Source organism: Cobetia sp. MB87 (genome assembly GCF_011319755.1).
GTDB lineage: Bacteria > Pseudomonadota > Gammaproteobacteria > Pseudomonadales > Halomonadaceae > Cobetia.
Map to the genome: position 1 here is coordinate 684997 of NZ_VFBC01000007.1, position 57326 is coordinate 742322.

Sequence of the window (57326 nt, forward strand, 5' to 3'; positions counted from 1 at the left end):
CTGGAGCTGTTCTTCGATCCGCAGGCGCATCTGGCGCGTGGCGTGAGTCTGGAAACCCAGTTCGCGGGGCTGGAACGCGCCTGTCGTGAGGCGGTGAAGGAATTCGACATCACCTCGGCCCTGGTGCCGAGCTTCCTGCGCTGTCATTCCGCGGACTCTGCTCGCGAACTGTTCGAGGCGCTGATTCCCTTCGAGTCGCGCTTCGTGGGCGTCGGCCTGGACAGCGCCGAGATCGGCAATCCGCCGGAGAAATTCACTGAGGTCTTCACGCTTGCAGGAGAGCGTGGCTGGCACCGTGTCGCTCATGCCGGTGAAGAGGGGCCGGCTGCGTATATTCGTACGGCGCTTGAGGTGCTGGGCGTGGAGCGTATCGACCACGGTGTGCGCTGCCTGGAAGATGCCGCCCTGGTCGCGGAGCTGGCCGAGCGGCGTATCCCGCTGACGGTGTGCCCGCTCTCCAATGTCGCGCTCAAGGTGGTGGAGCGCATGGAAGATCACCCGCTGCCGAAGCTGATCGATGCGGGCCTCAACATTACCCTCAATTCGGATGACCCGGCCTATTTCGGCGGCGGCATGCTCGACAACTTCATCGCCGTGCAGCAGGCGCTGGATCTCAGCGAGACGCAGTGGATCACCCTGTGCCGCAATGCCATCGATGCCGCCTTCCCGCAGCGCGCCGAAGGTCTCGGCATGAGTGATGCCCGCCGTGGCGTGCTGCTGGCGCAACTTGACAGCTGCGCTGGCTGAGAATTATCACTGGTGCTTGAATACTGAATGCAATCAACGGCTTGGCCACCAACATCGCCAGCATGACGCCGCCTGCGGCAACCGCTCCATCAGATGTTGCTTGACCGCGCTAAGTCGTTGAGTACAATGCGGTTCTGGCGTGCGCAATGCACCGCCCTGCGGGTGTAGCTCAATGGTAGAGCAGAAGCTTCCCAAGCTTAAGACGAGGGTTCGATTCCCTTCACCCGCTCCAGATTCTTCAAAAAAGCCTCCCATTCGGGAGGCTTTTTTGTGTTTGGGATTCCATGCAGCTCGCGTGTGCATGGAATTCGTTGTCGATGGGATGCGTGGGGATGGAAAACGGGGGCAGCAGCCTGCTCGATGAAATGCCGTGTGGCTGTCTTGCCGAGCCGATCGGAGCGAAAAGTGTTGCTGACGTGGCGGAGAGCCGCGATATTGGCAGGCCGTCTTGCAGTATTTCATTACACCCTGAACGACAAGGAAACCCAGTGGAACTTACCGTCTGGCTGGCATATGTCAGCGTCATCATCGCCTTGATCACCTTTCCCGGACCGGTTGCGTTACTGTGCATGGATCATGGCCTGCGCCACGGCCGACGCCGATCCTTCGCGACGGTGGTGGGTGGGGCGGCGGCGTCGCTGGTGTTGATGGGCTTGTCGTCGCTGGGCCTTGGCGCTGCATTGGCGGCGTCCGAGACCGGGTTTCTGGTGCTGAAGATCATCGGGGCGCTCTATCTCATCTATCTGGGCATTCAGGCCTGGCGGGCGCCATCCCAGCCGGTGGTGTTCGACGCCGTGGGGGAGGAGGGCCAGATGCGCGCCAGAGCCACGCGTTGGCAACTGTGCCGCAAGGGCTTCGGTATCGGGATCAGCAATCCCAAGGACCTGCTGTTCTTCGGCGCGCTGTTTCCCAACTTCATCGACATGGCCCAGCCGCAGCTGCCCCAGTTCGTGGTGCTGGCGCTGACCTGGCTGGTAGTGGACCTGCTGACGATGAGCACCTACGCCCATGCGGGTTCCAGCATCAGTCGCTGGTTTGATAGTCACCGGCGCGTGAGGCTGTTCAATCGCACCACGGGCAGTCTGTTCGTCGTGGCCGGCGCGGGACTTGCGGCGTCGCATCGTTGAGCCAAGCCTTGGCTGCCATTGCACATGACGTGAAGCACACGAAGACGACAACGGCACCCGAGGGTGCCGTTGTCGTGTCTGGAGCCTGTCGATCATCAGTGCTATCAGGCTCAACGCTCAGGGCGTGATTCAAGATACCTGGTCAGCAGTTCACGATCTTCATTGGTGACTTTCTGCTTCCAGCTTTCCACCACATGCTGACTGGCCTCCTCGAGGGCATCCTGCAGCTCAGGCGGTGCCGGCGTGATCAGCTTCGCGCCGTTCTCCTGCAGGGTGGTGTAAGCCTGGTCCAGCACGCTGTGGGTGGCCGTCCAGCCGGCAGACTCGGCGGCATGCGCGGCATCGATCAAGGCCTGCTGCTGCGCCTCTGTCAGGTCGTCGAAGCTATCGCGATTCATGTGGATGATATTGAGCGGCATCGCGTAGTTGAGCGTGGTGAAGTGGGGCATGTAGCGGTAGAGCTCTGCACTGACACCGCCCATCGCGGAGGTCAGCGCGCCGTGAATGCTGCCACCGGGCAGCAGGGGTTTCAGCTCTCCCCAGCTCATGACCTGTGGTGCTGCGCCCAGATTGAGCAGTACACGCTGCGTGTTGCGGTCATAGGTGCGGATCGGCATGTCCTTCATGTCATCACCATCAGCGATGGGCGCTTTCGACCACAGGCCGCTGGGTGTCCACGGCAGGGCATACAGCAGGATCTGGTTGTATTCGGCGAGCAGTTCCTCGTAGCGCGGCTTCGCGATCACGTACAGGCGGTGGGCTTCATCGAGGTCGTAGGCGATCGCCGGCAGCGAGGAAATGCCGAAGAAGGGGGCTTCCTCGGCGAGCGCACCACTGAGTGTCGCGGCGATGTCGATGACACCGCCGGCGGTGGCCTGCAGGTGACTGGCAGAGCGAATGTCCGAGCGCAGCGTCAGCGTCAGGTCACCTTCGGACTGGCTGGCGACCTGCTGGCTGAATTCGACAGCGCGTTGGCCCATCATCGTGTCGGGCTGGTAATCGCTGCTCATGCTGAGGGTCGTCTGAGCGTGCGCGCTGAGTGCGCCGATCAGGCCTGCCGCTGCCAGGCCAGCGGACAACAGGGTAGAAATACGTGAAGAAGGCGTCATGGGGAATCCTTTCTTTTTGTCTTTGACCTATGCCCGCTAGGGTAGAACATGCCTGCGTTTATGCTCAGCTGAATCGTGTCTACACGGTTTTTCAGCGCTGCCGAGGAAGGTGGCTGCGTGGCGGTGGCCATCATGGCCAAGGTTGGTGGAGTGGGCGCGCGTCTGGTTCAGAGGGTGTCGCGTTGTGCGAGATAGCGGTCCAGCAGTTCGCTTTCCTCGGGGGCAACCTTGCTGCGCCAGCTTTCGATCACGCTGACACTGGCGCGTGCCAGTGAGCGCTTGAGTTCGGGCGAGAGGGGATTGCTGACCGTGACGCCGGCCTCTTCCAGCTGGGCATGGGTCTGCTCCAGGACAGTGGCGATGGCGTTCCAGCTGGTGTCTTCAATCTCGGTCGCGGCGCTGAGAAGGGCCTCGCGCTGGGTGTCGTCGAGCGCCTCGAAGCGTGACCGGCTCATGTGAACGATATTGAGCGGCATGGCGTATTGCAGCGCGGTGTAGTGATCCAGCGTGCGGTTGAGCTCAGCCGTCAGGCCGCCCAGGGCCGAGGTCATCACTGCCTCGATGCGGCCTTCGGCCAGTTGCTGTTGCATCGGCTCCCAGCCGAGCACGGTAGCGATGGCGCCAAGGTTGAGCAGCACGCGCTGGGTATTGCGGTCGTAGGCCCGCACAGGCACGCCCCGCAGGTCATCGCGTGTGGTCATCGGCTTGCGCGACCATAGCCCGCTGGGTGGCCAGGGCAGGGCGTAGAGCAGAATCTGGTCATGCTCTTCCAGCAGCGCTTCATAGCGGGGACGCGCCAGACGGTAGAGCTCACGCGCCTGATGCGGGTCATCGACCAGGGTCGGCAGCGAGCTGAGGCCGAACAGCGGCATCTCGGCAGCCAGCGCGCCGCTGTGGGAGTCGGCCAGCTGGATGATGTCGGCATTGATGGCCTCGAGATGATTCTCCGAGCGCAGCCGACTCAGCGGGCCCTCTCCGAAGGAGATCTCGAGCTCGCCCCCGCTGAGCGCTGCCACCTGATCGACGAACTGCTGAGCGCGCTGGCCCATCATGGTCTGGGGGCCGTATTCGCGGCTCATGGTCAGCTCGACAGGCTCCGCCTGGGCAGGCGTGCCAAGGGTGGCAAGGCCCAGTGCCAAGCTCACGCCGAGCGCTCGCTTGATGCTGAACATTCTCTTCATGTCGAGCACGCCCTGCATGACAAGCACTGCCTTCATACCGCTACGCTGTCCGATTGGCATTCGTCGTCATCCATCCATAGGGGGTAAATCAAGTATCCCTCAAAAGAGCGGGGTACGCTGTGGCTGTCTCGGTCAACGCTTCCCTCGTTGGCCTGTTTCACGCCTGCACCGGCACGATTCGTGAGGAGCAACGGGCGTTGAACTGCCAGTTGGCGCAATGTGGTCTACGCTCAGAACAAGGCTGTGCAACTGCCCTGACACGAACTCCGCGCCGGGACCGCATGGCCGGATTGTCGACGACTGTCAACGGGAGGTAGACCACATGCTGACCCACGTATGGGGCTTGATGGCGCATCCGCAACGGGAATGGCAGACCATCCGCAAGGAACACGAATCCATCACCCACCTCTACGCACATCATGTGCTGCTCATGGCGCTGGTGCCTGTCATCTGTGCCTATATCGGGACCACACAGTTCGGTTGGAGCCTGACGGAAGGCCACGCCATTCTTCTGGAGCCACTGGATGCCTTCTTCGCCGGTATCGCGTTCTATATCGCCATACTGACAGCGATCGGCTTCATGGGCACTGTCATTCACATGCTCTCGCAGCGTTTCTCGGGGCACCCCAGCCGCCGGCGTTGTATCATCTTCGCGGGCTATGTCGCCACGCCGATGTTCCTCGCGGGGCTGGTCGCGCTCTATCCTGTCATCTGGGTGTGTATCCTCGCGGGTACCATCGGCCTGTGTTACAGCGCATACCTGCTGTATCTGGGCATTCCGCCACTGCTTGATATCTCCAACAAGGAAGGCTTCCTCGTCACCGGGTCGACACTGGGGATCGGGGTGCTGGTCCTCGAGGGGCTGCTGGCGGTCACCGTGCTGCTGTGGGGGTATGGCGCACGCTGGTTCATGTAGTCCTCGCGGCACACGGATGTCAGTCAGTTGATGCCATCGGCGCGAGAAAAGCGCCTCTGCAACGCCTCGCCTTCATCGGCGGGGCGTTGTCGTTTCGTGCGCACCTTGGCGCGTGGCACTTGTACTCGGCGGCGGCGGCGTGGAAAGTGTTGGACTCAATCGACAGTGTGGAAGAAAAGCGCATGGACAAGTTTGAACAGCGGCTGGAGCAGGCTGCGCGGGCTGCATGGTTGTCATATGTCGGTGGACGGACCCAGGACGACATCGCGGTTCAGCTGGGGGTTTCGCGCCCCGGCGTGCAGCGCCTGCTGTCGTTGGCGCGCCAGGAGCGGTTGGTCAAGATCTCCATCGATCATCCCGTGGCCAGCAGCATGGCGCTGTCGGATACGCTGGTGGAGCACTTCGGGCTGAGCTTCTGCGATGTGGTGCCCTCTGACACCCAGTCACCGGAAAGCATCGCGGAATATCTGGCGGTGGCGGGCGCCGAACGCCTGGCGTTCTATCTCGGTCGTCAGCAGCCGCAGACCATCTCGCTGAGCACCGGGCGTGCGGTGCGCGCGGCGGTGGAAGCGCTGAGTCGCAGTGAGCGTCCCCAGCATCGCATCGTGTCACTGGTCGGCAATGTGGCGCTGGATGGCTCCTCCAACCGCTACGACGGCGTGATGCTGCTGGCGGACAAGATCGGCGCTGATCGCTTCCTGCTGCCGGCGCCCGTAGTGGCGGCCAGCATCGAGGAGAAGGAGTCGTTGCTGAGTCAGAATCTGGTCAGGGCGGTGTTCAAGGTCGCCTGTGAGGCCGATGTGGGCATGATCGGCATCGGACGTCTCGATGCTCAGGCGACGCTGTTCCAGGATCAGTTCATCAGCGCCGCCGAGCGTGATGAGCTGATGGAAGTCGGTGCCGTGGGCGAGTTGATGGGCTGGCCGCTGGACACCCATGGCCAGCTGATAGACTGCCCGCTGGCGCAGCGTATCACCAGCGTGCCGCTGACCTCGCTCAAGGCGCAGCCGCTGATCGGGCTGGCGGGTGGGCACGACAAGGTACCGGCCATCCTGAGTGCGTTGCGCGGTGGTTGGCTGCAAGGGCTGATCATCGACGAGGTGGCCGCCCAGCGGGTCTGCGCGGCTCTCAAGGAGTGAGCAGGGCAAGGCCTTGTTCGTATGGTTTCAAGATGTCTGCAATCCGATGGCGCTCCGCTGACGGCTTGCGCTTGACGACTGGCTCCCGATGACAGGCTCCCGTGGATACCGTCCGCACAAGGCGCCGAGCGAGTCGTCGGGGGTAGGGCGGGGCGTATGGCCCCATGACTTGCTCCTGGTGTCGTTCTCGTTGTCAGGGTTCAGCATTGTCTTTGCCCGCGCGATGCCCGGGCATTTCCATGAGCTTCCGCCGCAATTCTTCCGTCATTCCTGCGCTGCTTCTTCTCCATTCCCGGGTATCAGTCACATTTTTCTTGCCCTTTGTTCTCTCTTTCCTCTCTCTTTCCTCTCTCTTGGTTCGCTCTTTATTTCCCCTCCGTTCTCCCATCCTTGCGTCGGAGCCACGACTTTTAGGGCGAACATTGCCTTCTCTTGTCTGACAATTGAATGTGTTTGTTCGTCTCAATTCCAAAGACTCGGGGTGACAATGGTAGCCTGCGTTGTTTCGTTTAACGCTAATGTCTGTCTATGCTGAATTGCACGCAAGCTCAGTGGCCATGCCGCCTTGTGGCCTACACCCAAAGGATCAGATCCCAAGGTTGTATAGCCCAAGGTATAGCGCTTCAGGGTTTGCTTTTTCACAGGTCTAATCCGATCATTTGTTCACTGAATGACGTTTTGATCGAACGTGTTTGAATCGCGATGTCTCGCCAGGACATCCGTTCACCAAGCCGGTTGATGGGAAGGTATCGGTGCCCAAGGCGCCGCTGCCCTCGAAAAAGAACAATGCCAATAACGCCCCGATGGAGTGCCCTCATGCGCCTACCTCATATCACCAAGTCCCGCCGTCATCTGCTCTCGCTCGCCAGTGTCGCTGCCATCGCTCCGCTCAGCGCTCAGGCAAGCGCCGAGACCATCACCGTGGCGACCGTCAACAACGCTGACATGGTGGTCATGCAGAGTCTGACCAGTGAATTCGAGAAGGCGCATCCGGACATCACCCTGGATTGGGTGGTGCTCGAAGAGAATGTGCTGCGCCAGCGTCTGACCACCGATGTGGCGACCCAGGGTGGCCAGTTCGATGTCATGACCATCGGTACCTATGAAGTGCCGATCTGGGCCAAGCACGGCTGGCTGACCAAGCTCGACAATCTGCCGGACGACTACAAGGTCGATGACCTGATCAAGCCGGTGCGTGATGGTCTGAGCCTGACCGAAGGCGAGAACCAGGGCCTCTACGCGCTGCCGTTCTATGGCGAGAGCTCCATGCTCTATTACCGCAAGGACCTCTTCGAGAAAGCGGGTATCGAGATGCCGGAACAGCCGACCTGGACCCAGGTCAATGACTGGGCCGCCAAGCTCAACTCCGCGGATGAAGGTGTCTACGGCATCTGCCTGCGCGGCAAGCCGGGCTGGGGCGAGAACATGGCGGTGCTGGGCACCATGGTCAACAGCTTCGGCGGTCGCTGGTTCAATGAGGAGTGGGAACCGCAGCTGGATTCCCCGGCCTGGAGCGAGGCCATCAACTTCTACGTCGACATGATGGGCAAGTACGGCCCGCCGGGGGCGACCTCCAACGGCTTCAACGAGAACCTGGCGCTGTTCTCCAGCGGCAAGTGCGGCATGTGGGTCGATGCCACGTCCGCAGCCGGCAAGCTCTACAACCCGAAGGAATCCTCCGTGGCCGACAAGCTGGGCTTCGCGCCGGCGCCGATCGCCAAGACGGAGAAGGGCTCACATTGGCTGTGGTCCTGGGCACTCGCCATCCCTGAGTCCTCCAAGTCCAAGGAAGCCGCCCAGACCTTCATCACCTGGGCCACCTCTCAGGATTACGTGAATCTGGTCGGTGAGAAAGAGGGCTGGGCAAGCATCCCGCCGGGCACGCGTGTCTCCACCTACGAGAACCAGGCCTACAAGGATGCCGCTCCCTTCGCCGGCTTCGTGATGGACGCCATCACCAGTGCCGATCCGACCGATCCGACGCTTGAGCCGGTGCCCTATGTCGGTGTGCAGATGGTGACCATTCCGGAATTCCAGTCCATCGGCACCCAGGTGGGTCAGATGATCGCCGCGGCACTGGCGGGCCAGATGTCGGTCGACCAGGCACTGTCCTCCGCCCAGCGTTCCACCGAGCGCACCATGCGCCAGTCAGGTTACTGATCTGATCGACCGGTCGTGGGGCTGACCTGCTTGGTCCCGCCTCACGACCTGATGGCCTCCCGCCTTGCCTAGAGCCTCAACCGAGAGTGACTCGAAGCACGGCGGGAGCCCCGTCCGACTTCCGCGGCGAACCCTTCCTATCGAGATTCCTGCAACGTCCTCGCGGCGTGGCACGGACAGCCTCTGCCTGAAGGGCGCACCGCAACAGCGGACTTCCTCACCGTATCGAAGGACTCACCATGCGCACGAGAGCATCCGGACGCACCGTCGGGGGATTGCGAACCCTGTCGCTGCAAGCCCCAGCCGTAACCCTGTTGTTGATGTGGATGCTGGTACCGCTGGTCATGACCCTGTGGTTCTCCTTCCAGCGTTACAACCTGATGATGCCGTCGGTGTCCGGCTTCGCCGGCGTCGACAACTATTACTATCTGCTGACCGATCCGTCCCTGTGGACGGCCATGGGCAATACCCTGCTGCTGGTGGGCTGGGTGCTGGTCGCCACCGTGGTCGGCGGCACGCTGCTGGCGGTATTGCTGCAGCAGGAATTCTTCGGGCGTGGCGTCGCGCGTCTGTTCGTGATCGCGCCGTTCTTCATCATGCCCACCGTGAGTGCGCTGGTGTGGAAGAACATGATGATGCACCCGGTCAACGGCATTCTGGCCTGGGTCGCCGGGCTGTTCGGTCTGCCGGCCATCGACTGGTTCGCCAGCCTGCCACTGACCTCCATCGTGATCATCGTCACCTGGCAGTGGCTGCCGTTCGCGGTGCTGATCCTGCTGACCGCCATCCAGTCACTGGATGACGACCAGGTCGAGGCGGCACGCATGGACGGGGCAGGGCCGGTAGCGATCTTCTTCTACATCACCCTGCCGCACTTGAAGCGTGCCATCAGCGTGGTGGTGATGATCGAGATGATCTTCCTGCTGACCATCTTCGCCGAGATCTTCGTCACCACCTCCGGTGGCCCGGGGCTGGCCTCGACTAACCTGGCGTACCTGATCTACATCCGCGCCCTGCTGGACTTCGATGTGGGTGGTGCTTCCGCCGGTGGCGTGATCGCCATCATCTTGGCCAATATCGTGGCCTTCTTCCTGGTGCGTACCGTCGCCAAGAATCTCGAGAACTGATGACAAGCGCTCAGCACAGGGAGACTCAATGATGTCGACTTCAACTTCCAATTCCGTGGCCGCCGCCAGCGCTGCCGTCAGCGCCAGTCGCGCGCGCCGCAGCGTGATCAACAAGAAGCTTGTCCTGACCCTGGTGGCCTGGACCATCGCGCTGGTGATGTTCTTCCCGATCTTCTGGATGATCCTCACCAGCTTCAAGACCGAGGCCGAGGCGATCGCCACGCCGCCGAGCCTGTTCTTCACGCCCAGCATCGAGGGCTATATCGAGATCCAGGCACGTGCGGACTACTTCAAGTACGCCATGAACAGTGTGGTGATCTCGCTCGGCGCGACGTTGCTGGCGCTGCTGATCGCGATTCCGTCTGCCTACTCGATGGCCTTCCTGCCCACCAAGCGTACCCAGGGCACGCTGCTGTGGATGCTCTCCACCAAGATGCTGCCGTCCGTGGGCGTGCTGCTGCCGGTCTACCTGATCTTCCGCGATCTGGGACTGCTGGATAGCCGCACCGGCCTGATCATCATCTACATGCTGATGAACCTGCCGATCGTGGTCTGGATGCTCTACACCTTCTTCAAGGACATTCCCAAGGACATCCTCGAAGCCGGTCGCATGGATGGTGCCAGCACCCTGCAGGAGATCTTCCACCTGCTGCTGCCGCTGACCCTGCCGGGCATCGCCTCCACCGGTCTGCTGTGCGTGATCCTGAGCTGGAACGAAGCGTTCTGGAGCCTGAACCTGACCACCTCCAACGCCGCACCGCTGACCGCCTACATCGCGTCCTTCTCCAGTCCGGAAGGGCTGTTCTGGGCCAAGCTTTCCGCGGCGTCCACGCTCGCCATCGCGCCGATCCTGATCTTCGGCTGGATGACCCAGAAGCAGATGGTACGCGGCCTGACCTTCGGCGCCGTCAAGTAACGGCGCGCCATACGCATGTCGCCTTGATGCCATGCCACCCAAATTTGCCATCACCTGCCCTCGGGCAGGTGCGGATAAGGAAACATCCCATGTCCACACTCACGCTCAAGAACATCGTCAAGGAATTCACCTCCGGCAGCGGCGCCAGCGCCTCCACTACCCAGGTCATCAAGGGAGTCGATCTGGAAGTGAAGGACCAGGAATTCGTGGTCTTCGTCGGCCCGTCCGGTTGTGGCAAGTCCACGCTGATGCGCATGATCGCCGGTCTCGAGAACGCGACCTCCGGTGACATCCTGATCGATGGCAAGCGCATGAACGATATCGGCCCGGCCGAGCGCGGCCTGGCGATGGTGTTCCAGAGCTACGCGCTCTACCCGCACATGACGGTGGGCGAGAACATGGGCTTCAGCCTCAAGCTCGCCGGCGTCTCCAAGGAAGAGCGTGCCGAGAAGGTCAACGCTGCCGCCGAAGTACTGCAGCTCGGGCCGCTGCTGGACCGCAAGCCCAAGGCACTCTCCGGCGGCCAGCGTCAACGTGTCGCCATCGGTCGTGCCATCGTGCGCAACCCCAGCATCTTTCTGTTCGATGAGCCGCTCTCCAACCTGGACGCCGCGTTGCGCGTGCAGATGCGCATCGAACTTGCACGCCTGCATGCCGAGCTCAAGGCGACCATGATCTACGTGACCCACGACCAGGTCGAGGCCATGACCATGGCCGACAAGATCGTCGTACTGCAGGGCGGTGTGGTCGAGCAGGTCGGCTCGCCGATGGAGCTCTACCATCACCCGCGCAATCGCTTCGTGGCCGGCTTCATCGGTTCACCGAAGATGAACTTCCTCGACATCACCGTCACTGGCGTGGCGGGTGAGGGCGTCACGGTGCGTCTGCCGGATGGCAGCGAGCGCCTGATCCCGGTGGCAAGCCAGACCGAAGATGGCGCCTCGGTCATCGTCGGCGACAGTCTGACGCTGGGCGTGCGCCCCGAGCACCTGATGCTCGACGAGCAAGGCCCGTTCACGGGTCAGGTGCAAGTCATCGAGCGTCTCGGCGGGGTGACCTCGCTGTACCTGGCGACTCCGGATGGTTCCGGCGATGCGCCGATCGGCGGCCTCAAGTCCGATGAGCAGTCCGACAGCGGCTGGATCCTGATGGCCGATGGTGACGTCAACAGCCGCGTAGGTGACAGCATCCGCTACGGGTTCGAGGTCGAGCGAGCCCATCTGTTCACCGCCGAGGGACTGGCGTTGCAGAACCTCCATCGCCACCCGCTGACCAGCCTGACGCGTCAGGACAATTCCCTGTCCAGCGCTGGCGCCGCACAGGAAGCCCGCGCATGACCCGCGCAGGTGGAGAGGAGAGCGACATGAGTATCCCCTTGCAGCAGGTGATCTTCGATTGTGATGGCGTGCTGGTGGACAGTGAAGTGCTGGCAGAGGAGGAGCTGAGCCGCCAGCTGGGAGAGTGGCTGCCGGACCTTGACACCGAGGCCGAGTTGCGCGCGGCGCTGGGCATGACCACCGAGGCCATCCTGGGCCATCTGGAGGCCATGAGTGCTCACACCCTGCCGCCGCAGGCGATGGAGCGCATCGACCACGCCATCGAGTCACGTCTGGCAAAGGAACTTGCGCCCATCAGCGGCATGGCGGAACTGCTTGGCGGGCTGTTGGCGAATAGCGTGGCCGTGGCGATCGTCTCCAACAGTGCCGAGCGGCGGGTGCGTGCCTCGCTGGCCGCCACCGGTCTGGATCGCTGGCTGGGTTCGGTGCCGCTGTTCACGGCCGAGCAGGTCGCGCGACCCAAGCCCGCGCCGGATGTCTATCAGCTGGCGCTGCGTCAACTGGGGCGTGATGCCGAGGAATGTGTGGTGGTCGAGGACAGCCTCGCCGGCGTCAGCGCGGCGGTCGCGGCCGGTCTGCGCGTGATCGGCTTCACTGGCGCCGGGCACATCCCGCCGGGCCACGCCCAGCGTCAGCTGGAGGCGGGCGCCTGGCAGAGCCGTGCGAGCATGGAGGAGGTCAGCGCCTTGATCAGCAAGCTGCGTATCGGTCAGGTCAGCGATCTGAGCGCCACATGAGCACCATCAGGGGATAATGTCATGCACAAGGCGGCAACACCCGTACAGACATCCTCAGTGCCAGCGACTCAGGCCGTCGGCAAGCTCGCCGGCAAGGTGGCGGTGATCACCGGCGCTGCGGGAGGCATCGGCCTGGCCATTGCCACCCGCTATGTCGCGGAAGGGGCCTATGTCGCGCTGGCAGATATCAATGGCGAGGCCGCCGAGCGTGCCGCGAAGCGACTGCGTGAGCAGGCCGGTCCCCAGGCACGGGTGCTGGCAGTGACGCTGGACGTGACCTCCAGCGTCTCGCGCCAGAGCATGCTGGAGTGCGTGCAGGCCCAACTCGGGCCCATCGACATTCTGGTCAACAATGCCGCCGTCTTTGCCATGGCGCCGGTGCTTGAGGTCAGCGAAGGCATGTTGCGCCAGCAGCTGGCGGTCAATGTCGAGGGACTCTTCTTCACTTTGCAGGCGGTGGCCAGGACGATGGTCGAGCGCGGGCAGGGCGGCAAGATCATCAACATGGCCTCTCAGGCAGGGCGGCGGGGTGAGGCGCTGGTCAGTGCCTATTGTGCCTCCAAGGCCGCCGTGATCAGCCTGACGCAGTCCTGCGGGCTTGATCTCATTCGTCACGGCATCAATGTCAATGGCATCGCGCCGGGCGTGGTGGATACGCCAATGTGGGATCAGGTCGATGCGCTGTTCGCGCACTACGAGCAGCGCCCACCGGGAGAGAAGAAGCGTCTTGTCGGTGAGGCAGTCCCCTACGGGCGCATGGGCAAGCCTGACGACCACGTCGGTGCCGCGGTATTTCTGGCCTGTGAAGACAGCGATTTCGTCGTCGCCCAGACACTCAATGTCGACGGTGGCAACTGGATGAGCTAAGGATGAAGGGCGCCTTCCATCCTGCTGCAAGCGGTGTGCATCCATGAATGAGGTAGTCACGTGACATCTTTACCCGATTCTCGTCTGGCCCACATGTCGCCCTCGCTGAGGGACATGGCCAGCCGTGTGCTGGCGGAACACGCTTCCAGTCAGTGCACACGTACCATCGTGGCGCTTGCCGGCCCGCCCGCGGCGGGCAAGTCGACCCTGTCGGAATCCCTGTGCGAGACCCTCAATGCGTTGGAACCCGGTATCGCCGTGGTGGTGCCGATGGATGGCTATCACTTCGACAATGCCGTGCTGGCCCCTCTGGGGCTGCTCTACGTCAAGGGCGCCCCGGAAACCTTCGATGCGAAGGGGCTCTACCATGACCTCGTCAGGGTGCGTGCCGATGAAGGCCCGGTCGCCGTGCCGGTGTTCGACCGGCCGTTGGATCTGGCGCGTGCCGGTGGCCGTGTGGTCGAGACCCATCACCGTATCGTGCTGGTCGAAGGCAACTATCTGCTGCTGCGCCACGCCCCCTGGGAATCGTTGCTGCCGCTGTTCGATATCAGCATCTTCCTGGACATCGAGGATGAGGTGCTAGTGCCGCGCCTGCTGCATCGCTGGCGCGAGATGGGCCAGGATGCACGTGGCGCCCACGAACGCACCCATCACAAGGACATGCTCAACGCACACCTGATCAAGCAGGACTCACGCAGTGCCGACTGGCGCTGGCGTCTCGCGAATGACCCCATCGGGCTCGATGGGGAAGACAACTGAATGATGACGGGCAGGGAGAGCCGCATGTGGGTAGGCGTTGACTGTGGGACCCAGAGTACCAAGGTGGTGATTCTCGATCCGGACGCCGGGCAGATCGTGGCTCAGGGGCAGCGCAGCCATGCATTGGAGGAGGGCGCCAACGGACGCCGCGAGCAGGACCCTCACGACTGGATCACGGCACTGGAAGGCGCCTTCGATGACGCGCTGGAGGCCTGCGGTATTGATCCGCAGCGCATCGCGGCGATCGGGGTGTCCGGTCAGCAGCATGGCATGGTGGTGCTGGATGCGGCCGGCGTGCCGCTGCATCCGGCCAAGCTGTGGTGTGATACCGAGACCCGCGATCACAATGCCGCGCTGGTCGAGGCGCTGGGCGGAGAAGCGGGCTGTCTGGAGGCATTGGGGCTGGTGCTGCAGACGGGTTACACCGCTTCCAAGCTCGCCTGGCTGCGTGAGCGGCATCCCGAGCGCTATCAGCGCATCGCCAGTATCCTGCTGCCGCATGACTATCTCAATTTCTGGCTGACCGGGGAGCATGTCGCCGAATATGGCGACGCCTCGGGCACCGGCTATTTCGATACTCGGCGCCGCTGCTGGCATCAGGATGTCTTCGCTCAGATCGCCCCGGAACTGGACGCGCAGCGCGTGTTGCCCAGACTCATCGAATCCCATGAGCCTGCCGGGCATATCCGGCCCGAGATTGCCGCGCGCTTCGGGCTGCGCCCGGATGTCATCGTCTCCAGTGGTGGCGGCGACAACATGATGAGCGCCATCGGCACCGGCAACATCGCGCCGGGACGCGTCACGCTGAGCATGGGCACCTCCGGCACGGTATGCGCGTGGTCGGCGGACTATCCGGCGGGCTGCGATCCCCAGGTGGCGAGTTTCAGCGCCAGCGATGGCGGCTGGTTGCCGCTGGTATGCACCATGAATGTCACCTCTGCCACCACGCGGGTGCGCGAGATGTTCGGCTTCGATCTCGATACCTTCTCCGCGCAGGTGGCAAGCGCCCCGCGTAGAGCCGAGGGCGTGCAGATCCTGCCGTTCTTCAATGGCGAGCGCGTGCCGATGCTGCCGCGTGCCCAGGCCAGTTTCCATGGGCTGGACAGCCGCAACACCACCCCGGCCAACCTGTGCCGAGCGACCATGGAAGGCGCAAGCTACGGCCTGCGCTACGCACTCGAGTGCATGGGGCCGCTGGGCAGTGCGGCGCGCCAGATTCGGCTGGTGGGTGGAGGCGCCAAGAGCCCGCTATGGCGTCAGATGCTGGCGGACATTCTCGGCCTCGAGGTGGTCTGTCCGCAGGTGACCGAAGCCGCCGCCCTGGGCGCCGCGATTCAGGCGGGCTGGTGTCTGGGCCAGTCAGGCGCAGATGGACAGGGCCGCCACGGCGAGACGCTTGAGCAACTCTGCGAGCGGCTGGTCGCGCTGGATCACGCGACACTCGCCCAGCCCCAGGCCGAAGGAGTGGCCGCCTACCGCAAGGGCTACGCCGATTACCGCGCGCTGCTCGCCAGCGAGCACGGCATTGCCGCCGGCGGCTGAGCTCAATACATCCGCACGTCACGCCAAAACACATCGCCCCCGTCGAGTCTCACTCGGCGGGGGCGATGTGGTTGACGCGCTTCACTGCACCAGTCGCAGTTCAAGCATTGGACGAGCGCGCCCACAGATTGACGCCGCCATCGACGGCGTAGCGGTCGATCTCGTCGAGCTCGGCCTGGGTGAAGTCGAGGTGATCCAGCGTCTTGACGCAATCGCTGACCTGCTGCGGACGGCTGGCGCCGATCAATGCGGTGGTGACGCGGTTGCCGCGCAGCGCCCAGGCGAGCGCCATCTGCGCCAGCGACTGGCCACGCCGCTCGGCGATGGCGTTGAGGGCGCGCACCCGCTCCAGGTTGTCCTCGGTGAGGTGGTCTTCCTTGATCGCCCCGCCGCGCGCCAGGCGGCTGTCCTGTGGCACTCCGTCCAGATACTTGTCGGTCAGAACGCCCTGGGCCAGCGGCGAGAACACGATGGAGCCGATGCCCTCGTCATCGAGGGTGTCGAGCAGGCCGTCTTCCTCGATCCAGCGATTGATCATCGAGTAGCTGGGCTGATGGATGATGCACGGCGTGCCCAGCTCGCGCAGGATGGCGGCCGCTTCGCGGGTGCGCTGGGCATTGTAGGAGGAGATGCCCGCATAGAGCGCCTTGCCGGAGCGCACGGCACTGTCAAGCGCGCCCATCGTCTCTTCCAGCGGCGTGTCGGGGTCGAAGCGGTGCGAGTAGAAGATGTCGACGTAATCGAGATCCATGCGCTTGAGGCTCTGATCCAGACTCGAGAGCAGGTACTTGCGGCTGCCCCATTCGCCGTAGGGGCCAGGCCACATGTGATAGCCCGCCTTGGTGGAGATCACCATCTCATCGCGATAGCCGGCGAAGTCGCGCTTGAGCATGCGGCCGAACATTTCCTCGGCGCTGCCCGGGGGCGGCCCGTAGTTGTTGGCCAGATCAAAGTGGGTGATGCCCAGATCGAAGGCGGTGTGGCAGATGGCGCGCGCATTGTCTTCATGGGCGTTGTTGCCGAAGTTGTGCCAAAGCCCCAGTGACAGACGGGGCAGTTTGAGGCCGCTCTTGCCGCAGCGCTGGTATTGCATGCGTTCGTAGCGATCTTCAGCCGGGGTATAGCGCATGGCGGAGTCCTTTCGCGAGTGAAGGCGGGGATGTCTCAGGGAGGAAATGACCTCGGATGACGCCTTCAGTCTAGGTCGCGTCTGTCGGTCTGATAAGCACATGCGAACGAATAGATTGTTCGCCATAGCGCACAATTCTGTGGCAGGCTCGATCACTGAAATCCCTAGTAGCTGGCATGAGGAGCAGGCTGGATGCAGCATCACAAGCAGGTAGAGCGCCTGATGTTGTTCGCTCAGGTGGCGGAATCGCTCAGCTTCACGCAGGCGGCCAGGGTGCTGGGCATCTCGCGCGCCCATCTGTCCGAGCAGGTGCGGCGCCTTGAGCACGATATCGGGGCGCCCTTGCTGATTCGCACCACGCGGGCGGTGCGCCTGACCGAGGAGGGCGAGCGTATCCGCCAGCGCATGCAAGGCGTGCGCAGCGAGCTGTTGGCACTGGAGCGTGACCTCGAGCACGACCTCGAGCATGGGAGGGAGCACCCGCGACAGGGGTTCAGCGGCGTGTTGCGCATCACGGCGCCGGTGCTGTTTGCCGAGCGCTATCTGATCGGGGTCTGCAATGACTTCCAGGCCCGCCACCCGGCGGTCGAGCTGCGCCTGGACGTCAGTTACGAGAGTCATGATCTGACGCGCGAACCGTTTGACGTGGCGTTTCGCGCCACGCGCACGCCACCGGACAACCTGATCGCGCGGCGCCTGCTGGATTACGTCCACTGTTGCTGTGCCTCGCCCGAGTATCTTGCCGCGCATGGCACCCCGCACACGGCCGCAGCACTTGCCGACCACCGTTGCCACCGCTGGGCCGGGCAATCCGGCTGGCCGCTGGCCAGTGGTGAGGTAAGCCCCGCTGGCGGACTGGCGATCAATGATCATCGTCTGCTCAAGCAGCAGGCGCTGGATCACGCCGGCATCATCCGGGTCGCTCATTACCTGGTGGATCGTGAGCTGGCCGAGGGGCGTCTGGTGCGTCTGCTGGCGCACGAGGAGGGCGAGCCCAACAGCATCTACATGCTCTATCCCCAGCGCCTGCCGCAGTCGGGCAAGCTGCGCGCCTTCATGGCGGCGGTGGAAGCCGCCATGCCACCTCGCAGTGCGTGACCGAAAGACACAGACGCAAGAGTGACACATGCAAAAAGACCGCCGCACCATGACTGGCGCGGCGGTCTTTTTAATCGCCTTTTATTCAGACCGGTGAGGCCTCTTGACCAGGCTGGCGGTCTCTCAGAGACCCAGTGCGGCGACCCCGGCCTTGGCGATCTGGGCATCCTGCTCCGGCTTGACGCCGGACACGCCGATGCTGCCGGCGATCTGGCCCTCGACCATCACCGGCACGCCGCCGCCCAGCATGCCTTCCAGCTCCGGCGCTGACAGGAAGGCGGTGCGTCCGCCGTTGATGGAGTCCTCGAACAGTTGCGTCTCGCGGCGCCCCAGGGCAGCGCTCTTGGCCTTCTCCTGGGCGAAGTAGCCGGTCATCGCTGGCGTGTCGTCCAGGCGACGCAGGCCCAGCGGGTGGCCGCCATCGTCGGCAACGGCGATGGAGACGGCCCAGCCGTTGGTCTCGGCTTCCTTCTGGGCGGCGTCCAGCATCTGATTGACGTCAGCGAGGGTCAGTACGTGGCGAGTGATCATCGGGCTTCCTTGGCAAGTGGTGCGAGTGAGTGAAAGTGACAGCAAGAGTAACAATAACAATAACGGTGAATCGTCATGCCTGCGGCAGCGTCTCGGGCAGGGCGTCATCCACCAGTTCGATCCAGTGACTCACCGGCGTGCGTCTGGCGCTCGAGAGATGCGTCTGACAGCCGATGTTGGCAGTGGCGATGCGCGCAGGCCCGTTGGCCTCCAGCGCCTCAAGCTTGCGGTCTCGCAGCTGGCGTGACAACTCCGGTTGCGTGATCGAGTAGGTGCCGGCGGAACCGCAGCACAGATGTCCCTCCGCGACCGGGGTCAGGGTGAAGCCCAGTTGCGACAGGATCTTCTCCACCTCGCCGCCCAGTCCTTGGGCATGTTGCAGGGTGCAGGGGCAATGGAAGGCCAGCGGCTGTTGGTCGGGCGTGGCCGCGAGACTCTGTCGATCTCGGCGGACGATCTCCTCGCCGAGCACCTCGACGATGTCGCGGGCCAGGGCGCTTACGCGTGCGGCGCGCTCAGCATAGTCCGGGTCATCGGCCAGCATCTCGCCATATTCCTTGACGAAGGCCCCGCAGCCACTGGCGGTCTGCACGATCGCTTCCGCACCGGCCTCGATGGCCGGCCACCAGGCATCGATGTTGGCACGCATGCGCGCGCGACCGGCCTGCTGGGCGTTGAGGTGATAGTCGATGGCACCGCAGCAGCCGGCCTCCTGAATGGGCGTGACGCCGATGCCGAAGCGCGCCAGCACACGGGCAGTGGCGGCATTGATGTTGGGGGCCAGGCCCGGTTGCACGCAGCCCTCCAGCATCAGCACCTGGCGAGACAGCAACTGATCAGAAGGCGTCGCGGTGACGGGGCCGGCCGGGTGCTCGGCTTGACGGTCGCGCTCGCGGGCCAGCGGGATCTTGTCGGCCAGCGCGCCAGGCGCGAGGGGGCGAAAGCGCACGCCAAGTGCCAGCAAGGCCTTGAAGCGAGCGGGTTCGACCAGTGCATGGCGCAGGCCGCTGCGCAACAGGCGCTCTCGCCACGGGCGTCCGACGCGCCGTTCCAGTTCCTGACGACCGATATCGAGCAGGGTGTGATATTGCACGCCCGACGGGCAGGTGGTCTCGCAGCTGCGACAGCTCAGGCAGCGATCCAGATGCTGCTGTGTCTCGCGGGTGATCTGCGTTGCCTGCTCGCGAACAGCCTCGTCGGGACTTTCGGGATCGCTTTCCAGCAGCTGCTTGATCAGATAGATGCGCCCGCGTGGGCCGTCGCGCTCATCGCCCAGCAGTTGGTAGGTGGGGCAGGTGGCATTGCAGAAGCCGCAATGCACGCAGCTGCGCAGAACCTTGTCGGCTCGCTGGATGTGCGGCCTGGCAAGTGCGGCGTCACTGAAGTGGGTCTGCATTCAGGTGCGTCTCCCGTCATGAAGTGAATCACATCTCGGCATATAGACGACCGGGATTGAGGATGCCGAGAGGATCCAGCTGCTGCTTGAGCTGGAGGTGATAGCGAGCATTGATGGCGGCCAGTGGCATCAATGGGCTGTCTTCGGCAGCGACGGCTCCCGGGGTGTAGCAGATGGCATGGCCACCCAGCCGACTGGCCAGCGAACGAACCCTGTCAGCGGGGGCGTCGCTGTACAGCCAGCGCTGGGCGCCCGCCCAGTCACACAGCAGGTCGGCGTCCTCAAGATGACCCAACAGCTCGCTGACGGCGGCTTGCCATTCGACGTGATCCAGTGACAGCGGCAAGGACAGCCGCCACAGGGCCTGATGTGGTGCACGCGCGGTGAAGAAGGGCAGGTGGTGCTCACGCAACTCAGTCCAGTGCGCCGATGCCTGGTCGGTCGTCAGTGCCTGGCCACCCAATTGCTCGCGCCCGGCCTGTACCGAACGCTCGCCGCCTTCCAGGCGCAGAGTGAGGCGACCGTCATGCCAGCTGGTCGCCGTGACCGGTAGCGGCGTGCGCCCCCAGGTATCCAGGCGAGTCAGCGCCTCGGCGAGACTGAGCTCCAGACACAGCGATTCGCTCGCCACCAGGCGCGGCATCACCTTGAGCGAGACTTCGCTGATCACGCCCAGGGTGCCTTGGGCACCGCACATCAGGCGCGAGAGGTCGTAGCCCGCCACGTTCTTCATCACTTCGCCGCCGAAGCGCAGCGCCTTGCCATCGGCACTGATGATGCGAGTGCCCAGCACCAGGTCGCGCAGGCTGCCGCTCCAGGGGCGGCGTGGGCCGCTGAGTCCAGAGGCGAGAGTGCCGCCGACGGTCGCTTCGGGGCCGAAGTGGGGCGGCTCGCAGCTCAGATGCTGGCCTTGTTCGGCGAGCACGGCTTTCAGCGTCGCCAGTGGGGTGCCGGCACGCACCGAGACCATCAGCTCCACGGGATCGTAGTGGGTGATGCCATGATGCGCGCGCATGTGGAGCACTTCCTCGGCCACGACCTCACGCCCGAGGAAGGCCTTGCTACCGCTGCCGGCGATGCGCAGCGGGCGTCTCGCCGCGTGGGCGGCGCGGACCTGCTCGCAAAGTGCCTCACTGGCATCGTGTTCCTGCGGGTGCTGGCTGGCGGCAGGTGTGGCGCACTCGGCATGGCTTGGCACCTGATCCTGGAGCGAATCATCTGGCTCTGGCATGGCATGTCTCTATTAAAGTGGCGATGAAGTAGAGATGAAGTGGCGATGAAGTGGCGATCGTCAGGTAGCGAAAGGTCAGGTGGCAGCTGTCTAGAAACGCGGAAGCTCCGGATGCGGCAGCTGGTTGTGATGCACATGCATGGCACCGAATTCGGCACAGCGCGCCAGCGTCGGGATGTTCTTGCCGGGGTTGAGCAGCCCGGTGGGGTCAAAGGCGGCCTTCACGGCATGGAAGACACTGATCTCATCGTGGTTGAACTGGGCACACATCTGATTGATCTTCTCGCGGCCCACGCCATGTTCACCGGTGATGCTGCCGCCAGCGGCCACGCACAGTTCCAGAATCCTGCCGCCGACCTCCTCGGCCAGCTCAAGCTCGCCGGGCTGGTTGGCATCGAACAGGATCAGCGGGTGCATGTTGCCGTCACCGGCATGGAAGACATTGGCCACCGCGAGCCCCGATTGGCGCGAGAGTTCGGCGATACCGTTGAGTACGGCGGGCAGTTCGCGGCGCGGGATGGTGCCATCCATGCAGTAATAATCGGGCGACATACGGCCCACGGCGGGAAAGGCATTCTTGCGTCCGGCCCAGAAGCGCGCGCGCTCGGCCTCATCCTGTGCCTGGTGGATCTCGGTGGCGCCGGCGCGTTCCAGTACCTCACGGACTCGCGCGCAGTCATCAACGACATCCGCCTCGGCACCGTCCAGCTCGCAGAGCAGAATTGCTGCGGCCTCCACCGGGTAGCCCGCGTGGATGAAGTCCTCGGCGGCGCGGATGGCGAGGTTGTCCATCATCTCGAGCCCGCCGGGGATGATGCCGCAGGCGATGATGTCGCCCACCGCACGGCCGGCCTTGTCGATATCGGCGAAGCTCGCCATCAGCACCTTGGCGGTTTCGGGACGGGGCAGCAGGCGTACCGTGACTTCCGTGACCACCCCCAGCATGCCTTCGGAGCCTGTCATCAGCGCCAGCAGGTCCAGCCCGGGGGAATCGAGGCTGTCGGCGCCGATCGTCATCGCCTCGCCTTCGATGGTCAGCATCTCGAGCTTGAGCAGGTTGTGCACGGTGAGTCCGTACTTGAGGCAGTGCACGCCACCGGCATTCTCGGCCACGTTGCCGCCGATGGAGCAGGCGATCTGCGAGGAGGGGTCCGGCGCGTAGTAGAGCCCGAAGGGCGCGGCGGCCTCGGAAATGGCGAGATTGCGCACCCCGGGCTGCAGGCGCGCGGTGCGGGCGTCAGGGTCGATCTCGAGAATCCGCGCCATGCGCGACATCACCAGCAGCACGCCTTGTTCCAGCGGCAAGGCGCCGCCGGAAAGACCAGTGCCAGCACCGCGCGTGACCACCGGTACCCCCAGCGCATGACATTCACGCAGCAGGGCGGCGACCTGTTCGACACGCTCGGGCAGCGCCACCAGCATCGGCATGACGCGATAGGCCGCCAGGCCATCACATTCGAAGGGATGCAAATCCTCCTCGCGATGCAGCAGGGTGAGATCCGGCAGCAGGGTGGTGAGATGCGCCAGTACCCGGGACTTGTCGTGCTGGGGGAGAGGGCCATCCAGCGTCGGGTCATACAGGATATTCATGCCATGCCTCCAGGAGAGTCCGGTACTCGCGATGCCGTGTCGGGTGTCCATTGCGCCGGTGATGCATGCGGCGTGTCGGGTGTGCAGATCACGACGCGTGGGTGTGTCTCCAATCTGGCAGTGAGGGCTGCGCCTTGTCCATGTGAAGCCACAGTGGTCTGACCAGACATTCGTCTAGTTCATGTCATCGGGTGTCGCTGGCGGTAGGAGAGCTCGCTAGGGTAGAGAGCGTGGTCTGACCAGTGAGAAAGGCGGCAGTCTCCTTGCCGCATGTGGGCAGGCGAGCGGCAGACGAGAGACGAGCACCCCGGGAGAGGACAGCCGGGCTGGCTCGGCCGGTTCATCAGGGGAGGGGCAGGGATGCAGGTGTCAGAGAGAATGGCGTGCGGTGAGCAGCGTGCGCCGGAGCATGCGGCGGCGCGCCTCGAGCAGTTGATACTGGATGGTGTGCTCAAGCCGGGGCAGATGATTCCTTCGGAACGCAGGCTCTGTGAGCGACTGGGTATCTCACGCGCCTCGCTGCGCGAGGGGCTGAGGCTGTTGCGTGGCAAGGGCATCATCGAGACTCGCCACGGCAAGGGCTCAAGCGTCGCTCAGCTGTTGCCGAGCGGCGATATCAGTCCGTTGATGCACCTGTTTCGGGACCAGCCGCGCACCTTGTATGACCTGCTCGAGGTGCGCGCGCTGCTGGAGGGGCAGTCGGCGCGACTGGCCGCTCAGCGCGGTACGCCGGCGGATAGAGTACTGATCCGGCGTCATTACGAGGCGATGGCGGCCTGCGTGCGCGAGTATCCGCCGGACTTTCCGTCCTCAGCGCAGGGCGATGAGGCGCTGCCGGATGCCCAGCAGCTGGCGCGTCACGACCACGCCTTTCACCACGCCATCTGTGAGGCCTCCCACAATCCGGTGCTGGTGCATACGCTCAAGGGCATCAATGACCTGCTGCTCAGCTCGGTGTTCGCCTCGCTGCGCAATCTCTATCATCGGCCGATTCCCCGCGGCCAGATCAATGCCCAGCACACGGCCATCTACCGCGCGGTGATGGACCAGCAGCCGGACGCTGCCGAAAGCGCGGCGCTGGACCACCTGCACGGCATTCGCGACAGTCTGCGTGAGCTGGAAGCGGAAGATGAGCGGCTCATCCGCTCGGCCATGCGTCTGGAAGGCTTCGAGTAGCGTGCAGGGTTTGAGAGCTGATCTTGAGAGCTGGCCTTGAGAACAGGCTTCGAGGTCAGGCATGTGAACAGGCTGGCAAGCGAGGCGGACTCAAGGCAAAGTGGTCAGCTCATCATCCAGGACAACGTGCTGCCTTCATGTGGAAACTCTCTTCCGCGAGTGATTGGCTCGACCGCCTCAATCAATCCCGCCACGCCATGCTGTGGCTGTTCATCGCCTCGATGCTGGAAACCCTTTTGATCCCGATTCCCATCGAGGTCATCCTGATCCCATGGATGCTGCGCCATCCCGAGCGCCGCTGGCGAGTGGCCGCGGTGGCATTGGCCGGCAACCTCACCGCGGCGCTGCTGGGGTTCTATCTCGGGGCCTATGCACTGGCGGCGTGGGGCGATGGGTTGATCAGCTTCTTCGGCGGTCAGCAGGCCTTCGAAGCCTTCCAGCAGCGCTTCAGCGAGCAGGGCTTTCTCGCCATCATGCTGATCGGCATCGTGCCGATTCCCTTTCAGAGCGCCATGCTGGTCGCCGGCGCCAGCGGGTATCCGGTCGGACTGTTCCTGCTGGCGGCACTGGTCGGGCGCGGAGTGCGCTATTTCGGGCTGGCAGCTCTGGTGGCACTGGCCGAGGATCAGGCGATGGCGCTCTGGCAACGCTATTCACGCCCGCTGGGAGTGATCGGGCTGGCTCTGACCGGCGTGTGGTTGTGGCAGGCCTTCATCGCCTGATCGCTCATGCTTGCCGGCTTGTGACAGCAATGCCTTGCCGCGCTGATAGTCGGCCTGCCAGATCGCCTCGGGCACCATGCTGCCGCCGGTGGCCCAGACGACATGGGTAGTATTGGCCTGCACCTCGCCGTCATCCAGCCCGGTGGCTGCCCGCCAGGCGTGCCACTCGGGAGCGTCATTGCGTAGTACGTGGTGGATACCGGGCACGCCGGCCAGTGCGGACGGCTCGAGCATGAGGCCTTCGCTGTCATATGCCAGCGCGAGCAGTTCGAGCAGGTGCTCATCGCTCACGGTATGGATTCCGCTGAGCAAGGGGGCCATCACGCGCCCGACGAAGGCCGAGGCGCGACCCACCGCCAGGCCATCGGCGCAGGTGCGATTGTCGAGCCCGATATCCTCCACCGCGATGCCGTCATGCTCGCCGGTCAACATGCCCAGCAGCATGCAGGGGGAATTGACCGGTTCGGCGAAGAAGCAGTGCACGGCGTCACCGAAGACCTGCTTGAGGCCATAGGCTACGCCGCCCGGGCCGCCGCCGACGCCACAGGGCAGATAGACGCAGAGCGGGTGGCGGGCATCCACCGGGATGCCCTGCGCCGAGAGCTGCTCGGCGAGACGGCTGGCCGCCGTGGCGTAGCCGACGAACAGATCCCGCGAGCTTTCGTCATCGATGAAGTGGGCGTCGGGCTGCTGAGCCTCCTGACGACCCGCGGCGACGGCCTTGCCGTAATCCCCGCTGTGCTCCACGACCTCTGCGCCCCGGGCGCGCAGCAGGTCCTTCTTCCATTGCTTGGCATCCGCCGACATGTGCACGGTGACACGAAAGCCGAGCCGTGCGCTCATGATGCCGATGCTGAGCCCCAGGTTGCCGGTGGAGCCCACCACGACCTGTTGGCCGGCCAGCAGCTCACGTATCTCATCACGCTGGAAGGCGCGGTAGTCGTCTTCCTGATACAAAAGCCCTGCGTCAATGGCGAGACGCTCGGCATGCTTGAGTACCTCATGGATGCCGCCGCGCGCCTTGATGGAACCCGAGATGGGCAGGGCGTTGTCGCACTTGATCATCAGGCGGCCGGGCAGCGGGGATTCGGTTGCGATGAGGGGAGAAGCGGTCGAGGCCATACTGCTCAGCGCCTGCTGCAAGCTTGGCGCTGCCACCAGCGGCGATTCGATGCGCCCTGACGCGGCGGCGGTCTCGGGGAAGGCCTCGGCAATCCAGGGAGCGAAACGCATCAGGCGCGCGTCGGCATCTGCGATGTCCCGGGCTCCCACGCCACTGGCTTGCAGCGCCGGTGAGGCGAGCGCCTTGGCGGTCGCGACGCATTCAGGGTTGAGCCAGCCGATTTCGCGGCCGGCCATCAGGCTGGCGATTTCCGGGTGACGCAGCGTCAGGGTGTGGAGGTCGTGGGGCGTGGCAGGCATGCGGTGTCCTTGTGGGGGCTCGATCCAGCAATCAGGTCAGATCACAGGTTAGCGCGTCTTCCACTGGCAACGCACGTAGCCCAGCTTTCACATTCCGTAAAGGTCAGTGACAAAAAAGGTTGAATTTTTTGGCAACCGTCGGGATAGAAATGCAAAAGGCGTAGTCATAGTAAGCAAGGACATGATGTTATCGCGATGTTATGTCTGGCTTTAACTGTTCTTTGGTCCGCCACGGTTTTCCTGGCGGATTTTTTTTATGTCTGAAATACGCAGCGCCTTGCGGGTTTTCGACGGGGGCGTCCAGATATCCCTAGACCGTCATTGACTTTCGCAGTGGCCAGAGGCTCTGGTGGCAGGGCGCGGCGCAGTGGTCTGCAGCGACTTTCACAGTCCCACGCTGCTGAGTGAAAATTCATGGACGTCATGCCGGCGACCGAGATTGATTAGCTTTTGGGTAATCTTCGAGGTTTTGGGCAGCTGGTACAAGCGTGCGAGAGCCGCTCTTGATGCGCTCGACTCTCCGTCCCTCACGCACAGAGCCCCCAGCGGTAATGACCGCTGGGGGCTCTGTGCGTGAGGCTTGATTCAGCTGACGCGTTGTCTTGATTGGCGAACTGCCTCAACAGCCGTTCTGCATCACCAGCAGCGCACTCAGGACATCGCGGCGGGTGACCATGCCGATCAGACGGCCCTGCTCGACCACCGGATAGACCTTGGGGCGTTGGCCATTCATGTGCTGCGCCAGATCCGTGATGCTGTCATTCGGCCCGACGCTCAGGACTTCGTGACGCATCAGGTCGCCGACCTGGGCATGCTGGCCGCAGTGATAGGCACTATCGAGCAGCTTGCCGAGGATGTCCTGCTCCGAGATGAAGCCGATCAGGCGGTCCAGGTCATCCACGACCGGCACGCCGGGCAGACGGTGGTGGGTCAGGCCCTGGGCGAGTTCGAGAATGCTGGTGCGTGCCTTCACGCGATAACAGTCGCGGGACATGATATCGCGAAGGGTCGATGGCACCTTGAGCTGGGTGGCTTTCATGGGCTGATCTCCTGCGTCACTGCTCTCCAACTCCCTGCTGAGGAGTCGTGTGATGAATGCCGGCAGCCACTTTCGTGACTGCCGGCGACATTCAACATCTGTTCAGAGCATAGGGCATCACTGCGTGAGCTGCGCGTCCCGTTGCCTTGAGGGGATATCAGTCGCCCGGGCCGCACTCCATGCAGCGTTCGACCACGGCCGGCCCCAGCTGCAGGTTGGCGTTGAGATCCCGCAGTGCGGTGCGCAGGCCTTCCTCGATCACCGGGTGATAGAAGGGCATTTCCAGCATCTGCTCGATGGTCATGCGTTGCTGATGGGACCAGGCCAGCAGGTGGGCGAGGTGCTCGGCACGCGGACCGAAGATCTCGGCGCCCAGCAGCAGCCCGGTGCCTTGCTCGCCATAGACACGCAGCATGCCCTTGTTCATGCGCATCACGCGGGAGCGACCCTGACCGGTGAAGTCGACTTCACCCACCGCGTAGCAATCGCAGGCACCGTAGCGCTGTTCGATCTCGGCGGTGGAGAGGCCGATGGTGGCCATCTGCGGATCACTGAACACCACGGCGATGGTGCTCTTGCGGTGACCGGCACGCACCTCGGGGAAGCGACCCGCGTTGTCGCCGGCAATACGGCCCTCATCGGAGGCTTCGTGAAGCAGCGGCAGGTCGTTGTTGGCGTCACCGGCGATGAAGACATGGCTCGGAGTGTCATCGCTCAGGCGAGTCTGCAGGGTGTGGCGATTGAAGATCGGCACGCCGCGCTCGTCCAGCTTCAGATCCAGTGCTTCGATATTGAGGCGATCGACATTCGGGCGACGGCCAGTGGCCGCGAGCAGATAGTCGAAACGTTCGGTCAGGCGAGCTTCGCTGCCCCGCTCGATGAAGGTGATCTCGACACCGGCACCGTTCTCGTCCTCGACACGTTCGATCTTCTCTACCTTGGCGTCCGGGTCGAGATAGAACTCCTCGTTGAAGACGCGATCGGCATTGGCACGCAGCTTCTCGTCACGCAGCGGGCCGATGGCGCCGCCGACACCGAACATGCGGATGCGCACGCCGAGACGGGTGAGCGCCTGGCCCAGCTCCAGCCCGATGACGCCCGGGCCGAAGACGGCGACGGATTCCGGCAGATCATCCCAGTCAAAGACGCTGTCGTTGATGATCAGGCGGTCACCGGCATTCTCGAAGAAGCCCGGGTAGCTGGGGCGTGAGCCGGTGGCGATCACGACACGCTCGAAGGTGACGCGGGTCTCGTTGTCGCCGATGATCAGGCTGTTGGCGGTCTCGAAGCGCGCATTGCCGCGCAGCTTGTCGTGGGAAGGGATGCCTTCCACGGACTCGACCACGAAACCGACGAAGCGGTCGCGCTCACGCTTGACGCGGTCCATCACGGCGCGGCCATCCACCTTGACCTCGCCTTCGATATTGATGCCGAACGGTGCGGTGTCACGGGCGTGATGCGCGGCTTCGGCCGCACTGATCAGCAGCTTGGACGGCATGCAGCCGACACGGGCACAGGTGGTACCGTAGGGGCCACCTTCGATCATGACCACGGAATCGGTGTGTGCCTTGGCGGCGCGATAGGCACCGAGTCCTGCACTGCCTGCGCCGATGATGGCGACTTCAACCTGGCGTTCGTTCACGTCGTACTCCTCAAGGCGCGCCAGCGGCGCACCTGACAAATGGGGTCTCAGGCGCGAGCGTGGCCCGCGCGTGATGAAAAGAGAAAGTTATCGGGGCCTGTCAGCGTGATGCGTTCAAGCGCTGGTCAGGCTGCCGAAGTAGCGGGCGACTTCATCGCTGCCGCCGACATGCTCGCCGTCGATCCAGACCTGCGGCACGGTGGCCTGGCCGGTCATGGCGCGCAGGGTGCGTGAGGTCACGCCGCGGGTGCCGACTTCGATGACTTCGTAGCTGATGCGGGCTTCGTCGAGCATCTGTTTCGCACGTGCGCAGTACGGGCAGCCCGGCTTGCTGAACAGGGTGGCGAAGCTGGGACGGCCGGCGTCCGGGTCAAGATAGTCGAGCATGGTGTCGGCGTCGGAGACTTCGAAGGGGTCGCCCGGCTTCTGCGGCTCGATGAACTGCTTCTCGACCACGCCGTTGCGTACCAGCATGGAATAGCGCCAGCTGCGCTTGCCGAAACCGATGTCGCTCTTGTCGACCAGCATGCCCATGCCGGCGGCAAAGTCACCGTTGCCGTCAGCGATCAGGCTCAGGTTCTCGGCTTCCTGATGCTCGCCCCAGGATTCCATGACGAAGGCGTCATTGACGGACAGGCAGACGATCTCATCGACGCCGACAGCATAGAAGCGATCGGCCAGCTCGTTGTAGCGCGGCAGGTGAGTGGAGGAGCAGGTCGGGGTGAAAGCGCCCGGCAGGGCGAAGACCACCACATTGCGGCCTGAGAAGATCTCCTCGCTGGTGCGCTCGACCAGACGGCCGTCACGACGGATCTTGAAGCTGACGTTCGGGACCTGCTGGCCTTCGTGTGATTCGAGTTGCATGAAATTGGCTCCGGTCTCGATGAGACGTATCTAAAAGGGATGGCAGGCGACTGAGGCTCGATGACAATGTCGAGTGCATGAGAAATCAGTGCCTTGCGAAACTGGAGCCAGTCTAGGGGCAAGCCTCTCGCGGGTGAATTTGATTGCATCAAGCGAGGCGATAGCTTTTCTTGATGATGCTACTGACAGTCAGTGGTGGGCTGGTTCATGGCCTTGATCTCGGCAGGACTGTGCTTGCCGGCAAGCGTCTTTTTTTGCCGGAAATAGTTGTACAGACTTGATATTTGCCCCTGTCAGCCATAGGTAGTGGGTACGTCACAGCATCGTCAGGCGTCGAGTCTGGCAAGCGAGGCAACAGATGAACGCAAGAGAGTACATGGCGAAGCACGGCCTGGACGGCGACAAGGACAAGGAGGAGGACAAGCCTCAGAGTCTGGAAGAACATGCCTGGGCTCGTGCACGTGAGTCTGGCAGCCATCGGCCACGCACGGGAACGCCACATGACTGGGAAGACTGGGAGCGCTACCACGAGCAGCTGGCCGCGGACTCCGAGAAGCTGTCCCAGAAGATCGATCGTCAGGCCCGCGCCGGCGGATCCGCCTCAGCGCACGACGATGACGTCGGCAAGGCTGATGTTGATCGAGATGGGCAGTGATCAGGAAAGTCCGTGATCGAGAAGGACTGTGATCGAGAAGGACACTGATCAACACGAGTACCGAACATTCATGACCTCCGTGGAGTCACGGTTGTCACAATCGCAAGGAGCAACTCATGGATATCATTCGCATCATTCTGGCCATCATCCTGCCGCCGCTGGGCGTTCTCATGCAGGTGGGTGTCGCCAACAAGCATTTCTGGATCAACATCATCCTGACCTGCTTCGGTTTCCTGCCGGGGATCATCCACGCGGTGTGGGTCATTACCAAGTTCTGACCGCCGCTGAGCCCCGAAGGCTCTCATATGGTTGCCCACCTCGGGCAACCCAGAGTTGAAAGACCCAAAGCCCCCGCTGCCATGCGTGCAGCGGGGGCTTTTCAGTGGGCGCTCACCGGGGAGGTGCCATGTGGCGTCAGTGATCAAGCGGCGGGGCTTGCCGAGGGCCCTGGGCGAATGGCAGGCGACGGTAGTTCAATATTTAGACTTTCGCATAGCCTGATTTCAACGCTTTTCAGCGAGCGTGACGCTTGTCGCCTCTCGCCTGCCCCCGTAGGGTCAAATGGGACTGAGGGCAGCGATCAGGGCCGGTGAAGCCTGTTCGATCACATGCTCCACGATAACAACAACACGTATGGATACCCCGCATGGTCATGACTGCTGAGCCCGACGCGCCGCAGGAGACCAGCTCCTGCTTCGCGATCTTCAATGATGTGCAAAAGAGCTATGACGGCGAAACGCTGGTGGTCAAGGGCTTCAATCTGGAAGTCCAGCGCGGCGAGTTCGTCACCCTGCTGGGGCCGTCCGGTTCCGGCAAGACCACCTGCCTGATGATGATGGCGGGTTTCGAAACGCCGACCCACGGCGACATCCTTCTCGACGGTACCCCCATCAATGACCTGCCGCCGCACAAGCGCGGCATCGGCATGGTCTTCCAGAACTATGCGCTGTTTCCGCACATGAGCGTGGCCGAGAACCTGGCCTTTCCGCTTGAAGTGCGCGGCATGAGCAAGGAGGAAATCTCGACCAAGGTAGCCAACGCGCTGGACATGGTGCGACTTGGCGAATTCGGCGATCGTCGCCCGGGGCAGCTTTCCGGCGGCCAGCAGCAGCGGGTCGCCCTGGCACGCGCGCTGGTCTTCGAACCGGAGCTGGTGTTGATGGACGAGCCGCTGGGCGCACTGGACAAGAACCTGCGCGAAGAGATGCAGTTCGAGATCAAACGCATCCACCAGCGTCTCGGCGTCACCATGCTCTATGTGACCCACGATCAGACGGAAGCGCTGACCATGTCGGACCGCATCGCGGTCTTCAATGACGGCATCGTCCAGCAGCTGGCGACTCCCGAAGCGCTCTATGAAGCGCCGGAGAATGCCTTCGTCGCCTATTTCATCGGTGAGAACAATCGCCTCAACGGCCAGGTATCGCAGCTCGACGCTCAGGGTGAGCATTGCACGGTGACCCTCGACAGTGGCGAACAGGTACGGGCGCTCAAGGTGGCTGTCAATGAGGTCGGCGAGCGCACCCAGCTGTCGCTGCGCCCGGAGCGGGTGCGCCTGCTGTCGGCGGAAGAGCCGGGGGCCGCGGGTGTCATGAGTGCACCCGACAATGTCTTCGCCGCCGAAGTGCTCGAGGTGATCTATCTTGGCGATCATCTACGCACGCGTGTCTCGGTATGCGGTAGTGACGAGTTCATCATCAAGACCCCCAACGCCGAGGGCTATCCGCCCTTGCGGCCCGGGCAGACCTTGCAGGTCGGTTGGGATGCCTGTGATTGCCGGGCGCTGGATGCCTGACGGCAGCACAGGAGACCAACGCAGTCCTTGCTTGAGAGAGCAACAGCACGATTCGCGACAAGAGTGCAGCACAACAACAAGAAATCAGGGAGATTCATCCATGTCAGTCATCAATCAGTTCACCGCGTCATTCACTACCTCGCGCCCGGGCATGCCGCTGCGCAGCCTGCTGGCGGTTGCCGTGGCAGCGGCCGGCATGAGCGCCGGTGCGGCCCAGGCCGAGACGCTCAACATCGTCTCGTGGGGCGGCGCCTATACCGACAGTCAGAACAAGGCCTATCACCAGCCCTGGGAAGAGAAGAGCGGTGACACCGTCGTCAATATCGACAAGTCATCCAATGCGCTTTCCGGTCTGCGCGCACAGGTCCAGGCCGGCAACGTCACCTGGGACCTGGTCGACATGCTGCCCAGTGATGCGCTGATCGCCTGCTCGGAAGGGCTGATCGAGCCGCTGGACCCGGACACCTTGTTCGCGGCAGCGCCGGACGGCACACCGGCCAGCGAAGACTTCATCGAGAATTCGCTCAGCGAATGCTTCGTGCCGCAGATCGTCTACTCCAACATCGTGGCCTTCAATACCGAGATGTTCCCCGAGGACAATCAGCCGGACTCCATCGATGATGTGTTCAACCTGGAGGAGTTCCCCGGCAAGCGTGCTCTGCAGAAGAAGCCGATCAACAACATGGAATGGGCGCTGGTGGCCGATGGCGTGGCCCCGGAAGATGTCTACGAGGTGCTGGATTCCGATGAAGGCATCGAACGCGCCTTCGCCAAGCTCGATACCATCAAGGACAGCGTGATCTGGTGGGAAGAGGGTGCACAGCCACCGCAGCTGCTGGCGGACAAGGAAGTGGCCTTCGCCTCGGCCTACAACGGCCGCATCTTCGATGCCGAGGTCAACGAGAAACAGCCATTCTCCATCGTCTGGGATGCCCAGGTCTTCGAACTGGATGGCTGGGTCGTGCCGACCGGCAAGCTCGACAAGGTCAAGGATTATCTGATGTTCGCCACCGATACCCAGCGTCTGGCGGATCAGGCCAAGTACATTTCCTACGGACCGGCGCGCACCTCCTCCGCGGCACTGGTCTCCACTCATGCGGACACCGGCATCGACATGAAGCCGCACATGCCCACCTATGGCCCCAACTTCGAGACCGCCATCCCCAAGGATGACGAATTCTGGGCCGACAACCTCGATGAGCTGAGCCAGCGCTTCAACGCCTGGCTGGCACGCTGACCTCTGCACTGACCCGCTGGCCCCGGTGGCGCACGATCGCGCGCCGGGGCCTTTTTGATCATGCCTGATGGCCCGTCGGCCATGCTCGATTCCGCCAGGTTGGCTTGCGTCCCTGTCATGCGGGACTCGGCTGGCGGTCCAGGCACCCTCGGATAGCCGATCAAGGAGTGCAGGATGAGCGATTCCTCCGCCCCGGCCACGTCCGGAAGCGCAGCACATGACCCCAATGGTGCCCCCGGCGCGGCGCTGACCACCGCCGATGGCGTACCGCTGAAACAGAGCCTCAACCGCGCCATCCGCCGCAGCCGCATCAAGGCATTGCTGCTGGTGGCGCCGCTGTTGATCTTCATCGGGCTGGCATTCGTCATGCCCATCTTCGACATGCTGTCACGCAGTGTCGACAACCCGGAAGTCTCCACCTATCTACCGCGCACCAGCGAGGTGCTGGTCGACTGGGACGGCGAAGGGTTGCCGGAAGAGGCCGCCTACGCCGCCCTGGCGCAGGATCTGGCCGCGGGACTCAAGGCGCGCAATCTCGGGCGCGTCGCCTCGCGTCTCAACTACGAAAAGTCCGGCATGCGGTCGCTGTTCATGAAGAGCGCCCGCCGTGCCGGTCGCATGGAGGCCCCTTACAAGGCCGCGCTGATCAAGGCCGATGAGGATTGGGAGGACCCTGACATCTGGCGTCTGATCAAGCGTGAATCGTCGCCCTTCACCGCCTCCTACTACCTGGCGGCGGTGGATCGCCAGTTCTCACCGACAGGAGAGATCATCGAGAAACCGGAGTATCTGCAGATCCACGTCTCGCTGTTCATCCGTACCTTCTGGATGAGCGCCGCGATCACCGGGCTGTGTCTGTTGCTTGCCTATCCGGTGGCCTGGCTGCTGGCGACCCTGCCGGCCAGTCGCGGCAATCTGCTGATGATCCTGGTGCTGCTGCCGTTCTGGACCTCGCTGCTGGTACGCACCACTACCTGGATCGCGATCCTGCAGCAGCAAGGGGTGCTCAATGACATGCTGGTGGGGGTCGGGATACTCGCCGAGGAGGCGCGTATCCAGATGATTTACAACAAGACCGGCACCATCATCGCGATGACACACATCCTGCTGCCGTTCATGATCCTGCCGCTGTACTCGGTGATGAAGACCATTCCGCCCAGCTACATGCATGCGGCGCGCTCACTGGGCGCCGGGCCGATCACCGCCTTCCGGCGCGTCTACTTCCCGCAGACCCTGCCGGGCATCGGGGCGGGCTCGATACTGGTCTTCATTCTCTCCATCGGCTACTACATCACGCCGGCACTGGTGGGCGGGCAGTCGGGCCGCTTCATTACCAACTTCATCGCCTATCACATGCAGACCTCGCTCAACTGGGGGCTGGCAGCGGCCATCGGCTCGATTCTGCTGGTCGTGGTGATCCTCTTCTATCTCGTCTACAACCGTCTGATCGGTGTGGACAAGGTCAAACTGGGGTGACAGATGGCCATACCTTCCTATGCAACTCGTGGTGAGCGGATCTGGCATTGGGTGTTCTGCGTGCTGTGCGCGCTGATCTTCCTGTTCCTGATCGGGCCGATCCTGGTGATCATTCCGCTCTCGTTCAATGCCGAACCCTACTTCACCTTCTCGGAGAAGATGCTGTCGCTGGACCCGGAGGGCTACTCGCTGCGCTGGTATCAGGAGTTCTTCACCTCGGATGAGTGGATGCGCTCGATCAAGAACAGCATCATCGTGGCGGTGTGCGCGACGGTGCTGGCCACGGTACTGGGCACGCTTGCCGCACTGGGGCTTTCCAGCCGCTTCATGCCGTTTCGCAATACCATCATGGCGATCCTGATCTCGCCGATGATCGTGCCGCTGATCATCAGCGCCGCGGCGATGTTCTTCTTCTTCTCGAAGCTGGGTCTGACCCAGACCTATCTGGGCGTGATTCTGGCGCATACGGCGCTGGGCATTCCCTTCGTGGTGATCACGGTGACGGCGACGCTGTCCGGCTTCGATCACTCGCTGACACGTGCGGCACACTCGCTGGGGGCCAGTCCGAGTCGCACCTTCTTCCGCATCATCCTGCCGCTGGTGACGCCGGGGGTGGTGTCCGGTGCGCTGTTCGCCTTCATCACCTCGTTCGATGAAGTCGTGGTGGTGCTGTTCATCGCCGGGCCGGCGCAGACCACCATCCCGATCCAGATGTGGTCCGGTATCCGCGAGGAGATCAGTCCGACGATTCTGGCGGTGGCGACGCTGCTGGTGCTGGTCTCGATCCTGCTGCTGACGACACTGGAGTTGATTCGCCGGCGCAATGAACGTCTGCGCGGCCTGACGCCGAGCTGATCTTTTTCCTCTACCCTCTATCTTCAGTCCTCTGCCCTTGAGTGCTGAGCATTTGATGGCCGTGAGAAACCGGAGTCGCAAGAAACGCCAGTGCCCCCGCAGAGTCTATCTGCGGGGGCACTGGCGTTTCAGGACCAGGGCTTGAAGATAGGACTTGGAGACAGGGCTTGAGGAGAAGCCTGCTGCGTCAGGCCGCGCCGAGTCGCTTGTAGAGCGTGGTGCGACTGATGCCCAGCTCCCGCGCGAGACGCGAGACGTTGCCGCCCAGCGCGTCCAGCGCACTCTGCAGCTCCTCGGCGCTGGAGAGATCATGCAGCGAGGGCAGGCCGCTGGTTTGCGGGGGCTGGTGGGCAATCTCGTTCTCTGATGCGGGACAATCATTCTGTGATGCGAGACAGTCGCCCGCCAGTATCACATGGCACGGCTCCAGGACCGGCCCATCGCACAGTACCAGCGCCAAACGCAGCACGTTGTCCAGTTCGCGCACGTTGCCGGGCCAGTCATGTCGGGTGAGACGATCGAGAAAGGCGGGCGTGATGCGCGGCAGCTCACGTTGCTGCTCTCGACACAGCCGTGTCAGCAGGGCACGACTCAGGCCGGCGATGTCGTGACGCTCCCTCAGCGGCGGTAGGGCGATGCTGGCGCCACACAGGCGATAGTAGAGATCTGCCCGGAAGCGCCCGGCCTTGACCAGCTCGCTGAGGGGCTGATGGGTGGCGGCCACCAGTTCGAAATCGACCCGCTGCGCCTTGCCGCCGCCCAGCGGGGTGACTTCACGCTCCTGCAGCACGCGCAGTAGACGCGCCTGCACATGCAGTGGCATGTCGCCGATCTCATCCAGAAACAGGCGCCCGCCATTGGCCTCGAGCAGGCGGCCTTCGCGTCCGGCGGGGTCGGCACCGGTAAAGGCACCGCGCCGATAGCCGAACAGCTCGGCCTCGACCAGCTCATCAGGCAAGGCGGCGCAGTTGATGGCGACCAGCGGCTGATGGGCGCGATGACTGGCCTGGTGCAGTGCCTTGACCACTTCTTCCTTGCCGACACCTGTCTCGCCCTGCAGCAGCAGTGGCAGGTGAGCGTTCACCAGTCGCGCCAGCAGTTCGCAGACCCTGGCCCAGCCGGCATCGCCATGATGCAGGCGCGCAAGGCTCGGGTGGCACGCAGTCTCTCGAGTGGCGGCTTCGGCCGGTGGCTGGCTTTCTGGGAGCTTGGCCGGCGCGCGGGCCACGACCCGTGGCCTGGGCGGGGCTGCACACAGGGAGTAGCCCGTGAAGCGCGGGTGCTGCGTGAGCGTCACACACTGCGCATCGGCGAGCTGGGCCAGCGGCGCCCAGTCCAGCTGCCAGCGTGCCAGCGGCTGGCCCAGCAGCAGGTGGATGTCATCGCGGGTGGCGCAGCTGTCGCTGTCCGCTGCATGGGCTGCGCTGTGCGATGCGGTGTCTGCGCTATCGGAGGCGGGCGTGAGTTCAAGGTGAGCCGCCAGCAGCTGCAGTCCCCGGCGACTGGCAGCCGCGACCTGACCTTGCGGCGTGATGGCCAGCAGGGCCGCGCTGGGCGAGTCCAGCTGCGAGCGGTTGAGATGCAGGCGCAACAGGTGATGGTCGTGCCCATGTGCCTCGCCCAGACGGCGTTGCTCGATGTCATCCGCCAGTACCCCGAGCATGCCGAGGCTGTACTGGCGCACTCGGTAGGGATCGCAGATCAGTCCCAGGCACCCCTCGCAGGCACCTGGGGTAAGCCCGCGGCGGCGGCTCCAGCTCGCTGGCGCCAGCAGGGCGGCACTGGCACTGGCCAGCCCCTTGAGGCACTCGGCGTCATGCGCTTCGAGCGCGATGCGTGCAAGGCGATTGGCACGCGGTGCATTCAGCGTCTCGGCGACGGCGTTGTGACCCAGCGATTCCTCGCGCCAGCGCGCGCCGGGTTGCAGCAGGGCGGCGTCATCGCCCAGCAGCTGGTGGTGGCCGTAGCTTGCCAGTACCACACCGTCGCGATCCGTCAGCACCAGGCACGCCTGCCAGTGGTCAAGAAGGTTGAGAGTATGGCCGGCGACGGCTGCCTCCACCGTTGCCATCAGGCTGGCGGCCTGGCGCTGGCGCCAGACAAGTTCTTCCGGTGGGCACACCAGCGAGGAGTGCTGAAGTACCAGGGGATCAGCGGCGGGATGGGGCGTGGAGTGAGCTGGGGTGGCGGCGGTGTGGGTATCGGCGTGGTTGTCGACATGGTTGTCGACGTGGCTGGCGGAATGATGGCGTGCTGTCATGAGACATCCCTTGTGCGGCGGGCCTTTCAGGCCTCTGTTGTTATTGATGCTGTCATCGATGCTGTTTTCGGTCTTGGGGAGTGTTCACGGCAATGTTCACTTGTGCGTGGCGAGTGTTCAGTTCCGAGGACTGCAGTGTTCAGGCACTGTTCATCAGAGTAGCGGCAGACGGGGTGGTTGACGGGCTAGACCATGGTCTGCCCCTGCCTTGGTCGCATCTGGCAAGTGGCTGAATGATCAACGAAAGAGGGCGATCTGGTGGTATCCGAGGGCTGGCAGAGGGTGTCGGTGGGCACGGGGTTGCGCGCGGCTGGCACAGAGTTCGCTAGATGAGAGTCACCAGGTGGGTGTGAACACTCGGCAGTGGTTGGCCGTGTCCATGCCCCGATGACTTTCACCAGACGAGACAGCGCCATGTCCTTGAGCCTTGAGGCGGTCACCCGCCGAGTTGGCCGCGAGACCCATATCGACAGGGTGGACCTGACCTTCGAGCCCGGCTCCTTCAATGTGCTGCTGGGACGCACCCTGTCCGGCAAGACCTCGCTGATGCGCCTGATGGCAGGCCTCGATGTGCCCAGTGATGGACGAATCGTGATGAACGGCGAGGACGTGACCGGACGCCCGGTGCGTGAGCGCAATATCTCGATGGTCTATCAGCAGTTCATAAATTATCCGAGCCTGAGCGTCTACGACAACATCGCCTCGCCGCTGAAGCTGGCGCGCATCCCGGCTGACGAGATTCGTCGTCGTGTGCATGAGATTGCCGAGATGCTGCATATCGAGCAGTTCCTTGCGCGTCAGCCAGCCGAGCTCTCCGGCGGTCAGCAGCAGCGCACGGCCATGGCGCGGGCGCTGGTCAAGGATGCCGACCTGGTGCTGTTCGATGAGCCGCTGGTCAATCTCGATTACAAGCTGCGCGAAGAGCTGCGCCATGAGATGCGCAGCCTGTTCGCGACCCGCAACACCATTGCCGTCTACGCCACCACCGAACCCGGCGAGGCGCTGGCGCTCGGCGGCACCACCACCCTGATGCATGAAGGGCGGGTGCTGCAGTCCGGGCCTACCGAGGCCGTCTACCATCATCCGGTGAGTGTCGAGGCGGCGAAGCTCTATTCCGACCCACAGATCAATCTGTTCGAGGCCGAGGTGCGTGGTCGTGAACTGGCATTCTCCGGTGCCGCCAGTGCCGGCGAGCAGGGCAGCCGGTTCGTGCTGCCCACACCACTGGTGGGGCTCGAGAGCGGGGCTTATCGCTTCGGTATCCGTTCCAGCCATCTGGGGCTGGCGCCGCTGGCGGATGATGATCTGGAGTTCGCCGTCACGGTGGATATCGCCGAGATCTCCGGCTCCGAGACCTTCCTGCATGTCAGCAATGCCGATCACTCGCTGGTGCTGCACCTGTCCGGTATCCACGACTTCGATGTGGATGATGCCATCCGGGTCTATGCCCCCGCGCACAAGTTGTTCGTCTTCGCGGATGACAAGAGCCGCGATGGCGCCCTGATCCGCTCGCCTGAGCGACCCACCACGACTGGCGGAGGGCTGGCCTGATGGCGGAAATACACCTCAATGATCTGGCACACAGCTATCAGGCTGCCCCCAGTGGTGATGCCGATTACGCCATCCGGCGCATGAATCATGTCTGGCAGCAGGGCGGTGCCTATGCGCTGCTCGGCCCGTCCGGCTGCGGCAAGAGTACGCTGCTCAATATCATCTCCGGGCTGCTGGCACCCTCGGAAGGCGAGGTACGTTTCGATGACCGCGTAGTCAATCGACTGCCGCCGGAAGAGCGCAACATCGCCCAGGTGTTCCAGTTCCCGGTGGTCTACGACACCATGACGGTCTTCGACAATCTGGCCTTCCCGCTGCGCAATCAGCGCCAGCCGGAGCACAAGGTGCAGTCTCGGGTACGTGAGATCGCCCAGGTGCTGGAGCTGGAAGACCTGCTCACGCGGCGTGCCAGCAACCTGACGGCTGACGAGAAGCAGAAGGTCTCGATGGGCCGCGGGCTGGTCCGCGATGACGTGGCCGCCATCCTGTTCGATGAACCGCTGACGGTCATCGACCCCCACCTCAAGTGGAAGCTGCGGCGCAAGCTCAAGCAGATCCATGAGCAGTTCAACATCACCATGGTCTACGTCACCCATGATCAGCTGGAGGCCTCGACCTTCGCCGACAAGATCGCGGTGATGTATGAAGGCCGCATCGTGCAGTTCGGTACCCCGCGCGAGCTGTTCGAGGACCCCGCTCACACCTTCGTGGGCTACTTCATCGGCTCGCCGGGCATGAATCTGGCCAGCATCACGCTGGAATCAGAGGGCGTGCGACTAGGGGCGGGGGAGGATGCGCCTTTGCTGCACCTTCCACGGGCGCTGCTGGCGACGCTTGAGGAGCGCAAGGGCGAGCTGAAGCTGGGCATCCGCCCCGAATTCGTCGAGCTCGAGGCCAGCGACAGCTCACCCGCTGCGGCGGTTTCCGACATCCGTGAGCATTGGCTCAGTGGTCAGGTCACGCTGGTGCAGGATCTTGGCACCTACAAGGTGGTGGATCTCGACATCGGTGGCGGCTGCATCTTCAAGGCACGTATCGAGGAGGATGCGCCTATCCCTGCCGGGCGTGTCCGTCTGCGGCTACCGGCCCGCTGGCAGCGCTTCTATCTCGATGAGCATCTGCTGGACCTGTCACAGGCCGGCGCGCCCGACAGCGGCGAGGCGGACAGCTTTGCCAGAGGGGAAAGTGGAGAGCAGCCGGGAGGTAACGCCTGATGCAGCGCACACACAACAATCGCGCCTGGTGGCTGGTGCTGCCGGTGGTCATCGTGGTGGCGTTCTCGGCCATCATCCCGATGATGACGGTGGTCAACTACTCGGTGCAGGACATCTTCGACCCCTCCACGCGCTTCTTCGTCGGCACCGAATGGTATCGCGAGATTCTGCGTGACGAGCGCCTGCACGACTCGCTGGTTCGTCAGTTCGTCTATTCCTTCGCGGTACTCGCCATCGAGATTCCGCTGGGGATCGCCGTGGCGCTCTCGATGCCGCGCAAGGGCTTCATGGTCTCGCTGTGCATGATCCTGCTGGCCCTGCCGCTGCTGATCCCCTGGAACGTGGTCGGCACCATCTGGCAGATCATCGGGCGTGAGGACATCGGGCTCTACGGCTGGGCGCTGGGCCAGCTGGGCATCGACTACAACTACGCCTCCAATCCGGCCGACGCCTGGGTGACGGTGCTGGTGATGGATGTCTGGCACTGGACGTCGCTGGTGGCGCTGCTGTGCTATTCGGGGCTGCGCGCCATTCCCGATGTCTACTATCAGGCCGCGCGCATCGACCGTGCCTCGCCGTGGGCCGTGTTCCGCTACATCCAGCTGCCCAAGCTCAAGAGCGTGCTGCTGATCGGCATCATGTTGCGCTTCATGGACAGCTTCATGATCTACACCGAGCCCTTCGTGCTCACCGGTGGCGGGCCGGGTACCACCACGACCTTCCTGTCCCAGACCTTGACCCAGATGGCGATCGGCCAGTTCGATCTCGGACGTGCCGCTGCCTTCTCGCTGATCTACTTCCTCATCATCCTGCTGGTCTCGTGGCTGTTCTATACCGCCATGACCCACCAGGACAGTGACGACGCCTGAGGAGACGAGTGATGAAAACACGCAAGCGTCTGGTGATGACGATCTACCTGCTGTTTCTGCTGGTGCCGATCTACTGGCTGTTGATCATGTCGTTCAAGTCGAATCAGGAGATTCTCGGCGGCCTGACCCTATGGCCCGAGAACTTCACCTTCGACAACTATCGGGTGATCTTCACCGATCCCAGCTGGTACATGGGCTACGTGAACTCGATGAGCTACGTGGTACTCAACATGCTCATCTCGCTGGCGGTGGCGCTGCCGGCGGCCTATGCCTTCTCGCGTTATCGCTTCCTGGGTGACAAGCATCTGTTCTTCTGGCTCTTGACCAATCGCATGGCGCCGCCGGCGGTCTTCCTGCTGCCATTCTTCCAGCTCTACTCCTCGGTGGGGCTGTTCGATACCCCGCTGGCAGTGGCGCTGGCGCACTGTCTGTTCAACGTGCCGCTGGCGGTCTGGATTCTGGAAGGCTTCATGTCCGGCGTGCCCAAGGAGATCGACGAGACGGCCTATATCGATGGCTACAGCTTCCCGCGTTTCTTCCTGACGCTGTTCATTCCGATGATTCGCCCGGGCATCGGGGTGACCGCTTTCTTCTGCTTCATGTTCTCGTGGGTGGAGCTGTTGCTGGCGCGCACCCTGACCTCGACGGAGGCGAAGCCGATCGCGGCGGTGATGACGCGAACGGTGTCGGCCTCGGGCATCGACTGGGGCGTGCTTGCCGCCGCCGGCGCCCTGACGCTGATTCCCGGCATTCTGGTGATCTACTTCGTGCGCAATCACGTCGCCAAGGGCTTCGCGCTGGGCCGGGTGTGATCGGCGCCAGCACAAGCACCGCTGTCATTGCCACTAGCCAGTCTCTGCTGGCGGCCCACAAGAGGACATGATGATGGAATGGATGGCCTGGACACTGCCCACGTCACTCTTCTTTGCCGGTATCGGCACCCTGCTGCTGGGCATGACCGCCTGGCAGTTCGTGACCCCGACGCTGAGTCGCCAGGGCTTTCTGCCCATCGCGACCACGCGGGGAGACAGACTGTTCATCGGCCTGCTCTCCAGCGGCTGGCTGCATCTGCTGTGGTTGGGCTTCACCGATCAGGTGCTGTGGATGATCAGCATCGTCTGTGTCGTCTGGATGCTGGTGTTGATGAAGTGGGGATGAGGTGAGGGTGAAGTGAGGGGGGATGTGGCGATGAGAAGAAACGAGAAGTGAAGAAACGAGAGGTGAAGTGAGATGTGGGAATGGGGTGTGAGCGTTGACGACAGGCAGCGTCGCCCGGCAGCAACACGGAACCCGAGGTGCTGACAGGAGTCCCAAGCGGTTCTGACTGGCCAAGCCAGTGTCATCTGTCATCGCTCTGGAATCCTGTTGCATGTCTTCTTCTGATCCATCGCTTCACTCGTCTACCACTGCCGCCACCTCACACAGGAAAAGCCGTCGTGTCATTCGTGGGGGACTGACAGGACTGAGCATCGTCTGTGTCGTTGCCATTGGCTTGTGGGTCGCGGCGCCCATGCCGGTAGAGGATCAGCAGGGCGGGGCTGGCGGGGGCCATTCTTCAGAGGGCCACTCTGCAAGTGGCGGGCAGCAGGACAAAGGGCAATCCCCCCTGTGGCAGGCGTATCAGCGAGTGTGGCAGGCCAATCAGGCACTGCCGGCTGACAAGCGCGAGCCGCTGCCCTTGCCGGACTTCTCGCAAGCTGGCTATCACCAGGGAGGAGAACTCCCAGCGGCGTTGGCGACGGGAGCCAATGCACAAGAGGCGCGGAAGCGGGAATCAGAGTCTCGCAGCGTCAGGCGCTTCGATGTCACGGATTATGGCGCTGATGGCACGGACGACGTGAGTGACCGAGATGCGGTACTGCGCGCCCATGCCGCGATGCGCCAGTGGCAGCAGCAGGGCGATCACGATGCGGGCAGCCCTCAGCGCCATGGGGTGCTCTATTTCCCCGCCGGTGACTATGTGTTGTTCGGTCCCGCGGAGCGCGACTGGTTCTATGCACGGATGATCGCACTCAAGGCGGCAGTCCCGGACAAGGCGCGTCAGCAGTCACTGCGCGAGGCATTGCTCAAGATGCAGGGGCTGAGCCTGGCCGGCAGTCACTGGACGCTGGCGGGAGAGGGAAGTGATAGGACTCATCTCATCCAGTCGCGACCGATGCTGCCGTTGCATGCCAGCTGGTACTGGAGCACGCCCTGGTTGCTGCATCTTGGCAATCTGGAGGAAGGCAGGACGCTGGCCGAGGGTGGGAGTCAGGAAGCCTGGCAGTCCGTGAAGGCGACATCTCGCGTGCAGCCCGCCGATACGCAGGACACGGTGACACTGGCAGGCGTGGCACAGGCGGATGACGCCCAGGCGTCATCGCTCAAGGCCGGGGATGAGGTATTGCTGGAAAGTATCGACAAGCGTCCGCAAGCGGTGGCACGTGCATTGGCCCCGTACCAGATGGAAAAGGATGCCAGGACCGGCAAGTCGCGCTGGTTGATCGAGCGCGATGGGGTCATCAAGCGGGCGCGTTACCGCGTGATGGCACGCGAGGGCAATCGACTGACCTTGTCGCTGCCGGTGGTGCACGAGCGCTTCCCCGGTGAGCAGTGGCGTATCGCGCGCATCCACCCGGCGCATGAGGTCGGGGTCGAGGGCATCACGCTCAAGGGCAACTGGCGAGGACACTTCAAGCACCACCGCAGCGCCGAGGACGACAGCGGCTTCGGCCTGCTGGACCTGGATGGCATCACCGATGGCTGGGTACGTGATGTGCATCTCACCGACTTCAATCAGGGGGTGAAGGTGCGCCACAGTTCCCAGGTGACGCTCGAGGACGTGAGGATGACCGGCAAGCCGGGACATATCGCGATGACGATCAGTGACAGCAATCAGGTGCTGGCCCGACAGGTGGTCGACCAAAGTCATGCCTGGCATGCGCCCGGAGTGGCCCGTTACGCGACCCATAACGTCTACCTTGAACTGGAGCATGCCGGTGACAGCGGGATCGAGCTGCACGGCCAGCAGTCTCGCGACAATCTTTTCGATCAGAAGCACGGTGGCCACGTGCGAGACCGCTGGGGCGCCAGTGTCGGCCACCAGCCCAATCATCTACGCGGGCTGGTGCTGTGGAATCCGGTCAATACCGGTGAACCACATGATGCCTGGCCCTTCATGCGCGCCGACTCACACTTCGGCAAGGTGATCATGCCGACGGTCGTCGGGGCCAGCGGGCATGCGCTGGGTATCGCCAATCGTCACGATTACGAGCGGGTGATGAATGCCAAGGGCGTGACGAATTACACGCATCTTGCCCCGATGGATGCACTGCAGGCGCGTGTCGAGTCACCGGGAGAGGCTGTCAAGCCGGCTTCGCTCTATCGGGCACAACGCGAGCTGCTCAACGAGACGCAAGAGTCATCAGGGCAGCAAGGACTTCAGAGCAGCAGATAACGACAGCAGATTGGAATGGCAGGAGGACCAGCAGCACCGAGAGCAAGGCGGCGCACCGCGTCGCGCAGCACGTGATTGACGGAAGTGGTGGTTGGAAAGCGCAACACAACAATAACGCCAATGAAGGGACATCCCATGAATCAACACGTCATTCGACCCGCACGCCTGCGTCATGCCATCGCCTTCGCTACCGCAGCGGGGCTGGTGGGTCTGTCAGGCCAGGCCATGGCCGATCAGTATCAGGATGCGGCAAGGAAATGGATCGATCAGGAGTTCTCACCCTCCACGCTGAGCAAGGATGAGCAGATGTCCGAGCTCGAGTGGTTCATCAAGGCCGCCGAGCCGCTGCGCGGCATGGAAATCAAGGTGGCCTCGGAAACCCTGACCACCCATGAATACGAGTCCAAGGTGCTGGCCAAGGCCTTCAGCGAGATCACCGGTATCAAGCTGACACACGACTTGATCCAGGAAGGCGATGTCATCGAGAAACTGCAGACCCAGATGCAGTCCGGGCGCAATATCTACGATGGCTACGTCAATGACTCCGACCTGATCGGCACGCACTTCCGCTATGGCAAGGTCGTGCCGATCAGCGACATGATGGAAGGCGACGGCAAGGCCTTCACCTCGCCGACGCTGGATCTGGATGACTTCATCGGACTGGATTTCACCACCGGCCCGGATGACAAGCTCTATCAGCTGCCGGACCAGCAGTTCGCCAACCTCTACTGGTTCCGCGCCGACTGGTTCGAGCGCGAAGATTTGAAGAAGCAGTTCAAGGACAAGTACGGCTACGAGCTGGGCGTGCCGGTCAACTGGTCAGCCTATGAAGACATCGCCGACTTCTTCACCAATGACGTCAAGGAACTCGATGGCAAGCGGGTCTACGGCCACATGGATTACGGCAAGAAGGACCCGTCACTCGGCTGGCGCTTCACCGATGCCTGGTTCTCCATGGCGGGTGCCGGCGACAAGGGTCTGCCCAACGGCCTGCCGGTGGATGAGTGGGGCATTCGTGTCGAGGAATGTCAGCCGGTGGGCTCCTCGGTGACGCGTGGCGGCGCGGCCAACGGCCCGGCAGCCGTCTATGCCACCACCAAGTATGTCGACTGGCTGGGCAAGTACGCACCGCCGGAAGCCCAGGGCATGACCTTCTCCGAGTCCGGTCCGGTGCCGTCCCAGGGCAACATCGCCCAGCAGATCTTCTGGTACACCGCCTTCACCGCCGACATGACGCGGGATGGTCTGCCGGTGGTCAACGACGACGGCACGCCCAAGTGGCGCATGGCACCGTCGCCGCATGGCCCGTACTGGGAGGAGGGCATGAAGCTTGGCTATCAGGACGTGGGTGCCTGGACCTTCTTCGACTCCACGCCGAAGAAGAATCGTCACGCCGCCTGGCTGTATGCGCAGTTCGTGACCGCCAAGACCGTCTCGCTCAAGAAGACCCTGGAAGGTCTGACGCCGATCCGCGAGTCGGATATCCAGTCCCAGGCGATGACCGATGCCGCGCCGAAGCTGGGCGGTCTGGTCGAGTTCTATCGCAGCCCGGCGCGGGTGCAGTGGTCGCCGACCGGCACCAACGTGCCGGATTATCCGAAACTGGCCCAGCTGTGGTGGCAGTACATCTCCCAGGCCGCCAGTGGTGAAGCCACGCCGCAGGAAGCGCTGGATGGGCTGGCCAAGGCGCAGGACCGCATTCTCGAGCGTCTCGAGCGCGCCAAGGTGATGGACAACTGCGGGCCGAAGCTCAACGAGGAGCGTGATGCGGAGTACTGGTTCGCCCAGCCGGGGGCACCGAAGGCCAAGCTGGACAACGAGAAGCCCAAGGGCGAGACCATCGCCTACGACGAGCTGCTCAAGAGCTGGAAGGAGTAAACGAGATTGGCGCGACATGGCGCCATCGAGCAGTCTCCTGAAAGACAGCAGCAACGACAACGCCCCTGCCGGTTACCCGGCAGGGGCGTTTTTTTGCCAGAACGATCAGCGACAGCGTTTCATGACTGACTCATGGCCGGCTTTCAATCACTGCCCTCAATCGCGGCTGTTCAGTCACGATACAGGTCGATGCTCGGGCAGGAGCAGATCAACTGACGATCGCCGTGCACGTTGTCGACCCGGTTGACCGCCGGCCACTGCTTGGCGGCCTTGACGTGCTCGCTGGGGAAGGCACCGATCTCGCGGGAGTAGCTGCGCGTCCACTCGGCGTCCATCAGGTCGGCCTGGGTGTGCGGCGCGTGCACCAGCGGGTTGTCTTCCAGGGTCCACTCGCCTTGCTCGACACGGGTGATCTCGGCGCGAATCGCGATCATCGCTTCACAGAAACGGTCGATCTCGTAGAGCGACTCGGACTCGGTGGGCTCGACCATCAGCGTGCCCGCCACCGGGAACGACATGGTCGGCGCGTGGAAGCCATAGTCGATCAGACGCTTGGCGATGTCTTCCTCGCTGATGCCGGAAGCGGTCTTCAGCGGGCGGATGTCGATGATGCACTCATGCGCCACGGTGCCGTTCTTGCCGCGATAGAGCACCGGATAGTGCCCATCGAGACGCGTGGCGATGTAGTTGGCGTTGAGGATCGCAAGCTCGGTGGCTTCGCGCAGCCCCTGCGCGCCCATCATCTTGATGTAGGCCCAGGAGATCGGCAGGATCGCCGCGGAACCGAAGGCGGCGGCCGAGACGGCGGTGCATTCCGGCTTCACGCCTTCCAGCGGGGTGACCACGTGGTTGGAGACGAAGGGTGCCAGGTGTGACTTGACGCCGATCGGGCCCATGCCCGGGCCGCCACCACCGTGGGGAATGCAGAAGGTCTTGTGCAGGTTGAGGTGCGAGACATCGCCGCCGAAGTCTCCCGGACGGCAGATGCCGACCTGGGCATTCATGTTGGCGCCGTCGATGTAGACCTGACCGCCGTGATCGTGGACGACCTGACAGGCCTCGCGCACGGTTTCCTCGAACACGCCGTGGGTGGACGGATAGGTGATCATGATCGCGGACAGCTTGTCACTGTGCTGCTCGGCCTTGGCGCGCAGGTCGGCGATATCGATGTTGCCGTTGGCGTCACACTCGACCACCACCACCTTCATGGCGGCCATCGCGGCGGAGGCCGGGTTGGTGCCGTGGGCGGAGCTGGGGATCAGGCAGATGTCGCGCGCGCCTTCGCCGATGGAGGCCTGGTAGCGACGGATCGCGACCAGCCCCGCGTATTCGCCCTGGGCGCCGGAGTTCGGTTGCATGGAGATGGCGTCGTAGCCGGTGATCTCGACCAGGAAGGCCGACAGCTCATCGATCATCTGCTTGTAGCCGACGACCTGATCCGAGGGTGCGAAGGGATGGACGTTGGCGAACTCCGGCCAGGTGACCGGGATCATCTCGGTGGTCGCGTTCAGCTTCATGGTGCAGCTGCCCAACGGAATCATCGCGTGGGTCAGTGACAGGTCCTTGTTCTCCAGACGCTTCAGATAGCGCAGCATCTCGGTTTCCGAGTGGTAGCGGCTGAAGGTCGGATGGGTCAGGAAGTCGCTGTCACGCTGGCAGGCCGCCGGGATGGCGCTTGCGCCCTTGGCCAGCAGGTCCTGGTCCAGCGCGGCGACGGACAGGCCATGCTCCTCGCCGAGCAGCACGTCGAACAGCACGCTGACATCAGCGGCAGTGGTGGTCTCGTCGAGGTTGATGGTGATGCGGCCGTCGCCGTGGTGGCGTAGGTTGATCTCATGGGTCAGCTCGCGACCGTGGATCTTGCCTTCATCCACGCCGGTCACGGTGATGGCATCGAACCAGCTGTCGTGGGCCAGTGCCATGCCGCAGCGCGTGACGCCCTCGGCGAGAATGCTGGTCAGGCGATGCACGCGGGTGGCGATGCGCTTGAGGCCTTCGGCACCGTGATAGACGGCGTAGAAGCCGGCGATGTTGGCCAGCAGCGCCTGGGCGGTGCAGATGTTGGACGTGGCTTTCTCGCGGCGGATGTGCTGCTCGCGGGTCTGCATCGCCATGCGCAGCGCCGGATTGCCGCGTGAGTCCTTGGAGACACCGATGATGCGGCCCGGGATGGAGCGCTTGAGCTTGTCGGTGGTAGCGAAGAAGGCGGCGTGCGGGCCGCCGAAGCCCATCGGCACGCCGAAGCGCTGGGAGGTACCGACGACGATGTCGGCGCCGAGACTGCCCGGCGACTTGAGCAGCACCAGGCTCAGCAGGTCGGCGGCCACCACGGTCATGGCGCCATTGGCGCGCGCGGCGTCCAGCAGCGGTGCGAGGTCGCGCACCTGGCCGGTGTTGCCCGGGTACTGGAAGAGGGCGCCGAAGATGTCGTGCTCGCCGACGTTCTCGGCGGCATCGATGACCAGCTCGAAGCCGAAGTAGTCGGCACGCGTGCGCATGACGTCCAGGGTCTGCGGCAGGACATCATCGGCGATGAAGAAGCGATTGCTCTTGTTCTTCTTGTTGCCGCGCTGACACAGCGCCATGGCTTCGGCCGCGGCGGTGGCTTCATCCAGCAGGCTGGCATTGGCCAGCTCCATGCCGGCCAGGTCCATCACCGCCTGCTGGAAGTTGAGCAGCCCTTCGAGACGGCCCTGGGCGATTTCCGGCTGATACGGCGTATAGGCGGTATACCAGCCCGGATTTTCCAGCACGTTGCGCTGGATGACCGCCGGCAGGTGGGTGTTGTGGTAACCCTGGCCGATATAGGTCTTGAAGACCTTGTTCTGACGCGCGAGGCGCTTCAGGTAGTCCAGTGCTTCGGATTCCGTGCGTGGCCCTTCGAGATCCAGCTCACGGCCCAGAAGAATGGCGGTGGGCACCGTGCGGTCGATCAGTGTCTCGATGCTGTCTTCACCCAGTGTCGCCAGCATGCGTGTGACATTGGCAGCGGTCGGGCCATTGTGACGGGAGATGAAATCGTCGTGTCCGGCCAGCTGGGCCAGGGTAAGCGTCTCGTGAGCCATGCAAGGAATCCTGTGCTGCAACGGGGACCGCAAGTGACAGTCCGCGGGAGGAACATCACCGTGCCAGCAAGAAGGCTGCGGGCAGGGCGTCGGGAATCATGGGGGCATCGACATCACTGCCGAGCATGCTGCAGTTGTTTCATTCCCTGCGCGACCTTCAGGGGTGGTCGAGTCAGGGGTGTCGTGCCATCGAAACGGGGCGGCGCAGTCACGATGGTGGCTGAGCGCGAGTGCGGCTTATGCGAGCACGGAAAGGCGCTGAAACCTCCTGCCCAGAGCGTCTGCGGCATGGACAGGAGGTTGACGGCGATCAGGCTTCGCTTTCGACCAGCTGAGAATAGGCATCAGCGTCGAGCAGCTTGTCGAGTTCGGCGCTGTCAGCGACCTTCATCTTCAGAATCCAGGCATCGTCATAGGGGCTTTCGTTGACGGATTCCGGCGCGTCTTCGAGGCTCTCGTTGACGGCGATGACTTCACCGGCCAGCGGCGCGTACAGATCAGAGGCCGCCTTGACGGACTCGATGACCCCGAATTCTTCTTCCAGCGCCAGCTCACGGCCGACTTCCGGCAGTTCGACGAAGACGACATCGCCCAGCGCTTCCTGGGCGTGGTCGGTGATCCCGATGGTCACGGTGCCATCACCGTTGTCCTGAACCCACTCGTGACTCTCGGTGTACTTCAGCGTGGCGGGAATATTGCTCATGAGTGTTTTCCTATGTGAAAAGATTTTCTGATTCAGGGAATCGGTACGTCATTATGCCCCAAGGTCCCGGCGTGTGGCAGTGGCAGACTGCCGCGTGGTGCTACGACTTTGGGCGTGTGTTGCTGACGGCCGTACCTCTATCGTGGTCTGTCACTCTTCGGGCGTCCAGTGTCTTGCGTGGTTCACTCATGAAGCCCGCCATCACGGGCCTGCCTGGCCCATTGCCGTCCATCGCTGGCCATCCCGCCCGGCGCCTTGCCAGCTCACAGTGACACTTCGCGTGAAGCTGTGTATCTCGCAGCAGCGCGGGAGATCGGTCGCGCCAGTGGGCGGGGAAGTCCGGGTCACGGTTGCGAGGCGCTCTAACTCGCGTTATGGTGCCGAGTGTTTCTTATCGGAAACTTGTTTCCATGTTGTGTCGTGAAGAGTCGGCTGTCAATGCCTGATGCGTTCAAGCAGACCGAACTTGATGAGAGCGCATGTAGAGTGCTGAAGGCTCGAGTGAGTCTTCAGCTGAGCGTTGCCACGCCATGCATGCGGCCAGGCATTCGGCTCGGCTTGTCTGTGAGGCTTTTTTCAACAGCCTCGAGAGTACCAGGCACAGGATCTGCTGCCAGAAGACACGATGAGGCGATGAAACATACGGGTTGACGCAGTCTCATCGTACTTTTTACGCAATGATTGCCTCACCTGCCAGCGTAAAGCCCTGTTGGGCTAGTGAAGTGAGATAGCTTCCGCTAATGTGAGCTGTCCCAACGGTGAAAATGCCGTGGGAGGCTCGTCGCGGGTCGATCACCCACCTGGGGATGGCACCGCCACGAGTCACTGCGCATCGTGTGATAACAACAATTCAGCGGAGGAAATCTGCGTGGAAATGATCAGTTCCGTCTTTAGTGCCATCAATGGCGTCGTCTGGGGCCCATTGATGCTGATCCTGTTGCTCGGGGTCGGTTTCTATCTTCAGGCAGGCCTGAAGGGCATGCCGCTTCGCAAGTTGGGTACCGGCTTCAAGCTGTTGTGGAATGGTCGTGCGCCGGGCAAGGATGGCGACGGCGAGATTTCTCCTTTCAATGCCCTGATGACGTCGCTGTCGGCGACCATCGGTACCGGCAACATCGCAGGCGTGGCAACCGCCATCGCGCTGGGTGGCCCGGGGGCGATCTTCTGGATGTGGATCACCGCGCTGGTCGGCATGGCGACCAAGTACGCCGAGGCCGTGTGTGCCGTGCGTTATCGTGAAGTCGATGACACCGGCAACCATGTCGGTGGTCCGATGTACTACATCCGCAACGGCCTGGGCGCCAAGTGGGGCTGGCTGGGCGGCGCCTTCGCCTTCTTCGGTTGCTTCGCGGCCTTCGGCATCGGCAATACCGTGCAGTCCAACTCGGTCGCGGATGCGCTGGAAACGTCCTTCGCCATCCCGCACTGGGTCTCCGGTCTGGTGATGATGGTGCTGGCCGGCGCCGTGATTCTCGGCGGCATCAAGCGCATCTCCAGCGTGGCGGGCAAGCTGGTGCCGTTCATGGCCATCGCCTACTTCCTGGCCGGCATCATCATCCTGGTGATCAACGCCGACCAGATCGGCCATGCCTTCGGCCTCATCTTCACCTATGCCTTCAATCCGGTCGCGGCGACCGGTGGCTTTGCCGGGGCAGCGGTGATGGCCGCCATCCGCTTCGGTGTGGCGCGCGGTATCTTTTCCAATGAAGCTGGCCTGGGCAGTGCGCCCATCGCCCACGCGGCGGCGCAGACCAAGAATCCGGTGCGGCAGGGTCTGGTCGCGATGCTGGGAACCTTCATCGATACCATCATCATCTGCACCATCACCGCTCTGGCCATCATCACTTCCGGCCTGTGGTCTTCCGGGGAAACCGGCGCGGCCCTGACCTCGATGTCCTTCGATCAGGCGCTGCCGGGGGTGGGCAACCACCTGGTGGCCATCGCGCTGGCAGTCTTCGCCTTCACCACCATTCTTGGCTGGTCCTTCTATGGTGAGAAGTGCTTCCAGTACCTGTTCGGCACGCGTGCCATCATGCTGTATCGCATCGTGTTCGTGATCGCGATTCCGCTGGGCGCAATGGCCAAGTTGGATCTCATCTGGCTGATGGCGGACACCTTCAATGCCTTGATGGCGATCCCGAACCTGATCGGCCTGGCGCTGCTGTCGCCGGTGGTCTTCAAGCTGACGCGTGATTATTTTGATGGCAAGGAAGTGCTGGCTGGCGAAGATCGCTGAACGATGCTGATGACTCGCCTGGCCCTGCCGTGCCACTGACAGCCTTCTGCATCGCTCGGGTCCTCTGGCCTGGGCGGTGCTGGCGCAGGGTGTTCTGTTCAAGTCGGCAGTGCTCTTGAAAGCAGTGCCCTGATAGCAGTGTTCATGACAACAAGCCTCCAGAGATCGTGTGCCGTTCGGGTGCCATCTCTGAGAGTCATCGCAAGCCAACCTGGAGAATGACGATGTCCGATTCCGCCGCTGTCACCGGTCTCAAGCAGACCGCGCTTCATGACCTGCACGTCGAGCAGGGAGCGAAGATGGTCGAGTTTGCAGGCTATTCCATGCCCGTCCAGTATCCGCTGGGCGTCAAGAAGGAGCACGAGCATACGCGTGCCAAGGCGGGGCTGTTCGATGTCTCGCACATGGGGCAGTTGATCCTGCGGGGCGAGAATGTGCAGGCGGCGCTGGAGGCCTTGGTGCCGACGGATATCATCGACCTGCCGGTGGGCATGCAGCGCTATGGCCTGCTGACCTCCGACACTGGCGGTATCCTGGATGACCTGATGATCGTCAATGGCGGTGATCACCTCTACGTGGTGGTGAACGCTGCCTGCAAGGATCAGGACATCGCGCATCTGCGGGTCGGCCTGCCGATAGAGATCGAGCTTGAAGTGCTGGATGACCGGGCGCTGCTCGCGCTGCAGGGGCCGCTGGCTCACGCGGTGATGCAGCGTCTGTCGCCCGAGGCCTGCGAGCTGACCTTCATGCATCATGCCCATGTCACCATCGAGGGCATCGAGTGTTGGGTCAGTCGCAGCGGGTATACTGGCGAGGATGGTTTCGAGATCTCCGTGCCCGATGCCGACGCGGAGCGCTTCGCGCGTCTGTTGCTGGCGATGGAGGAGGTGGAGTTCATCGGTCTTGGCGCGCGGGATTCACTGCGTCTCGAGGCGGGGCTGTGCCTGTACGGTCACGATCTCGATACCACCACCTCACCGGTGGAGGGCAGCCTGATCTGGGCGCTGGGCAAGGTGCGCCGCCAGGGCGGTGAGCGTGAAGGCGGCTTCCCGGGAGCCGATGTCATCCTGACCCAGATCGCCAACAAGGATCATACCCGCAAGCGGGTGGGGCTGGTCGCCCAGGGGCGCGCGCCTATCCGCGAGGGGGCTGAGCTCCATGATGCTCAGGGCAACCGTATCGGTGTGGTGACCTCCGGCAGCTTCGGGCCGACCTATGGCAAGCCGGTGGCGATGGGCTACGTGAGCATCGCTCACAGCGCGCTCGAGACCGAAGTGTTTGCCGATGTGCGTGGCAAGCGTCTGCCGATGACGGTGACGAAGATGCCGTTCGTCGAGCAGCGCTACTATCGGGGTTGAGCGCGCCGTGGCCAGGTGAACCACAGTCAGGCTCGCACCGAGGCGTGACGACCCGTCGCTGGTAGAAGCGCCTTGAAGAGATGCGAAAAGGAAGAGAAACGACAAAGGGACTGCCCAGGCAGTCCCTTTTTCATGTCTGGCAGTCTGGCATACGAGCGAGTGCGATACTCATGCAGCGTGCACGAACGCCAGACGCAGAAAAGCCCGCCGAAGCGGGCTTTTCTGTCGGAGGAGGGGTTAGCCTCCTCCAGCTAAAATCAAAGCTTAGTCGATCAGCTTGATGTTAGCGGCCTGGAGGCCTTTCTTGCCCTGGGTGACGTCGAAGGAAACCTTCTGACCGTCTTGCAGAGACTTGAAGCCTTCAGCCTGGATTTCGGAGAAGTGTGCGAACAGGTCGTCACCGTTGTCGTCCGGAGAAATGAAGCCGAAACCTTTGGTGTCGTTGAACCACTTGACTGTGCCAGTTGCCATGATCGTAATTCCTTACTGATGATATTGCCGGGAGTTACCCGATAAACGTGGGTAAAACAAGGAGGATATACACCAGGTACCGAAGTGCTTCGATCACGACTGACGATATTCGACTTGCTAACCAACGAGAGCAATACTGCGCTGCTCGGGCGGCAAGGTCAAATGAAATATCAAAAACTTATCCTTTTGCCTGATAATAGTGCGCACAATTCGCCCGCAAAGCCGTGCCAATAGCGCTGAGAATTTCGCCACACCTAGGGCAAGGAGTCCGCTTGTTTTTTATCCCGTTATCTTGGTGTGAGCGATGACAGCTGTAGGAAAAAGACCATAGTGCGGCTTTGCTTGTATAAGGGGTTGAATGGCGCAAAGCCCCGTATGGCGGGCGATGGACACAAAAAAGCCGGCAGCGATGGCAGCGCTGCCGGCGGATGGCGTCGAAGCCATCAAGGCTCTCGGAGAGAGGATGTGATGCGCCCATCACATCATGAGAGATTTTCCTCAAAAGAGTCGGCAAAAATCCGTGGGATGCCGGGGCCGTGTTTTGCCACCCTCGAGCGCAATTGTTGCGTGAGTCAAAAGTGGCTCGAAGGTCAAAAGCGGCGCGAGGGTGGCCAGTGCCCGGGGGCAGAAGGCGCCTCAGGCGTCCAGCTGCATTTCCGGCACGTGTTCCGGGACGACCAGCTTGCCTGCGGTCAGGCGCTCGATTTCCTCGACGCTCACGCCTGGCGCGCGCTCCAGCAGGTGGAAGGCACCATCCTTGATCTCAAGGAAGGCGAGGTCCGTCAGCACGCGACGGATGCAGCCGGCTCCGGTCAGCGGCAGTTCGCACTGGCTGAGCAGCTTGGATTCGCCGTGCTTGGAGGCGTGGGTCATGGTGCAGATGATGTTCTCGGCACCGGCGACCAGGTCCATGGCACCGCCCATGCCCTTGACCAGCTTGCCCGGAATCATCCAGCTGGCGATATTGCCGTTCACATCCACCTCGAAGGCGCCGAGCACCGTAAGGTCGACGTGGCCGCCACGGATCATGGCGAAGGATTCGGCCGAATCGAAGATGGCGGCGCCATCGATGGCGGTCACGGTTTCCTTGCCGGCATTGATCATGTCGGCGTCGACTTCGTCTTCATAGGGGTAGCGGCCCATGCCGAGCAAGCCATTTTCAGACTGCAGCATCACCTCGATGCCGTCGGGGATATAGTTGGCCACCAGTGTCGGGATGCCGATCCCCAGATTGACGTAGGAGCCGTCCTGGATTTCCTGTGCCACTCGCTGGGCCATCTGTTCGCGTGTCAAAGCCATGATTGTTTCCTTGTCTTGGGTGCCATCAACCATGAGGCACTGTGCCGTGTCGTGAAGGCGGTCGAGAAAGTTCGCCGTGGGGCCTGTGGCCCTGATGGCGGCGATTCATGCCGGCGGAGCCCTGGGCTCAACGCGAGCGGACGGTGCGTTTCTCGATGCGCTTCTCGAAGTTGCCCTTGATGACGCGATCCACATAGATGCCGGGCGTGTGGATGTCGGCGGGGTCCAGTTCCCCCGGCTCGACCAGCTCTTCGACTTCGACCACGGTGATCTTGCCGGCGGTGGCGGCCAGCGGGTTGAAATTACGCGCGGTATGGCGGTAGACGACATTGCCGTAGCGGTCGGCCTTCCAAGCCTTGACGATGGCGAAGTCGCCCTTGATGGACTCTTCCAGAATGTAGGGGCGGCCATCGAACTCGCGTACTTCCTTGCCTTCGCCGATCGGTGTGCCGTAACCGGTGGCGGTGAAGAAGGCGGGGATACCGGCGCCGGCAGCACGCATCTTCTCGGCCAGCGTGCCTTGGGGAGTGAGGATCACTTCCAGATCGCCGTCGAGCAGCTGCTTCTCGAACAGCGCATTCTCGCCGACGTAGGAGGCGATCATGGTCTTGATCTGACGGTCTTCCAGCAGGATGCCGAGCCCGAAGCCATCGATGCCGCAGTTGTTGGATACCACGGTGAGGTCCTTGGCGCCGAGGCGCTTGATCTCTGCAATCAGGTTCTCCGGGATACCACACAGGCCGAAGCCACCGGCGATTACCGTCATGCCATCTTCGAGGCCTGCCATGGCCTCCGCGTAGCTGGTCACCACCTTGTTGAATCCTGCCATGCGAATCTCCTTGAGTATCCAAGCTGTTGTTGTCGGGATGTCTTCATCATTGCCGACAATCCTGAGTCTGTATATATTTAATAAGTTTGTTTTTTCTATTCATTGATCAGTTTTTGATAAGAATTGATCTGCTGTTTCTCGCGCCTGCTCGCGAGGAAAAAGTCCGCCAAACCCCATGCTGGCGGGGCTGACGCGGCAGTGGAGTGTGATGGCCTGAACTGTGCGGGCAGTCATGTGAGAGCTTCGTGGCTGTCATCTATGACCAATGGCCTAGATGCCCTGCGAGTGCCTGCCCTGCGAGCGCCAGACGACGAACTGCGCCACATCACCTTTGTGACATCTCTTGAAGCCACCCCGGGGCAGGACACGACATGACTCTGAAACAGCTGAAGGCCTTCGTGGCCGTGGCGCGCACGTTGTCCTTCGCCGAGGCGGGCACGCTGGTACATCTCTCGCAGCCGGCCCTGTCGTTGGCGGTCAAGAATCTGGAGGAGTCGCTGGGCGGGCGCCTGTTTCAGCGCTCGACCCGACAGGTCAGCCTGACGCCGGAAGGGCGCGCCTTCTTCCCGCTGGCCAGGCGTCTGCTGTCGGACTGGGAGCATGCCGAGGATGAGATGCGCCAGCGCTTCAGT

At 63.0% G+C, this 57326-nt stretch carries 48 protein-coding genes and 1 tRNA gene (2 of these 49 only partly in view); 32 read left to right on the forward strand and 17 right to left on the reverse strand.

All coding sequences use genetic code 11. The features are described 5' to 3' along the window. From CDPAHKCJ_RS09080 to CDPAHKCJ_RS09090, 3 genes are all read left to right on the forward strand, one after another. Positions 1-747: the 3' portion of an adenosine deaminase gene (locus tag CDPAHKCJ_RS09080; protein WP_166019600.1), read on the forward strand. 276 nt of this gene lie to the left of the window's left edge; only the last 747 of its 1023 coding nucleotides appear in the window; its start codon lies off the left edge, out of view; its stop codon occupies positions 745-747. A 158-nt stretch (positions 748-905) separates the two neighbouring features. Next, positions 906-979: transfer RNA gene (locus tag CDPAHKCJ_RS09085), tRNA-Gly, on the forward strand. Positions 980-1235: 256 nt separating this feature from the next. After that, on the forward strand, positions 1236-1874 hold the full coding sequence (locus CDPAHKCJ_RS09090) for a LysE family transporter (RefSeq protein ID WP_166019500.1): 639 nt from the start codon (positions 1236-1238) through the stop codon (positions 1872-1874). Positions 1875-1984: 110 nt separating this feature from the next. Here CDPAHKCJ_RS09090 and CDPAHKCJ_RS09095 read toward each other — a convergent pair whose 3' ends face one another. Both CDPAHKCJ_RS09095 and CDPAHKCJ_RS09100 read right to left on the reverse strand, forming a co-directional pair. After that, entirely contained in the window at positions 1985-2983 is a 999-nt protein-coding gene (locus CDPAHKCJ_RS09095; protein ID WP_166019501.1) for a TRAP transporter substrate-binding protein, read from the reverse strand. 167 nt (positions 2984-3150) lie between these two features. Beyond that, on the reverse strand, positions 3151-4164 hold the full coding sequence (locus tag CDPAHKCJ_RS09100; protein WP_166019502.1) for a TRAP transporter substrate-binding protein: 1014 nt from the start codon (positions 4162-4164) through the stop codon (positions 3151-3153). Between the two features lie 322 nt (positions 4165-4486). Here CDPAHKCJ_RS09100 and CDPAHKCJ_RS09105 point away from each other — a divergent pair, with 322 nt between their 5' ends. The 10 genes from CDPAHKCJ_RS09105 (at position 4487) to xylB (ending at position 15667) form a co-directional block, all read left to right on the forward strand. Beyond that, positions 4487-5080 (forward strand): Yip1 family protein, encoded by a 594-nt coding sequence (locus CDPAHKCJ_RS09105; protein ID WP_082388794.1) that lies wholly within the window; start codon positions 4487-4489, stop codon positions 5078-5080. A gap of 182 nt (positions 5081-5262) precedes the next feature. Next, positions 5263-6219 (forward strand): sugar-binding transcriptional regulator, encoded by a 957-nt coding sequence (locus CDPAHKCJ_RS09110; RefSeq protein WP_166019503.1) that lies wholly within the window; start codon positions 5263-5265, stop codon positions 6217-6219. 816 nt (positions 6220-7035) lie between these two features. Next, positions 7036-8379, forward strand: a complete 1344-nt coding sequence (locus tag CDPAHKCJ_RS09115; protein ID WP_166019504.1) for a sugar ABC transporter substrate-binding protein — start codon at positions 7036-7038, stop codon at positions 8377-8379. A 239-nt stretch (positions 8380-8618) separates the two neighbouring features. Then, positions 8619-9506, forward strand: a complete 888-nt coding sequence (locus CDPAHKCJ_RS09120) for a sugar ABC transporter permease (RefSeq protein ID WP_166019505.1) — start codon at positions 8619-8621, stop codon at positions 9504-9506. A 28-nt stretch (positions 9507-9534) separates the two neighbouring features. Beyond that, complete coding sequence (locus CDPAHKCJ_RS09125) at positions 9535-10422, forward strand: carbohydrate ABC transporter permease (protein ID WP_200019378.1); 888 nt, start codon at positions 9535-9537, stop codon at positions 10420-10422. 89 nt (positions 10423-10511) lie between these two features. Then, positions 10512-11759 (forward strand): sn-glycerol-3-phosphate ABC transporter ATP-binding protein UgpC, encoded by a 1248-nt coding sequence (gene ugpC, locus CDPAHKCJ_RS09130; protein ID WP_166019507.1) that lies wholly within the window; start codon positions 10512-10514, stop codon positions 11757-11759. Positions 11760-11785: 26 nt separating this feature from the next. Continuing rightward, positions 11786-12496: an HAD family phosphatase gene (locus tag CDPAHKCJ_RS09135; RefSeq protein WP_240916707.1), complete on the forward strand. Its 711-nt coding sequence runs from the start codon at positions 11786-11788 to the stop codon at positions 12494-12496. 57 nt (positions 12497-12553) lie between these two features. Next, complete coding sequence (locus CDPAHKCJ_RS09140) at positions 12554-13363, forward strand: L-iditol 2-dehydrogenase (RefSeq protein WP_233593460.1); 810 nt, start codon at positions 12554-12556, stop codon at positions 13361-13363. 60 nt (positions 13364-13423) lie between these two features. Continuing rightward, positions 13424-14125, forward strand: coding sequence for a nucleoside/nucleotide kinase family protein (locus tag CDPAHKCJ_RS09145; RefSeq protein ID WP_346773912.1), 702 nt, complete (start codon positions 13424-13426; stop codon positions 14123-14125). A gap of 24 nt (positions 14126-14149) precedes the next feature. Further along, a complete protein-coding gene (gene xylB / locus CDPAHKCJ_RS09150) occupies positions 14150-15667 on the forward strand; it encodes a xylulokinase (protein ID WP_166019509.1) in 1518 nt (505 codons plus the stop codon). A 100-nt stretch (positions 15668-15767) separates the two neighbouring features. On the opposite strand, the gene mgrA is transcribed toward xylB, so the two are convergent. After that, positions 15768-16796: an L-glyceraldehyde 3-phosphate reductase gene (gene mgrA / locus CDPAHKCJ_RS09155; protein WP_166019510.1), complete on the reverse strand. Its 1029-nt coding sequence runs from the start codon at positions 16794-16796 to the stop codon at positions 15768-15770. Between the two features lie 192 nt (positions 16797-16988). Between mgrA and CDPAHKCJ_RS09160 the strand changes: the two genes are divergently transcribed. Next, the gene (locus tag CDPAHKCJ_RS09160) at positions 16989-17894 is read left to right on the forward strand and encodes a LysR family transcriptional regulator (protein ID WP_166019511.1); all 906 of its coding nucleotides are present in this window, start codon (positions 16989-16991) and stop codon (positions 17892-17894) included. Positions 17895-18017: 123 nt separating this feature from the next. On the opposite strand, the gene CDPAHKCJ_RS09165 is transcribed toward CDPAHKCJ_RS09160, so the two are convergent. The 4 genes from CDPAHKCJ_RS09165 to glcD all read right to left on the reverse strand — a co-directional run bounded on the left by CDPAHKCJ_RS09165 (position 18018) and on the right by glcD (position 22642). Beyond that, positions 18018-18425, reverse strand: coding sequence for a heme-binding protein (locus CDPAHKCJ_RS09165; RefSeq protein ID WP_166019512.1), 408 nt, complete (start codon positions 18423-18425; stop codon positions 18018-18020). A 73-nt stretch (positions 18426-18498) separates the two neighbouring features. Continuing rightward, positions 18499-19821, reverse strand: a complete 1323-nt coding sequence (gene glcF / locus CDPAHKCJ_RS09170) for a glycolate oxidase subunit GlcF (protein WP_166019513.1) — start codon at positions 19819-19821, stop codon at positions 18499-18501. 28 nt (positions 19822-19849) lie between these two features. Then, positions 19850-21052 (reverse strand): glycolate oxidase subunit GlcE, encoded by a 1203-nt coding sequence (glcE, locus tag CDPAHKCJ_RS09175; RefSeq protein ID WP_166019514.1) that lies wholly within the window; start codon positions 21050-21052, stop codon positions 19850-19852. 90 nt (positions 21053-21142) lie between these two features. After that, on the reverse strand, positions 21143-22642 hold the full coding sequence (glcD, locus tag CDPAHKCJ_RS09180) for a glycolate oxidase subunit GlcD (RefSeq protein ID WP_166019515.1): 1500 nt from the start codon (positions 22640-22642) through the stop codon (positions 21143-21145). A gap of 360 nt (positions 22643-23002) precedes the next feature. Between glcD and glcC the strand changes: the two genes are divergently transcribed. Both glcC and CDPAHKCJ_RS09190 read left to right on the forward strand, forming a co-directional pair. Continuing rightward, positions 23003-23818, forward strand: a complete 816-nt coding sequence (glcC, locus tag CDPAHKCJ_RS09185; RefSeq protein WP_077372683.1) for a transcriptional regulator GlcC — start codon at positions 23003-23005, stop codon at positions 23816-23818. A gap of 137 nt (positions 23819-23955) precedes the next feature. Further along, a complete protein-coding gene (locus tag CDPAHKCJ_RS09190) occupies positions 23956-24540 on the forward strand; it encodes a VTT domain-containing protein (protein ID WP_166019516.1) in 585 nt (194 codons plus the stop codon). Here CDPAHKCJ_RS09190 and CDPAHKCJ_RS09195 read toward each other — a convergent pair. The 4 genes from CDPAHKCJ_RS09195 to CDPAHKCJ_RS09210 all read right to left on the reverse strand — a co-directional run bounded on the left by CDPAHKCJ_RS09195 (position 24472) and on the right by CDPAHKCJ_RS09210 (position 29507). Beyond that, positions 24472-25962, reverse strand: a complete 1491-nt coding sequence (locus CDPAHKCJ_RS09195) for a D-serine ammonia-lyase (protein WP_166019517.1) — start codon at positions 25960-25962, stop codon at positions 24472-24474. The two genes, CDPAHKCJ_RS09190 and CDPAHKCJ_RS09195, sit on opposite strands and share 69 nt — an antisense overlap. A 619-nt stretch (positions 25963-26581) precedes the next feature. Next, positions 26582-27001, reverse strand: coding sequence for a CBS domain-containing protein (locus tag CDPAHKCJ_RS09200; RefSeq protein WP_043334523.1), 420 nt, complete (start codon positions 26999-27001; stop codon positions 26582-26584). Positions 27002-27158: 157 nt separating this feature from the next. Then, positions 27159-28643 (reverse strand): dihydrolipoyl dehydrogenase, encoded by a 1485-nt coding sequence (locus tag CDPAHKCJ_RS09205; protein ID WP_166019518.1) that lies wholly within the window; start codon positions 28641-28643, stop codon positions 27159-27161. A 114-nt stretch (positions 28644-28757) separates the two neighbouring features. Next, positions 28758-29507: a glutathione peroxidase gene (locus CDPAHKCJ_RS09210; RefSeq protein ID WP_107335176.1), complete on the reverse strand. Its 750-nt coding sequence runs from the start codon at positions 29505-29507 to the stop codon at positions 28758-28760. A gap of 376 nt (positions 29508-29883) precedes the next feature. Between CDPAHKCJ_RS09210 and CDPAHKCJ_RS09215 the strand changes: the two genes are divergently transcribed. From CDPAHKCJ_RS09215 to CDPAHKCJ_RS09240, 6 genes are all read left to right on the forward strand, one after another. After that, positions 29884-30162 (forward strand): hypothetical protein, encoded by a 279-nt coding sequence (locus CDPAHKCJ_RS09215; protein WP_205700822.1) that lies wholly within the window; start codon positions 29884-29886, stop codon positions 30160-30162. Between the two features lie 116 nt (positions 30163-30278). Then, the gene (locus CDPAHKCJ_RS09220) at positions 30279-30440 is read left to right on the forward strand and encodes a YqaE/Pmp3 family membrane protein (RefSeq protein ID WP_043334518.1); all 162 of its coding nucleotides are present in this window, start codon (positions 30279-30281) and stop codon (positions 30438-30440) included. A 374-nt stretch (positions 30441-30814) separates the two neighbouring features. Then, positions 30815-31957, forward strand: a complete 1143-nt coding sequence (locus CDPAHKCJ_RS09225) for an ABC transporter ATP-binding protein (protein WP_166019603.1) — start codon at positions 30815-30817, stop codon at positions 31955-31957. Positions 31958-32057: 100 nt separating this feature from the next. Further along, on the forward strand, positions 32058-33194 hold the full coding sequence (locus CDPAHKCJ_RS09230) for an extracellular solute-binding protein (protein ID WP_240916708.1): 1137 nt from the start codon (positions 32058-32060) through the stop codon (positions 33192-33194). A gap of 174 nt (positions 33195-33368) precedes the next feature. After that, positions 33369-34670 carry an ABC transporter permease gene (locus CDPAHKCJ_RS09235; RefSeq protein ID WP_166019519.1) on the forward strand — a complete coding sequence of 434 codons (1302 nt, stop codon included), beginning with the start codon at positions 33369-33371 and terminating at the stop codon, positions 34668-34670. A 3-nt stretch (positions 34671-34673) separates the two neighbouring features. After that, a complete protein-coding gene (locus CDPAHKCJ_RS09240; protein ID WP_043334517.1) occupies positions 34674-35525 on the forward strand; it encodes an ABC transporter permease in 852 nt (283 codons plus the stop codon). A gap of 187 nt (positions 35526-35712) precedes the next feature. Here the strand turns inward: CDPAHKCJ_RS09240 and CDPAHKCJ_RS09245 are convergent, their stop codons facing one another. Continuing rightward, the gene (locus CDPAHKCJ_RS09245) at positions 35713-37785 is read right to left on the reverse strand and encodes a sigma 54-interacting transcriptional regulator (protein WP_205700823.1); all 2073 of its coding nucleotides are present in this window, start codon (positions 37783-37785) and stop codon (positions 35713-35715) included. A 414-nt stretch (positions 37786-38199) separates the two neighbouring features. Here CDPAHKCJ_RS09245 and CDPAHKCJ_RS09250 point away from each other — a divergent pair, with 414 nt between their 5' ends. The 7 genes from CDPAHKCJ_RS09250 (at position 38200) to CDPAHKCJ_RS09280 (ending at position 46733) form a co-directional block, all read left to right on the forward strand. Continuing rightward, on the forward strand, positions 38200-39336 hold the full coding sequence (locus tag CDPAHKCJ_RS09250) for an ABC transporter ATP-binding protein (protein ID WP_166019520.1): 1137 nt from the start codon (positions 38200-38202) through the stop codon (positions 39334-39336). Further along, complete coding sequence (locus tag CDPAHKCJ_RS09255) at positions 39336-40550, forward strand: ABC transporter ATP-binding protein (RefSeq protein WP_166019521.1); 1215 nt, start codon at positions 39336-39338, stop codon at positions 40548-40550. Before CDPAHKCJ_RS09250 ends, CDPAHKCJ_RS09255 begins: the two co-directional genes overlap by 1 nt. After that, positions 40550-41419, forward strand: coding sequence for a sugar ABC transporter permease (locus tag CDPAHKCJ_RS09260; RefSeq protein ID WP_077372715.1), 870 nt, complete (start codon positions 40550-40552; stop codon positions 41417-41419). Before CDPAHKCJ_RS09255 ends, CDPAHKCJ_RS09260 begins: the two co-directional genes overlap by 1 nt. Positions 41420-41430: 11 nt before the next feature. Next, positions 41431-42231: a carbohydrate ABC transporter permease gene (locus CDPAHKCJ_RS09265; RefSeq protein ID WP_166019522.1), complete on the forward strand. Its 801-nt coding sequence runs from the start codon at positions 41431-41433 to the stop codon at positions 42229-42231. A gap of 73 nt (positions 42232-42304) precedes the next feature. Then, the gene (locus tag CDPAHKCJ_RS09270) at positions 42305-42577 is read left to right on the forward strand and encodes a DUF2160 domain-containing protein (RefSeq protein WP_043334560.1); all 273 of its coding nucleotides are present in this window, start codon (positions 42305-42307) and stop codon (positions 42575-42577) included. Between the two features lie 469 nt (positions 42578-43046). Then, positions 43047-44855 (forward strand): DUF4955 domain-containing protein, encoded by a 1809-nt coding sequence (locus tag CDPAHKCJ_RS13535; protein WP_166019523.1) that lies wholly within the window; start codon positions 43047-43049, stop codon positions 44853-44855. A gap of 135 nt (positions 44856-44990) precedes the next feature. Next, positions 44991-46733 (forward strand): ABC transporter substrate-binding protein, encoded by a 1743-nt coding sequence (locus tag CDPAHKCJ_RS09280; RefSeq protein WP_166019524.1) that lies wholly within the window; start codon positions 44991-44993, stop codon positions 46731-46733. A 170-nt stretch (positions 46734-46903) separates the two neighbouring features. On the opposite strand, the gene gcvP is transcribed toward CDPAHKCJ_RS09280, so the two are convergent. Then, positions 46904-49798: an aminomethyl-transferring glycine dehydrogenase gene (gcvP, locus tag CDPAHKCJ_RS09285; protein ID WP_166019525.1), complete on the reverse strand. Its 2895-nt coding sequence runs from the start codon at positions 49796-49798 to the stop codon at positions 46904-46906. Positions 49799-50108: 310 nt separating this feature from the next. Beyond that, entirely contained in the window at positions 50109-50501 is a 393-nt protein-coding gene (gcvH, locus tag CDPAHKCJ_RS09290; RefSeq protein ID WP_043334495.1) for a glycine cleavage system protein GcvH, read from the reverse strand. An 868-nt stretch (positions 50502-51369) separates the two neighbouring features. On the opposite strand from gcvH, the gene CDPAHKCJ_RS09295 reads away from it, so the two are divergent. Together CDPAHKCJ_RS09295 and gcvT are read left to right on the forward strand one after the other, a co-directional pair. Next, complete coding sequence (locus CDPAHKCJ_RS09295) at positions 51370-52737, forward strand: sodium:alanine symporter family protein (protein ID WP_166019526.1); 1368 nt, start codon at positions 51370-51372, stop codon at positions 52735-52737. A gap of 224 nt (positions 52738-52961) precedes the next feature. Continuing rightward, positions 52962-54095, forward strand: a complete 1134-nt coding sequence (gene gcvT, locus CDPAHKCJ_RS09300) for a glycine cleavage system aminomethyltransferase GcvT (RefSeq protein ID WP_166019527.1) — start codon at positions 52962-52964, stop codon at positions 54093-54095. Between the two features lie 264 nt (positions 54096-54359). Here gcvT and CDPAHKCJ_RS09305 read toward each other — a convergent pair whose 3' ends face one another. The 3 genes from CDPAHKCJ_RS09305 to CDPAHKCJ_RS09315 form a co-directional block, all read right to left on the reverse strand. After that, entirely contained in the window at positions 54360-54566 is a 207-nt protein-coding gene (locus tag CDPAHKCJ_RS09305) for a cold-shock protein (RefSeq protein ID WP_043334489.1), read from the reverse strand. 636 nt (positions 54567-55202) lie between these two features. Further along, the gene (locus CDPAHKCJ_RS09310) at positions 55203-55865 is read right to left on the reverse strand and encodes a 3-oxoacid CoA-transferase subunit B (protein WP_166019528.1); all 663 of its coding nucleotides are present in this window, start codon (positions 55863-55865) and stop codon (positions 55203-55205) included. Between the two features lie 127 nt (positions 55866-55992). Continuing rightward, entirely contained in the window at positions 55993-56694 is a 702-nt protein-coding gene (locus CDPAHKCJ_RS09315; protein ID WP_166019529.1) for a CoA transferase subunit A, read from the reverse strand. 371 nt (positions 56695-57065) lie between these two features. Between CDPAHKCJ_RS09315 and CDPAHKCJ_RS09320 the strand changes: the two genes are divergently transcribed. Beyond that, positions 57066-57326: the beginning of a LysR family transcriptional regulator gene (locus CDPAHKCJ_RS09320; protein ID WP_166019530.1), read on the forward strand. Its footprint extends 636 nt past the window's final position; 261 of the gene's 897 nt are visible here — the first part of the coding sequence; it begins with the start codon at positions 57066-57068; the stop codon falls past the right edge of the window.

What these genes read in the sequence shown, in the direction of transcription:
- CDPAHKCJ_RS09095 (WP_166019501.1), bottom strand. Translation starts at nt 2,983, where the DNA reads ATGACGCCTTCTTCACGTATTTCTACCCTGTTGTCCGCTGGCCTGGCA.
- CDPAHKCJ_RS09100 (WP_166019502.1), bottom strand. Translation starts at nt 4,164, where the DNA reads ATGAAGAGAATGTTCAGCATCAAGCGAGCGCTCGGCGTGAGCTTGGCA.
- CDPAHKCJ_RS09105 (WP_082388794.1), top strand. Translation starts at nt 4,487, where the DNA reads ATGCTGACCCACGTATGGGGCTTGATGGCGCATCCGCAACGGGAATGG.
- CDPAHKCJ_RS09110 (WP_166019503.1), top strand. Translation starts at nt 5,263, where the DNA reads ATGGACAAGTTTGAACAGCGGCTGGAGCAGGCTGCGCGGGCTGCATGG.
- CDPAHKCJ_RS09115 (WP_166019504.1), top strand. Translation starts at nt 7,036, where the DNA reads ATGCGCCTACCTCATATCACCAAGTCCCGCCGTCATCTGCTCTCGCTC.
- CDPAHKCJ_RS09120 (WP_166019505.1), top strand. Translation starts at nt 8,619, where the DNA reads ATGCGCACGAGAGCATCCGGACGCACCGTCGGGGGATTGCGAACCCTG.
- CDPAHKCJ_RS09125 (WP_200019378.1), top strand. Translation starts at nt 9,535, where the DNA reads ATGATGTCGACTTCAACTTCCAATTCCGTGGCCGCCGCCAGCGCTGCC.
- ugpC (WP_166019507.1), top strand. Translation starts at nt 10,512, where the DNA reads ATGTCCACACTCACGCTCAAGAACATCGTCAAGGAATTCACCTCCGGC.
- CDPAHKCJ_RS09135 (WP_240916707.1), top strand. Translation starts at nt 11,786, where the DNA reads ATGAGTATCCCCTTGCAGCAGGTGATCTTCGATTGTGATGGCGTGCTG.
- xylB (WP_166019509.1), top strand. Translation starts at nt 14,150, where the DNA reads ATGTGGGTAGGCGTTGACTGTGGGACCCAGAGTACCAAGGTGGTGATT.
- mgrA (WP_166019510.1), bottom strand. Translation starts at nt 16,796, where the DNA reads ATGCGCTATACCCCGGCTGAAGATCGCTACGAACGCATGCAATACCAG.
- CDPAHKCJ_RS09160 (WP_166019511.1), top strand. Translation starts at nt 16,989, where the DNA reads ATGCAGCATCACAAGCAGGTAGAGCGCCTGATGTTGTTCGCTCAGGTG.
- CDPAHKCJ_RS09165 (WP_166019512.1), bottom strand. Translation starts at nt 18,425, where the DNA reads ATGATCACTCGCCACGTACTGACCCTCGCTGACGTCAATCAGATGCTG.
- glcF (WP_166019513.1), bottom strand. Translation starts at nt 19,821, where the DNA reads ATGCAGACCCACTTCAGTGACGCCGCACTTGCCAGGCCGCACATCCAG.
- glcE (WP_166019514.1), bottom strand. Translation starts at nt 21,052, where the DNA reads ATGCCAGAGCCAGATGATTCGCTCCAGGATCAGGTGCCAAGCCATGCC.
- glcD (WP_166019515.1), bottom strand. Translation starts at nt 22,642, where the DNA reads ATGAATATCCTGTATGACCCGACGCTGGATGGCCCTCTCCCCCAGCAC.
- glcC (WP_077372683.1), top strand. Translation starts at nt 23,003, where the DNA reads ATGCAGGTGTCAGAGAGAATGGCGTGCGGTGAGCAGCGTGCGCCGGAG.
- CDPAHKCJ_RS09190 (WP_166019516.1), top strand. Translation starts at nt 23,956, where the DNA reads ATGTGGAAACTCTCTTCCGCGAGTGATTGGCTCGACCGCCTCAATCAA.
- CDPAHKCJ_RS09195 (WP_166019517.1), bottom strand. Translation starts at nt 25,962, where the DNA reads ATGCCTGCCACGCCCCACGACCTCCACACCCTGACGCTGCGTCACCCG.
- CDPAHKCJ_RS09200 (WP_043334523.1), bottom strand. Translation starts at nt 27,001, where the DNA reads ATGAAAGCCACCCAGCTCAAGGTGCCATCGACCCTTCGCGATATCATG.
- CDPAHKCJ_RS09210 (WP_107335176.1), bottom strand. Translation starts at nt 29,507, where the DNA reads ATGCAACTCGAATCACACGAAGGCCAGCAGGTCCCGAACGTCAGCTTC.
- CDPAHKCJ_RS09215 (WP_205700822.1), top strand. Translation starts at nt 29,884, where the DNA reads ATGGCGAAGCACGGCCTGGACGGCGACAAGGACAAGGAGGAGGACAAG.
- CDPAHKCJ_RS09220 (WP_043334518.1), top strand. Translation starts at nt 30,279, where the DNA reads ATGGATATCATTCGCATCATTCTGGCCATCATCCTGCCGCCGCTGGGC.
- CDPAHKCJ_RS09225 (WP_166019603.1), top strand. Translation starts at nt 30,815, where the DNA reads ATGACTGCTGAGCCCGACGCGCCGCAGGAGACCAGCTCCTGCTTCGCG.
- CDPAHKCJ_RS09230 (WP_240916708.1), top strand. Translation starts at nt 32,058, where the DNA reads ATGTCAGTCATCAATCAGTTCACCGCGTCATTCACTACCTCGCGCCCG.
- CDPAHKCJ_RS09235 (WP_166019519.1), top strand. Translation starts at nt 33,369, where the DNA reads ATGAGCGATTCCTCCGCCCCGGCCACGTCCGGAAGCGCAGCACATGAC.
- CDPAHKCJ_RS09240 (WP_043334517.1), top strand. Translation starts at nt 34,674, where the DNA reads ATGGCCATACCTTCCTATGCAACTCGTGGTGAGCGGATCTGGCATTGG.
- CDPAHKCJ_RS09245 (WP_205700823.1), bottom strand. Translation starts at nt 37,785, where the DNA reads ATGACAGCACGCCATCATTCCGCCAGCCACGTCGACAACCATGTCGAC.
- CDPAHKCJ_RS09250 (WP_166019520.1), top strand. Translation starts at nt 38,200, where the DNA reads ATGTCCTTGAGCCTTGAGGCGGTCACCCGCCGAGTTGGCCGCGAGACC.
- CDPAHKCJ_RS09255 (WP_166019521.1), top strand. Translation starts at nt 39,336, where the DNA reads ATGGCGGAAATACACCTCAATGATCTGGCACACAGCTATCAGGCTGCC.
- CDPAHKCJ_RS09260 (WP_077372715.1), top strand. Translation starts at nt 40,550, where the DNA reads ATGCAGCGCACACACAACAATCGCGCCTGGTGGCTGGTGCTGCCGGTG.
- CDPAHKCJ_RS09265 (WP_166019522.1), top strand. Translation starts at nt 41,431, where the DNA reads ATGAAAACACGCAAGCGTCTGGTGATGACGATCTACCTGCTGTTTCTG.
- CDPAHKCJ_RS09270 (WP_043334560.1), top strand. Translation starts at nt 42,305, where the DNA reads ATGGAATGGATGGCCTGGACACTGCCCACGTCACTCTTCTTTGCCGGT.
- CDPAHKCJ_RS09280 (WP_166019524.1), top strand. Translation starts at nt 44,991, where the DNA reads ATGAATCAACACGTCATTCGACCCGCACGCCTGCGTCATGCCATCGCC.
- gcvP (WP_166019525.1), bottom strand. Translation starts at nt 49,798, where the DNA reads ATGGCTCACGAGACGCTTACCCTGGCCCAGCTGGCCGGACACGACGAT.
- gcvH (WP_043334495.1), bottom strand. Translation starts at nt 50,501, where the DNA reads ATGAGCAATATTCCCGCCACGCTGAAGTACACCGAGAGTCACGAGTGG.
- gcvT (WP_166019527.1), top strand. Translation starts at nt 52,962, where the DNA reads ATGTCCGATTCCGCCGCTGTCACCGGTCTCAAGCAGACCGCGCTTCAT.
- CDPAHKCJ_RS09305 (WP_043334489.1), bottom strand. Translation starts at nt 54,566, where the DNA reads ATGGCAACTGGCACAGTCAAGTGGTTCAACGACACCAAAGGTTTCGGC.
- CDPAHKCJ_RS09310 (WP_166019528.1), bottom strand. Translation starts at nt 55,865, where the DNA reads ATGGCTTTGACACGCGAACAGATGGCCCAGCGAGTGGCACAGGAAATC.
- CDPAHKCJ_RS09315 (WP_166019529.1), bottom strand. Translation starts at nt 56,694, where the DNA reads ATGGCAGGATTCAACAAGGTGGTGACCAGCTACGCGGAGGCCATGGCA.